This is a genomic window from Bacillus sp. 05T22 (assembly GCF_056396765.1).
On sequence record NZ_JBFTMC010000010.1, the window covers coordinates 57,672 to 113,316 of the forward strand.

Annotated in this window: 57 protein-coding genes, 3 other RNA genes, 2 pseudogenes and 1 riboswitch (1 of these 63 running past the window's edge); of the genes and pseudogenes, 48 read left to right on the forward strand and 14 right to left on the reverse strand. The window is 34.9% G+C overall.

Features of this window, described 5'->3' with window-relative positions; translation table 11 throughout:
- The 12 genes from AC1DIT_RS05510 to AC1DIT_RS05565 all read left to right on the forward strand — a co-directional run.
- Positions 1 to 270, forward strand: the 3' end of a protein-coding gene (locus AC1DIT_RS05510; RefSeq protein ID WP_016114112.1) for a CCA tRNA nucleotidyltransferase. The gene continues 924 nt to the left of window position 1, outside the view; only the last 270 of its 1,194 coding nucleotides appear in the window; the start codon falls outside the window, past its left edge; it ends in the stop codon at positions 268 to 270.
- Entirely contained in the window at positions 255 to 1,235 is a 981-nt protein-coding gene (locus AC1DIT_RS05515) for a biotin--[acetyl-CoA-carboxylase] ligase (RefSeq protein ID WP_016114113.1), read from the forward strand. Before AC1DIT_RS05510 ends, AC1DIT_RS05515 begins: the two co-directional genes overlap by 16 nt.
- A 378-nt stretch (positions 1,236 to 1,613) precedes the next feature.
- On the forward strand, positions 1,614 to 2,450 hold the full coding sequence (panB, locus tag AC1DIT_RS05520) for a 3-methyl-2-oxobutanoate hydroxymethyltransferase (RefSeq protein ID WP_003196375.1): 837 nt from the start codon (positions 1,614 to 1,616) through the stop codon (positions 2,448 to 2,450).
- Positions 2,450 to 3,298, forward strand: coding sequence for a pantoate--beta-alanine ligase (gene panC / locus AC1DIT_RS05525; protein ID WP_016114114.1), 849 nt, complete (start codon positions 2,450 to 2,452; stop codon positions 3,296 to 3,298). The genes panB and panC overlap by 1 nt, the downstream gene beginning before the upstream one ends.
- A gap of 13 nt (positions 3,299 to 3,311) precedes the next feature.
- On the forward strand, positions 3,312 to 3,695 hold the full coding sequence (gene panD, locus AC1DIT_RS05530) for an aspartate 1-decarboxylase (RefSeq protein WP_006094314.1): 384 nt from the start codon (positions 3,312 to 3,314) through the stop codon (positions 3,693 to 3,695).
- A 370-nt stretch (positions 3,696 to 4,065) separates the two neighbouring features.
- Positions 4,066 to 6,858: an ATP-dependent DNA helicase DinG gene (gene dinG, locus AC1DIT_RS05535; protein WP_016114115.1), complete on the forward strand. Its 2,793-nt coding sequence runs from the start codon at positions 4,066 to 4,068 to the stop codon at positions 6,856 to 6,858.
- A 413-nt stretch (positions 6,859 to 7,271) separates the two neighbouring features.
- On the forward strand, positions 7,272 to 7,442 hold the full coding sequence (locus tag AC1DIT_RS05540) for a YpmA family protein (RefSeq protein ID WP_000412180.1): 171 nt from the start codon (positions 7,272 to 7,274) through the stop codon (positions 7,440 to 7,442).
- A 7-nt stretch (positions 7,443 to 7,449) separates the two neighbouring features.
- The gene (locus AC1DIT_RS05545) at positions 7,450 to 7,926 is read left to right on the forward strand and encodes a cell wall elongation regulator TseB-like domain-containing protein (RefSeq protein WP_003206481.1); all 477 of its coding nucleotides are present in this window, start codon (positions 7,450 to 7,452) and stop codon (positions 7,924 to 7,926) included.
- A 19-nt stretch (positions 7,927 to 7,945) separates the two neighbouring features.
- On the forward strand, positions 7,946 to 9,133 hold the full coding sequence (aspB, locus tag AC1DIT_RS05550) for an aspartate transaminase AspB (protein ID WP_476998093.1): 1,188 nt from the start codon (positions 7,946 to 7,948) through the stop codon (positions 9,131 to 9,133).
- Positions 9,134 to 9,277: 144 nt separating this feature from the next.
- On the forward strand, positions 9,278 to 9,985 hold the full coding sequence (gene dnaD, locus AC1DIT_RS05555) for a DNA replication protein DnaD (RefSeq protein WP_016132663.1): 708 nt from the start codon (positions 9,278 to 9,280) through the stop codon (positions 9,983 to 9,985).
- A gap of 15 nt (positions 9,986 to 10,000) precedes the next feature.
- Positions 10,001 to 10,648 carry an endonuclease III gene (nth, locus tag AC1DIT_RS05560; protein WP_476998094.1) on the forward strand — a complete coding sequence of 216 codons (648 nt, stop codon included), beginning with the start codon at positions 10,001 to 10,003 and terminating at the stop codon, positions 10,646 to 10,648.
- 4 nt (positions 10,649 to 10,652) lie between these two features.
- A complete protein-coding gene (locus tag AC1DIT_RS05565; RefSeq protein ID WP_006094318.1) occupies positions 10,653 to 11,171 on the forward strand; it encodes a YpoC family protein in 519 nt (172 codons plus the stop codon).
- 23 nt (positions 11,172 to 11,194) lie between these two features.
- Here AC1DIT_RS05565 and AC1DIT_RS05570 read toward each other — a convergent pair whose 3' ends face one another.
- On the reverse strand, positions 11,195 to 13,870 hold the full coding sequence (locus AC1DIT_RS05570; protein ID WP_476998095.1) for a PBP1A family penicillin-binding protein: 2,676 nt from the start codon (positions 13,868 to 13,870) through the stop codon (positions 11,195 to 11,197).
- Between the two features lie 65 nt (positions 13,871 to 13,935).
- Entirely contained in the window at positions 13,936 to 14,538 is a 603-nt protein-coding gene (gene recU, locus AC1DIT_RS05575; RefSeq protein ID WP_016114118.1) for a Holliday junction resolvase RecU, read from the reverse strand.
- Between the two features lie 103 nt (positions 14,539 to 14,641).
- On the opposite strand from recU, the gene AC1DIT_RS05580 reads away from it, so the two are divergent.
- The 3 genes from AC1DIT_RS05580 to AC1DIT_RS05590 all read left to right on the forward strand — a co-directional run bounded on the left by AC1DIT_RS05580 (position 14,642) and on the right by AC1DIT_RS05590 (position 16,697).
- Positions 14,642 to 15,667 carry a DUF2515 domain-containing protein gene (locus AC1DIT_RS05580; RefSeq protein WP_016114119.1) on the forward strand — a complete coding sequence of 342 codons (1,026 nt, stop codon included), beginning with the start codon at positions 14,642 to 14,644 and terminating at the stop codon, positions 15,665 to 15,667.
- A gap of 427 nt (positions 15,668 to 16,094) precedes the next feature.
- Positions 16,095 to 16,337 (forward strand): hypothetical protein, encoded by a 243-nt coding sequence (locus AC1DIT_RS05585; RefSeq protein ID WP_003206610.1) that lies wholly within the window; start codon positions 16,095 to 16,097, stop codon positions 16,335 to 16,337.
- Between the two features lie 33 nt (positions 16,338 to 16,370).
- The gene (locus AC1DIT_RS05590; RefSeq protein ID WP_375337749.1) at positions 16,371 to 16,697 is read left to right on the forward strand and encodes a YppE family protein; all 327 of its coding nucleotides are present in this window, start codon (positions 16,371 to 16,373) and stop codon (positions 16,695 to 16,697) included.
- A gap of 23 nt (positions 16,698 to 16,720) precedes the next feature.
- Here the strand turns inward: AC1DIT_RS05590 and AC1DIT_RS05595 are convergent, their stop codons facing one another.
- The gene (locus AC1DIT_RS05595; protein WP_006094322.1) at positions 16,721 to 16,912 is read right to left on the reverse strand and encodes a YppF family protein; all 192 of its coding nucleotides are present in this window, start codon (positions 16,910 to 16,912) and stop codon (positions 16,721 to 16,723) included.
- A 175-nt stretch (positions 16,913 to 17,087) separates the two neighbouring features.
- On the opposite strand from AC1DIT_RS05595, the gene AC1DIT_RS05600 reads away from it, so the two are divergent.
- From AC1DIT_RS05600 to AC1DIT_RS05690, 19 genes and pseudogenes are all read left to right on the forward strand, one after another.
- Positions 17,088 to 17,612, forward strand: a complete 525-nt coding sequence (locus tag AC1DIT_RS05600) for a YppG family protein (RefSeq protein ID WP_016114122.1) — start codon at positions 17,088 to 17,090, stop codon at positions 17,610 to 17,612.
- Positions 17,613 to 17,761: 149 nt separating this feature from the next.
- Entirely contained in the window at positions 17,762 to 18,304 is a 543-nt protein-coding gene (locus AC1DIT_RS05605) for a CotD family spore coat protein (protein ID WP_426980612.1), read from the forward strand.
- Between the two features lie 61 nt (positions 18,305 to 18,365).
- Positions 18,366 to 18,920: an SLOG family protein gene (locus AC1DIT_RS05610; RefSeq protein WP_016114125.1), complete on the forward strand. Its 555-nt coding sequence runs from the start codon at positions 18,366 to 18,368 to the stop codon at positions 18,918 to 18,920.
- 97 nt (positions 18,921 to 19,017) lie between these two features.
- Positions 19,018 to 19,353, forward strand: coding sequence for a cell division regulator GpsB (gene gpsB / locus AC1DIT_RS05615; RefSeq protein WP_016114126.1), 336 nt, complete (start codon positions 19,018 to 19,020; stop codon positions 19,351 to 19,353).
- A gap of 87 nt (positions 19,354 to 19,440) precedes the next feature.
- An RNA gene (rnpB, locus tag AC1DIT_RS05620) (RNase P RNA component class B) lies at positions 19,441 to 19,832 on the forward strand.
- A 180-nt stretch (positions 19,833 to 20,012) separates the two neighbouring features.
- Entirely contained in the window at positions 20,013 to 21,152 is a 1,140-nt protein-coding gene (locus tag AC1DIT_RS05625) for a THUMP domain-containing class I SAM-dependent RNA methyltransferase (protein ID WP_016114127.1), read from the forward strand.
- A 62-nt stretch (positions 21,153 to 21,214) separates the two neighbouring features.
- Entirely contained in the window at positions 21,215 to 21,400 is a 186-nt protein-coding gene (locus tag AC1DIT_RS05630) for a DUF3921 domain-containing protein (protein ID WP_003196411.1), read from the forward strand.
- 133 nt (positions 21,401 to 21,533) lie between these two features.
- Complete coding sequence (locus AC1DIT_RS05635; protein ID WP_016114128.1) at positions 21,534 to 23,471, forward strand: ATP-dependent DNA helicase; 1,938 nt, start codon at positions 21,534 to 21,536, stop codon at positions 23,469 to 23,471.
- A gap of 97 nt (positions 23,472 to 23,568) precedes the next feature.
- Positions 23,569 to 25,086: a carboxypeptidase M32 gene (locus tag AC1DIT_RS05640; protein WP_016114129.1), complete on the forward strand. Its 1,518-nt coding sequence runs from the start codon at positions 23,569 to 23,571 to the stop codon at positions 25,084 to 25,086.
- 79 nt (positions 25,087 to 25,165) lie between these two features.
- Positions 25,166 to 25,644: pseudogene (locus AC1DIT_RS05645) on the forward strand (GNAT family N-acetyltransferase).
- A 101-nt stretch (positions 25,645 to 25,745) separates the two neighbouring features.
- Positions 25,746 to 26,096: an SMI1/KNR4 family protein gene (locus tag AC1DIT_RS05650; RefSeq protein WP_016114131.1), complete on the forward strand. Its 351-nt coding sequence runs from the start codon at positions 25,746 to 25,748 to the stop codon at positions 26,094 to 26,096.
- Positions 26,097 to 26,385: 289 nt separating this feature from the next.
- The gene (locus tag AC1DIT_RS05655; RefSeq protein ID WP_016114132.1) at positions 26,386 to 26,856 is read left to right on the forward strand and encodes a DinB family protein; all 471 of its coding nucleotides are present in this window, start codon (positions 26,386 to 26,388) and stop codon (positions 26,854 to 26,856) included.
- A 226-nt stretch (positions 26,857 to 27,082) separates the two neighbouring features.
- Positions 27,083 to 27,238 carry a hypothetical protein gene (locus tag AC1DIT_RS05660; RefSeq protein ID WP_016114133.1) on the forward strand — a complete coding sequence of 52 codons (156 nt, stop codon included), beginning with the start codon at positions 27,083 to 27,085 and terminating at the stop codon, positions 27,236 to 27,238.
- Positions 27,239 to 27,518: 280 nt separating this feature from the next.
- Positions 27,519 to 27,710: a hypothetical protein gene (locus AC1DIT_RS05665; RefSeq protein ID WP_016114134.1), complete on the forward strand. Its 192-nt coding sequence runs from the start codon at positions 27,519 to 27,521 to the stop codon at positions 27,708 to 27,710.
- Between the two features lie 298 nt (positions 27,711 to 28,008).
- Positions 28,009 to 28,689 carry a helix-turn-helix transcriptional regulator gene (locus tag AC1DIT_RS05670; RefSeq protein ID WP_016114135.1) on the forward strand — a complete coding sequence of 227 codons (681 nt, stop codon included), beginning with the start codon at positions 28,009 to 28,011 and terminating at the stop codon, positions 28,687 to 28,689.
- Positions 28,690 to 28,750: 61 nt separating this feature from the next.
- Positions 28,751 to 30,031, forward strand: a complete 1,281-nt coding sequence (locus tag AC1DIT_RS05675; protein ID WP_016114136.1) for an L-cysteine desulfidase family protein — start codon at positions 28,751 to 28,753, stop codon at positions 30,029 to 30,031.
- A 2-nt stretch (positions 30,032 to 30,033) separates the two neighbouring features.
- Positions 30,034 to 30,249 (forward strand): annotated as a pseudogene (locus tag AC1DIT_RS05680) (DDE-type integrase/transposase/recombinase); the annotation flags it as partial.
- Between the two features lie 300 nt (positions 30,250 to 30,549).
- Positions 30,550 to 31,194 (forward strand): hypothetical protein, encoded by a 645-nt coding sequence (locus AC1DIT_RS05685; protein WP_016114138.1) that lies wholly within the window; start codon positions 30,550 to 30,552, stop codon positions 31,192 to 31,194.
- 417 nt (positions 31,195 to 31,611) lie between these two features.
- Positions 31,612 to 31,791, forward strand: a complete 180-nt coding sequence (locus AC1DIT_RS05690; protein ID WP_229161506.1) for a hypothetical protein — start codon at positions 31,612 to 31,614, stop codon at positions 31,789 to 31,791.
- A 112-nt stretch (positions 31,792 to 31,903) separates the two neighbouring features.
- Here AC1DIT_RS05690 and AC1DIT_RS05695 read toward each other — a convergent pair whose 3' ends face one another.
- Both AC1DIT_RS05695 and AC1DIT_RS05700 read right to left on the reverse strand, forming a co-directional pair.
- Positions 31,904 to 33,553: a b(o/a)3-type cytochrome-c oxidase subunit 1 gene (locus tag AC1DIT_RS05695; RefSeq protein ID WP_016114140.1), complete on the reverse strand. Its 1,650-nt coding sequence runs from the start codon at positions 33,551 to 33,553 to the stop codon at positions 31,904 to 31,906.
- A complete protein-coding gene (locus AC1DIT_RS05700; RefSeq protein WP_016114141.1) occupies positions 33,550 to 34,023 on the reverse strand; it encodes a cytochrome c oxidase subunit II in 474 nt (157 codons plus the stop codon). Before AC1DIT_RS05700 ends, AC1DIT_RS05695 begins: the two co-directional genes overlap by 4 nt.
- A 439-nt stretch (positions 34,024 to 34,462) precedes the next feature.
- Between AC1DIT_RS05700 and AC1DIT_RS05705 the strand changes: the two genes are divergently transcribed.
- From AC1DIT_RS05705 to pbuX, 3 genes are all read left to right on the forward strand, one after another.
- Positions 34,463 to 35,209, forward strand: a complete 747-nt coding sequence (locus AC1DIT_RS05705) for a type I methionyl aminopeptidase (protein ID WP_033671064.1) — start codon at positions 34,463 to 34,465, stop codon at positions 35,207 to 35,209.
- A 126-nt stretch (positions 35,210 to 35,335) separates the two neighbouring features.
- A riboswitch (purine riboswitch) is annotated at positions 35,336 to 35,437 on the forward strand.
- A gap of 106 nt (positions 35,438 to 35,543) precedes the next feature.
- Complete coding sequence (locus AC1DIT_RS05710) at positions 35,544 to 36,137, forward strand: xanthine phosphoribosyltransferase (RefSeq protein WP_016114144.1); 594 nt, start codon at positions 35,544 to 35,546, stop codon at positions 36,135 to 36,137.
- A 2-nt stretch (positions 36,138 to 36,139) separates the two neighbouring features.
- A complete protein-coding gene (gene pbuX, locus AC1DIT_RS05715) occupies positions 36,140 to 37,462 on the forward strand; it encodes a xanthine permease PbuX (protein ID WP_016114145.1) in 1,323 nt (440 codons plus the stop codon).
- Positions 37,463 to 37,478: 16 nt separating this feature from the next.
- Here the strand turns inward: pbuX and AC1DIT_RS05720 are convergent, their stop codons facing one another.
- The gene (locus AC1DIT_RS05720) at positions 37,479 to 38,642 is read right to left on the reverse strand and encodes a DUF418 domain-containing protein (RefSeq protein WP_476998096.1); all 1,164 of its coding nucleotides are present in this window, start codon (positions 38,640 to 38,642) and stop codon (positions 37,479 to 37,481) included.
- 491 nt (positions 38,643 to 39,133) lie between these two features.
- Here AC1DIT_RS05720 and AC1DIT_RS05725 point away from each other — a divergent pair, with 491 nt between their 5' ends.
- A complete protein-coding gene (locus AC1DIT_RS05725) occupies positions 39,134 to 42,793 on the forward strand; it encodes a dynamin family protein (protein WP_476998097.1) in 3,660 nt (1,219 codons plus the stop codon).
- Between the two features lie 3 nt (positions 42,794 to 42,796).
- On the opposite strand, the gene AC1DIT_RS05730 is transcribed toward AC1DIT_RS05725, so the two are convergent.
- Complete coding sequence (locus AC1DIT_RS05730; protein WP_000369734.1) at positions 42,797 to 43,051, reverse strand: DUF3931 domain-containing protein; 255 nt, start codon at positions 43,049 to 43,051, stop codon at positions 42,797 to 42,799.
- A gap of 71 nt (positions 43,052 to 43,122) precedes the next feature.
- Here AC1DIT_RS05730 and AC1DIT_RS05735 point away from each other — a divergent pair, with 71 nt between their 5' ends.
- The 5 genes from AC1DIT_RS05735 to ssrS (AC1DIT_RS05755) all read left to right on the forward strand — a co-directional run bounded on the left by AC1DIT_RS05735 (position 43,123) and on the right by ssrS (AC1DIT_RS05755) (position 45,247).
- Complete coding sequence (locus tag AC1DIT_RS05735; protein ID WP_016114148.1) at positions 43,123 to 43,578, forward strand: GNAT family N-acetyltransferase; 456 nt, start codon at positions 43,123 to 43,125, stop codon at positions 43,576 to 43,578.
- Positions 43,579 to 43,634: 56 nt separating this feature from the next.
- The gene (locus AC1DIT_RS05740) at positions 43,635 to 43,907 is read left to right on the forward strand and encodes a DUF2533 family protein (RefSeq protein WP_003196439.1); all 273 of its coding nucleotides are present in this window, start codon (positions 43,635 to 43,637) and stop codon (positions 43,905 to 43,907) included.
- Positions 43,908 to 43,909: 2 nt separating this feature from the next.
- Positions 43,910 to 44,743 (forward strand): sulfurtransferase, encoded by an 834-nt coding sequence (locus AC1DIT_RS05745; protein ID WP_016114149.1) that lies wholly within the window; start codon positions 43,910 to 43,912, stop codon positions 44,741 to 44,743.
- Positions 44,744 to 44,858: 115 nt separating this feature from the next.
- Positions 44,859 to 45,042: non-coding RNA, 6S RNA (ssrS, locus tag AC1DIT_RS05750), on the forward strand.
- Positions 45,043 to 45,063: 21 nt separating this feature from the next.
- Positions 45,064 to 45,247, forward strand: a non-coding RNA gene (gene ssrS, locus AC1DIT_RS05755) — 6S RNA.
- Positions 45,248 to 45,394: 147 nt separating this feature from the next.
- Here the strand turns inward: ssrS (AC1DIT_RS05755) and AC1DIT_RS05760 are convergent.
- On the reverse strand, positions 45,395 to 45,844 hold the full coding sequence (locus tag AC1DIT_RS05760) for a hypothetical protein (protein WP_016114150.1): 450 nt from the start codon (positions 45,842 to 45,844) through the stop codon (positions 45,395 to 45,397).
- 82 nt (positions 45,845 to 45,926) lie between these two features.
- Between AC1DIT_RS05760 and AC1DIT_RS05765 the strand changes: the two genes are divergently transcribed.
- From AC1DIT_RS05765 to AC1DIT_RS05780, 4 genes are all read left to right on the forward strand, one after another.
- A complete protein-coding gene (locus AC1DIT_RS05765; protein WP_016114151.1) occupies positions 45,927 to 46,238 on the forward strand; it encodes a hypothetical protein in 312 nt (103 codons plus the stop codon).
- A gap of 3 nt (positions 46,239 to 46,241) precedes the next feature.
- On the forward strand, positions 46,242 to 47,468 hold the full coding sequence (locus AC1DIT_RS05770) for a glutathionylspermidine synthase family protein (RefSeq protein ID WP_476998098.1): 1,227 nt from the start codon (positions 46,242 to 46,244) through the stop codon (positions 47,466 to 47,468).
- Positions 47,469 to 47,470: 2 nt separating this feature from the next.
- Positions 47,471 to 47,857 carry a DUF350 domain-containing protein gene (locus AC1DIT_RS05775; protein ID WP_016114153.1) on the forward strand — a complete coding sequence of 129 codons (387 nt, stop codon included), beginning with the start codon at positions 47,471 to 47,473 and terminating at the stop codon, positions 47,855 to 47,857.
- A 699-nt stretch (positions 47,858 to 48,556) separates the two neighbouring features.
- On the forward strand, positions 48,557 to 49,255 hold the full coding sequence (locus AC1DIT_RS05780) for a 4'-phosphopantetheinyl transferase family protein (protein WP_016132668.1): 699 nt from the start codon (positions 48,557 to 48,559) through the stop codon (positions 49,253 to 49,255).
- Between the two features lie 183 nt (positions 49,256 to 49,438).
- Here the strand turns inward: AC1DIT_RS05780 and AC1DIT_RS05785 are convergent, their stop codons facing one another.
- The 6 genes from AC1DIT_RS05785 to AC1DIT_RS05810 form a co-directional block, all read right to left on the reverse strand.
- Positions 49,439 to 50,164: a thioesterase II family protein gene (locus tag AC1DIT_RS05785; RefSeq protein ID WP_016114155.1), complete on the reverse strand. Its 726-nt coding sequence runs from the start codon at positions 50,162 to 50,164 to the stop codon at positions 49,439 to 49,441.
- Positions 50,165 to 50,213: 49 nt separating this feature from the next.
- On the reverse strand, positions 50,214 to 51,938 hold the full coding sequence (locus tag AC1DIT_RS05790) for an ABC transporter ATP-binding protein (RefSeq protein ID WP_016132669.1): 1,725 nt from the start codon (positions 51,936 to 51,938) through the stop codon (positions 50,214 to 50,216).
- Between the two features lie 27 nt (positions 51,939 to 51,965).
- Complete coding sequence (locus tag AC1DIT_RS05795; protein ID WP_016114157.1) at positions 51,966 to 52,208, reverse strand: hypothetical protein; 243 nt, start codon at positions 52,206 to 52,208, stop codon at positions 51,966 to 51,968.
- Positions 52,209 to 52,211: 3 nt separating this feature from the next.
- Complete coding sequence (locus tag AC1DIT_RS05800) at positions 52,212 to 52,916, reverse strand: ABC transporter permease (protein WP_016132670.1); 705 nt, start codon at positions 52,914 to 52,916, stop codon at positions 52,212 to 52,214.
- The gene (locus tag AC1DIT_RS05805) at positions 52,913 to 53,650 is read right to left on the reverse strand and encodes an ABC transporter ATP-binding protein (protein ID WP_016114159.1); all 738 of its coding nucleotides are present in this window, start codon (positions 53,648 to 53,650) and stop codon (positions 52,913 to 52,915) included. The genes AC1DIT_RS05800 and AC1DIT_RS05805 overlap by 4 nt, the downstream gene beginning before the upstream one ends.
- Positions 53,651 to 53,856: 206 nt before the next feature.
- Positions 53,857 to 54,222 carry a TetR/AcrR family transcriptional regulator gene (locus AC1DIT_RS05810; RefSeq protein ID WP_016114160.1) on the reverse strand — a complete coding sequence of 122 codons (366 nt, stop codon included), beginning with the start codon at positions 54,220 to 54,222 and terminating at the stop codon, positions 53,857 to 53,859.
- 770 nt (positions 54,223 to 54,992) lie between these two features.
- Here AC1DIT_RS05810 and AC1DIT_RS05815 point away from each other — a divergent pair.
- Positions 54,993 to 55,645: condensation domain-containing protein (locus AC1DIT_RS05815; protein ID WP_476998099.1), on the forward strand; the 653-nt coding region annotated here is incomplete at its 3' end.

The following is a 55,645-nucleotide window of genomic DNA, read 5'->3' on the forward strand; positions in this document are numbered from 1 at the left end:
TTAATGGCGGAAAGAGTATATCAAGCTATTATAAAAAAATATGATATATCTTCTGTAAATCAGGTACAGTCATTATTTGGTTCATTATCCATTCATAATCGTCAGGAAATGAAAGTAAGCGGCAATGATTTGTTAGGTTGGACAGAAAAAGCGCCAGGACCATGGGTGGCAGAAGTGTTGCAAAGAATCGAAGAAGAAATTTTACAAGAACGATTAGAAAATGAGAAAGAGAAAATAAGGGAGTGGCTACAAGGATGCAATCTACTATAAGAAAACAATTGCTGCAGATTTTTTCTGCAGCAGATGGCGAGTTTGTATCTGGTCAAACAATTAGTGACAAGCTTGGCTGCTCAAGAACCGCTGTTTGGAAACATATGGAGGATCTTCGGAGCGAAGGATATGAACTAGAAGCTGTGCGTCGTCTAGGATATCGGATTGCTAGTAAGCCAGATAAAGTAACAGCGAATGAAATTCAATTAGGCTTACAGACAGAATTTATAGGGAGAACTGTTTATTTTGAAGAATCTGTAGAGTCTACGCAGCATATTGCAGCAAAACTTGCTTATGAAGGGGCAGCGGAGGGAACAATTGTCGTTGCGGAAGAGCAAACAGCAGGACGCGGCCGTTTGAGTAGAAAATGGCACTCACCAAAAGGGACAGGGATTTGGATGAGTATTATTTTACGTCCAGCTATTCCCGTTCATCATGCCCCTCAGCTTACTTTATTAGCAGCTGTTAGTGTAGCGCAAGCAATTGAGAAATGTACAGGTGTGAATGTGGGGATTAAATGGCCCAATGATATTTTAATTGAAGGAAAAAAAGCTGTCGGTATTTTAACAGAGATGCAGGCTGACCCAGATAAGATTAATGCTGTTATTATGGGAATTGGAATTAATGCAAACCAAGGGCAAGAACATTTTGCAGATGAGATTAAAGAAATTGCAACATCTTTAGCAATTGAATCAAAAAAACCAATTGTGCGAGCAGAGCTTATGCAACAGATCTTTTTACAAATGGAAAAGTTATATCAAGAATATGTAAAGAATGGTTTTTCGGTTATTAAACTTCTTTGGGAAAGTTATGCAATAAGTATTGGAAAAGAAATTACGGCCCGAACGATGAAAGATACGATTACAGGTGTAGCAAAAGGAATTACAGCGGATGGTGTACTTATGTTAGAAGATGATAAAGGTCAACTTCATCATATTCATTCTGCTGATATAGAAATTAAGTAAAGAGAAGTTCCTGCTTGGGAGCTTCTTTTTATTTGTATATTGGATGACAGTAAGAATTGTTTACTGTTATATTCGTTGTTATTCTTGAAATTTCACATACCGTAATAGGAATAGAAAATTATTTTTTCAAAAAAATGTAGCAATTTTATTTCTTAGTTTGCTATAATTAGTTCGAATATGGGCAGTATCTGAGTGAACTGCACCATTATTTCAAGCAATGAAGAAAAATAATTTGGATTCTGCCTTGATCCAACAACGGACTGGGACAGAGGGATGAATTTTGCCGACTAACACAACCCATCTGCCCTTTTTTGGTCAGATGGTTTTTTTATATGATTTCGGCCATCTCCTCTCTCCTGAATAAAGGAGGAGTAGTTTTTGAAAACGACAACAGATTTTTTAAAAATGAAAGAGAAAGGTGAGCCGATTACGATGCTTACTGCGTATGATTATCCATCTGCAAAGCTCTCAGAAGAAGCTGAAGTCGATATGATTTTAGTAGGGGATTCCCTTGGAATGGTTGTACTTGGATACGATTCAACCATTCCAGTAACGGTAGATGATATGATTCATCATACGAAAGCAGTGCGCCGCGGAGCAAAGGAAACTTTTATTGTAACGGATATGCCGTTTATGTCTTACCATGTATCTTTGCAAGAAACGATGCATAATGCGCGCCGCATCGTGCAAGAGAGCGGAGCACATGCAGTGAAAGTAGAAGGAGCGGATGAGGTAGTATCAATCATTCGCTTCTTAACGAATGCAGGAATTCCTGTTGTATCCCATCTTGGTTTAACACCTCAATCTGTAGGTGTATTAGGTGGCTATAAAGTGCAAGGGAAAGATGCTGAAAGTGCAAAGAAATTGTTAGAAGATGCTAAGAAATGTGAAGAGGCTGGTGCAATGGCAATCGTTTTAGAATGCGTACCAATGCAATTAGCAGAGCTTGTATCACAGCAGCTGACGATTCCTACAATAGGTATTGGTGCAGGTAGTAAAGTAGATGGTCAAGTACTTGTTTATCATGATCTCATTTCGTATGGAGTGGAACGTGTTCCAAAATTTGTGAAACAATATACATCAGTTCAAGAAGAAATTGTACGCGGAATCGCGCAATATGTTGCTGAAGTAAAAGCAGGACAATTTCCGGAAGAACAACATTCATTCACAATGAAAGAGGAAGAATGTGTAGCATTATACGGAGGGAAACAGTGATGAAAATTGTAACAACAGTGCAAGAGATGCAGCAAATTGCTAGTGAAATTCGTGCAAGTGGTAAAGATAGCGGTTTTGTTCCAACGATGGGATATTTACACGAAGGGCATGCAACTTTATTACGTCAAGCAAGGGAAGAAAATGAAGTTGTTATTTTAAGCGTATTTGTAAACCCATTACAATTTGGACCAAATGAAGATTTAGATCGCTATCCTCGGGATATCGAGAGAGATGAGAAAGTAGCAAAAGAAGCCGGGGTGGATTATTTATTTTATCCGAGCGTAGGAGAAATGTATCCTGCAGAACAGACAACAAAGGTTGAAGTTATAAAGCGTACAGACGTATTATGTGGTAAGCAAAGACCGATTCATTTTGCAGGTGTTGCGACTGTATTGATGAAACTATTTAATATTACAATGCCAAAGCGTGCCTACTTCGGTATGAAAGATGCACAGCAAGTCGCTGTTATCCAAGGATTTGTACGTGATTTCAATATTCCAATCACAATTGTACCTGTTGATATCGTTAGGGAAGAAGACGGATTAGCAAGAAGTTCTCGTAATGTATATTTATTAGAAAAAGAACGTGAGGAAGCACCACATTTATATCAAAGCTTATGTATAGCGAAAAAACGAATTGAAGCTGGAGAGCGTAATCCGCAAATCATTACACGTCTTGTGAAAGAATATATTGAGGAAAATACACAAGGTATCGTCGATTATGCAGATCTATATGCGTACCCAACTTTGACGGAAGTTGAAACAATTGGTGGGCGTATTATTCTTGCAATTGCAGTGAAGTTTGATAATGCACGTTTAATTGACAATATTACATTAACGGTTGAATAAGGGGGAGTCATCTATGTTTCGCACAATGATGAGAGCAAAGTTACATCGCGCGACTGTAACAGAAGCCAATTTAAATTATGTAGGTAGTATTACAATTGATGAAGATTTAATGGACGCAGTGGAGATTGTAGAAAATGAAAAAGTACAAATTGTAAATAATAACAATGGAGCTCGCTTAGAGACGTATGTAATTAAAGGGGAACGTGGCAGCGGTGTTGTTTGTTTAAATGGTGCAGCTGCAAGACTTGTACAACCTGAAGATAAAGTTATTATTATTTGTTACGGTCTCGTAGCGACAGAAGATGTAGATAAACAAGTACCAAAAATTGCGGTGTTAGATGATAACAATCAAATTGTTGAAATGTTAGGTGCTGAAAAAGCAGGTACGATTTTATAAAATGAAAAGCTATCTCATATGGGATAGCTTTTCATTTTATCTTGCTATCACGGCAGTAAGAGATCTACCTCAAGATTCAGAGAGGCGCGGCAAATAGGTGAGTGGGGATAATAGCATGTAAAATCCCGCAGATGGAAGCTTACTTTATGTAAATACACGTAAAAAAACGGTTCGGAAAAATTATTCATTAATAAAGAAGATTAAAGATTTTTTTGAAACTATATACTTGAATGAATAGAAAGAGTCCTTTTTTCAACACCAGGCTCTTCTATTTTTTGTCCATCTTTTCATTAAGATGATATAAAACGTGGTATAGTAACAATATATGAATTTTTGTTGTTTGAAAGGGTAAGAAATTGAGGTGTTACATATGAGTAAGCGTTATGTCGTTGTCGATTTAGAGACGACAGGGAACTCCTGGAAAGATGGGAAGGACAGAATTACACAAATTGCAGCTGTTGTAGTAGAAGATGGAGAGATATTGGAAATCTTTTCGTCTTTTGTTAACCCGAAGAGAGAGATTCCTCCATTTATTACAGAATTAACAGGGATTGATGAAAATCTCGTGAAACAAGCCCCGCTATTTTGCGATGTAGCGCCGATGGTAGCCGAACTATTACATGGTGCTTATTTTGTTGCACATAACGTTCACTTTGATTGGAATTTTTTGAAGGAAGAATTAAAACAAGCTGGATATGGAGAAGTAAACTGTCTAAAAATTGATACGGTTGAATTGGCACAAATTTTATTGCCGACAGCTGATAGCTATAAATTGCGTGATTTAGCAAAAAAACATGAATTGGAACATGATCAACCGCATCGTGCAGATAGCGATGCTCTCGTGACAGCAGAATTATTTTTACAATTTCTAAATCAATTAGAAAAACTACCGCTTGTCACATTACAATCTTTATATGAGCTAAGCGATGTATTCCAAAGTGATATAGCGAATATCATTTCAGAAAATATTTTAAATAAAGTGATGCTTGGTACAGAAGATGCAAAGGAATATGAAGTATATCGAAATATTGCGCTTCGAAAACGAAATTATTCATTAGAAATCGGTGATGATTGTTTATCTAAATTTGATGCTTTTTTACATAAGTCAATGGAACAACTTGGGCTAAAGATGCCAAATTTTGAACAAAGAGAAAGTCAGCAGCGAATGATGAAGGAAATATATACAGCATTAAGAGATTCTCGCTTTTCATTAATCGAAGCAGGAACAGGTACAGGGAAGACACTTGCTTATTTACTTCCAAGTATTTATTTTGCAAAGAGAAGAGAAGAGCCAGTTGTTATTAGTACGCAAACGGTACAACTGCAACAACAAATGATTGAAAATGAAATTCCTTTATTGCAAAGTATATTACCATTTCCATTCGAAGTGGCTCTTTTAAAAGGAAGAAAACATTATCTTTGCTTACATAAATTTGAATATGCATTGCAAGAAGAAGAGAAGAACTATGATGCTGCGCTTACGAAAGCAAAAGTATTAGTATGGTTATTGCAAACGGAGACTGGTGATCGTGACGAGCTTAATATTCCAGAAGGCGGGAAGTTACTGTGGGATCGCATTTGTAGTGATACGTACAGTCCGGGCGGCATGCAAAGCAACTGGTTTAGTCGCTGCTTTTATCAACGAGCAAAAAATAAAGCGTTATTTGCAGATATTGTTATTACAAATCACGCTTTACTATTTCAAGATTTTGTTAGTGAAGATCCACTTTTGGCATCTTGTGAACATATTATTTTTGATGAAGCTCATCACATCGAAGAAACAGCGACTAGGACACTTGGAGAGCAGTTTTCATGCATGTACTTTCAATTAATCTTATCACGCTTTGGTACGTTAGAAACGGACGATGTGCTATCAAAGGTATATGAATTGATGAAAAAATCTCATCATTCGTCACGCTCAGCTTTTCGAATGGTGAGTCATAGGTTGAAGGAAATTAAATTCGATGCTGATGAATTATTTCAAATGTTACGTACATTTATATTTCAGCAAACAAAGCAAGAACAAGGGGCAAATAATATGCCGCTTATTTATCGATATAACGCGGACCAAGAGGATGGAAAGCTATGGAGAAGTATAGCTGAGTTAACAAATCGCTTCGTATACGAATTGAGAAAAATACTTACTGCGCTAGAGCAACAAGCGGACTTATTACAAAGTAAAATCGAATGGGAGATGCATGTTGTTACAGGCGAGTTTATGCATTTAATTGAATTATTGCGTAAAATGGTCGACTCATTGCAGCTGCTTATATTAGAAAAAACAGAGTATGTGACATGGATGGAAACGGAAACGAAAGGTACAATTCATTCCACTGTGTTATATGCACAACCTGTCCATATAGGAGAGAGGTTTGCGGATGAGTTCTTAACAAAAAAGCGAAGCGTTATTTTTACTTCTGCGACTTTAACTGTTAATAATACATTCGATTATATACAGGAACAACTTGGATTATATGACTTTGCACCAGACACATTAACAGTTCCATCGCCGTTTCATTATGAGGAACAAGTAAAGCTAATGGTTTCTACTGATGTTCCTCTTATTAAGCAAGTAAGCGAGGATGTGTATATAAGAGAAGTATCACATCATATTATGAAGATTGCTAAAGCGACAAATGGGAGAATGCTCGTTTTGTTTACATCCTATGAAATGCTAAAGGAAACATATACAAATTTAAAACAAGCGGATGAATTAGAAGGCTTTGTATTACTAACACAAAGTGTTCATAATCGTAGCCGAAGTCGTTTAGTTCGGAAATTTCAAGAGTTCGACAAAGCAATTTTGTTAGGAACAAGTAGTTTTTGGGAAGGGATTGATATTCCTGGAGATGCATTAAGCTATCTTGTTATTGTTCGGTTACCATTTACACCGCCTCATCAGCCAATGATGGAAGCCAAAAGTGAATGGTTGAAAAATAAAGGAGACGACGTATTTACGAAACTGGCACTTCCGCAAGCAATTCTTCGTTTTAAGCAAGGGTTTGGACGATTAATCCGTACAATGACGGATGCTGGAACGGTGTTTGTTTTAGATCGTCGTTTAACCAACTCTTTCTACGGAAAAAGATTTATGCAATCTATTCCAAATGTTCCTCTTTATGAAGGGTCGTTAGAAGAACTGTTAGATCACTTAGAAGAATAAAGCGGATAAAGTGAAACTGTAATCACTGAGGGTTCCTTCATTTCTCACTGATTCTTCGTCTTCGCCAATCGTTTTTTGACGGGTAGTATATCCTACCTCACTTTTGTTATTTTTTAGATAACTTTGAGGTAGGTGGAATTACTATCGGTAAATAGCTAAAGGAATAACAGTAAGTGAAAAAATATGCCTGAAGTACGACGTACTTCAGGCATGAAATGTGGGTAGGAGGAAATTTATTTTTTCTTACTTCTTGTATACAAATGTTTCGGTTTTCAATTTGAAACCTTTTTTTGCTGAACATGTCCTGCTATAATAGATGGGTGATGAAGCAGGGGTTGTAAAGAATGTACTCTTATTGTAACCGTATTGCGTTCTTCTATAATTAGAAATTTTTGTGTAACGGAGGAGTTTTCATGGAGAAGAAAATCGAAGTGCTATCAACGACGCGTATTAAATATTCGTCTGACTTATATAAAATTGTTGATAGTTTGAATCGCACTTTAAAAGAGCAGGACCTCATGTTCGGATTGGCATTAGACGAAAACGAAAAAGAAACAGCAGTATTTACGATATACAGAACGTAGTGATGCAATGAAGAAGTGGATCTTTGCCATCATTATCGTTATCGTTGCCATTGGATTATATGGGGTGCATGTTTATAATGCGACAATGGAAAAGAAAATTCCGAAAGAGTCAAAAGTTGTAGAAATTGCAAAAGAAAAAGCAAAGCTTACGAAAGTAAAAACGGTTGATTATTATAACGGAAAATCTTCATATGCAGTCGTACAAGGTGTAGATGAAAAAGGAGAACAAATCATTGTTTGGGTACCTGAGAAAAAAGGGAATGTTCTAGTACGTAAAAAGAACGAGGGCATTTCTGAAAAGAAAGCTTTACAAATTGTGGCTGGGGAACGCAAGCCCAAAGAATTGGTAAAGGCAAAATTAGGTGCTGAAAACGATGTTCCGTTGTGGGAAATTACATATATTGATCAAGAAGGTCGTTATACGTATTATTATCTAGAATTTCAAGATGGGAAATATGCTGGATATTACAGCATTGAAAAATAGATGCAGGGGGAAACCACAAATGAAATTAGCAAAGCGAGTAGCTGCTTTAACACCGTCTTCAACTTTAGAAATTACAGCAAAGGCACAAGCATTGAAAGCTGAAGGCCATGATGTAATTGGATTAGGAGCAGGAGAACCTGATTTTAATACGCCAGAGCATATTATGGATGCTGCACATAAAGCAATGTTAGAAGGACATACGAAATATACACCAACTGGTGGATTAGCAACATTAAAACAAGAAATTGCGAAGAAATTTACTCGTGATCAAGGATTAGCGTATGATCCAACTGAGATTATCGTATGTAATGGAGCAAAACATGCACTTTATACACTATTTCAAGTGCTACTTGACGAAGGGGACGAAGTTATCATTCCGACTCCTTATTGGGTAAGTTATCCAGAACAAGTAAAGCTTGCTGGTGGTAAGCCAGTTTATGTAGAAGGACTAGAAGACAATCAGTACAAAATTAAGCCAGAGCAGCTACGTGAGKCAATTACAGAGAAGACGAAAGCTGTTATTATAAATTCACCGAGCAATCCGACAGGGATGATTTACAGCAAAGAAGAATTACAGCAGCTTGGAGAAGTATGTTTAGAGCACGACATTTTAATTGTTTCTGATGAGATTTATGAGAAATTGGTTTATGGCGGCGTGGAATATACTTCAATTGCCCAGCTTTCTAATGCATTAAAAGAACAAACACTTATTATTAATGGTGTATCTAAATCGCATTCCATGACAGGATGGCGTATTGGCTATGCAGCAGGAAATAAGCAGCTTATTAAAGCGATGACGAACTTAGCAAGTCATAGTACGTCAAACCCTACTTCAATCGCTCAATACGGCGCAATTGCTGCGTATGCTGGGTCGCAAGAGCCTGTGGAAATGATGCGTCAAGCATTCGAAGAACGATTAAACATTATTTATGATAAATTAATTCAAATTCCTGGTTTCACTTGTATTAAACCACAAGGTGCATTTTATTTATTCCCGAACGTAAAAGAGGCTGTAGCGTTAGCTGGATATGAAACCGTTGATGAGTGGGCAAAAGCATTGTTAGAAGAAGAAAAAGTAGCTCTTGTTCCAGGAACAGGGTTCGGTGCACCAAACAATGTTCGTTTATCCTATGCGACATCTCTTGAACAATTAGAGAAAGCGTTAGAGCGAATTAATACGTTTATGAGAAGTAAAGTACAGGCTTAAAAGGCTAATTACTTTCATTTTTACCACATAAGTTACTTTGAACAAATGAAGATGACCTCCCTATCTATAGGGAGGTTTTTTGACGAATTGTGGTAAAAGAAAATTATAACAGGTGTGTTATACTAGAAAGCGAGGTGTATGGTCATGAAGAAAAAAATGATGTTACAATGGTTTGAACAAGGCAGCGTCGCAATTCCAAAATTGCTTATGATGCATTATAAAAAATTAGGCTTAAATGAGATGGAATTTATGGTTGTACTCCATGTGCATACTTTTCTAGAATCGGGTAATTCTTTTCCAACTCCTTCAGAGATTGCAGAACGAATGACAATAACAGAAATGAAATGTATGGAAATCATTCAAGCGTTAATTCAAAAAGGCTTTTTAGCATTAGAAGGTAGTCAAAAATCTCAAGCTATGATGTGCGAAAGTTATTCGTTGCAACCACTTTGGGAAAAAATCTTACATTTTTTAATGAATGAAACAATAGAAGAAGAAAAAGAAGAACAAAAGAAACTTCAAGTGAATTTATATACAATTTTTGAACGGGAATTTGGGAGACCATTATCGCCTTTTGAATGTGAAACATTAGCGATGTGGCAAGATCAGGATCAACATCATCCGAATTTAATTCAAGCAGCTCTTCGAGAATCTGTAATGAGTGGGAAACTTAATTTTCGATATATTGACCGTATTCTCTTTGAGTGGAAAAAGAATGGAATTAAGACAGTTGATCAAGCGCAAGATCAAGGGCGGAAATTTAGAGCGAATCAACAACGCTCGCAGCAAGTAACGAAACAAGAGACCAAATATACGGGGAAAGTGCCTTTTTATAATTGGTTGGAGCAGTGATATAGGAGGAAAGGTATGTTAAACAAGACACAAATTCGTTATTGTTTAGATACAATGGCAGAAATGTATCCAGAAGCACATTGTGAATTAAATCATGATAATCCATTTGAACTTGTAATTGCAGTTGCATTATCTGCACAATGTACAGATGTCCTTGTAAATAAAGTAACGAAAAGTTTATTTCAAAAGTATAAGACACCTGAAGATTATTTAAATGTGTCCTTAGAAGAGTTGCAACAAGATATTCGTTCAATTGGATTGTACCGGAACAAAGCGAAAAATATTCAAAAGTTATGCCGAATGTTGCTTGAAGACTATAATGGAGAGGTACCACAGGATCGGGATGAACTAACAAAACTACCAGGGGTTGGTAGAAAAACTGCAAATGTAGTTGTTTCTGTAGCATTTGGTATCCCAGCTATTGCTGTTGATACACATGTGGAACGTGTAAGTAAACGCTTGGCTATTTGCCGTTGGAAAGATTCCGTTCTAGAGGTAGAGAAAACATTAATGAAGAAAGTGCCAATGGAAGAGTGGGGAGTTACGCATCACCGAATGATTTTCTTTGGACGTTATCATTGCAAAGCACAGYGGCCGCAATGTGAAGAATGCCGGCTACTAGAAGTGTGTCGTGAAGGTAAGAAGCGAATGAAGGGGAAATAAAAAGATGGAACAAGTTGTACAAGTACCGGATGAGTTTCAATGTAATCCTTTTTTTGAAGGGGAGATAGATAAGATTATATATCATACAGATGAATCGTTTGTGCAATTGCTAGAAAGCCATTATTTCTTATTTGATATAGGAAAACAATATGAGCCATGGAATGAAATAGAAATGGGAATYCCAGCTGTATTAGATATATGGAAAGACAAAAAAGAGGATATATCGATATTTTTTCAGGATCGAAAGCGAAATGAAGCAAAAAGGCCAATGATTCACTTTGCAGCTCATTTATTATCGAGTTTATATTGGTTAAACGGAAAACCAGTGTCAGGGTTAAAGGATATTAAAAACAAGATTGATGAGCTACAAATAAAACCGATTAACTTTATGGAACGTTATTCATTTATTACAAAGCAACCAAATCACTATCATTCCTATATTCAATTGGCACAGTTGTATGTAGAAATAGAAAAGCTGTATGCAAAAAAAATAATACAAAAAAAGAAGTCACCATCTCGTTAGAGAAAGGTGACTTCTTCTTTGTATTATTGTGTTGGATTAACCACTTCACCTGTTGGTTTATCAGGTTTTGGTTTATCAGGTTTTGGTTTATCAGGTTTTGGTTCATCAGGTTTTGGTTCATCAGGTTTTGGTTCATCAGGTTTTGGTTCATCAGGTTTTGGGTCATTAGGTTTTGGGTCATTAGGTTTTGGGTCATTAGGTTTTGGTTCATTAGGTTTTGGTTCATCAGGTTTTGGTTCATCAGGTTTTGGTTTTTTAGCTTCGTCTTCAGCTTTTTTCTGTGCATCTTGTTGCTTTTTAGCCTCATCCTCAGCTTTTTTCTGTGCATCTTGTTGTTTTTTAGCCTCGTCTTCGGCCTTTTTCTTAGCCTCGTCTTCAGCCTTTTTCTTAGCTTCTGCGTTCTCGCCAGGGACAGTGAAAGATACGCCAGCTGCATCGCTTGTACCTGTTCCCTTTTTCGCTACTACTGAGAAGCTGTAAGTTACACCTGGTTTCACTCCGCCAAGTGAAGCGCTTGTACCGCTCACGGATAGGCCACCGCTAGAACCGTCGCTTGCTTTATAGCTTGCAGYGTAAGCCTCAGCATCTGAAGGACCAGACCAGCTTAGCGAAATTGTATTAGAAGCTGCATCATAAGATGGCGTTACTCCAGTGGGTGGGTCTACTTTGATTTCCTTGACAGCATCCTTTTTCGCACCTTTTACATAAAGTTCGTCATTTAAACGCTGTACAGAAGCAGGTTGTTCAAAGCGAGATGTATCTGTAGCAAACTTACTCATCATTTCTTTGAATATTTGCTGTGCAATTCGGACTGAAGGTGATTTATCTGCAATATAGTTTTCTTCAGAATCTTTTTCATATCCTGTCCATACTGACATCGTATATTGCGGTGAATAACCTGCAAACCAGCTATCTCTGTTGGCGCTTTCTGGAATGTTATATTTTTTTAATGCATCTGCATCATAGTTCTGTGTTCCTGTTTTACCAGCAACATCAATTCCTGATACATAAGCAGTTGGACCTGTACCACCAGAACCTGGTTTTACAACATCACGAAGAACATCCGTAATCATATATGCTGTGTATTCTTTCATTGCTCGTATTTCTTTTGGTTTCAAGTTTTTTTCTTTTCCATCAGGAAAGACAACTTTTGTTACGAAATGTGGCTTGTTATAATTTCCTTCGTTACCAAAAGCGGCATATGCACCAGCTACTTGTAATGGAGAAGCGCTGTTACTACCAATTGCTGTTGATTCATATACTGGCTTTTGGAAAGTCATTCCAAGCCCTTCGGCAAATGCTTGTGATTTGTCTAACCCAACTGCTTGTGCTGTTTTTAAAGCAGGGATGTTTAATGATTTTTTCAATGCTTCACGTAAAGATACATCACCTTTATAGCTGTTTGTAGCATTTCGGATTTTCTTTCCGTTAGAATACGTATATTCTGAGTCATTTAATTGATGGTATGTAGACCATTGCATATATTCAATAGCAGGACCATAGTCAAAAATTGGTTTCATAGTCGAACCTACTTGGCGCTGCATATCAACGGCCATATTATGTCCTTTAAATGCCGTTTTATTTTCTTTACGGCCCGCACCAATTGCACGAACTTCACCAGACTGTGTATCCATGAATACGAAAGAACCTTGGAAACGATCGTTTGGATAGTTAATAATATCTCCATCTAGTAATTGTTCAGCGTATTCTTGTGCCTTTGTATCAATTGTCGTATAAATCTGTAATCCGTCAGATCCAATATTTACATCGGGCATTTCTTTTTCGATTTCTTTTACGACTGCGTCTAAAAAGGCTTGATAAGGCATTTCGGTTACATCTTTAGATGGAAGAAGTCCTTCTGTTACAGGGATTTTTATCGCTTCATCCATTTCTTGCTTTGAAATAAAGCCATGTCGATTCATTAACGTTAATACAACGTTACGACGTTTTGTTGCTCGATCGATATTTTCTTTCTTTGTTGGATCATAAATGTTTGGACCTTGAGGTAATCCAGCAAGCATCGCTGCTTCGTGTAATTTTAAATCTTTTAAGTCTTTCCCATAATAGTTTTTCGCTGCTGTTGCAACCCCGTAGGAGCGATTACCAAGGTTGATTTTGTTTAAGTACATTTCTAAAATTTCATGTTTGGAATATTGTTGCTCCAATTTATAAGCTAAATACCATTCCTGTACTTTACGTTTTGATGTTTTTTCCATCGTTAGAAAATAGTTTTTAATTACCTGTTGGGTAATTGTACTACCACCTTGAGAACCAAAACCGCCTGTGACATTTTCAAGGATTGCCTTTCCAGTACGCTTAACGTCGATTCCGTTATGTTGATAGAAGCGAGCATCTTCTGTCGCTAGGAATGCGCTTTCTACTACTTTCGGAACTTGATCGTAAGTAATATTCGTTCGCTTTTCGGCACCATATTCATAAAAGAAATTCTTGTCTTTATCATAAAATTTAGTTGATAGCGGATTGACAAGTTTTGCTTTATTTAGCTTTGGAGCATCTTGTACCATTACAAAAAAGGCGGAAACTCCAGCTATAAGACCAACAAYGCCAAGAAGTAGGCAACCAATTAAAAATTTCTTGAAAAAGGAACCTTTTTTCTTTGGTTTCTCCGGTTTGTTTGTTTCTTGTTTTTGATGTTGTGCATGTTTTCGTTCTGTACGAGAACGATAATTTTCTGACATTATACTTTCTCCTACCTTTCATTTTCTCCCCAAAAGTCGAAAAAAGAGCCTTATTGTTGACTCTATCACGAAAAATAAGCCATGTCTAGTACACGAATATAATCAATTCGAGGATGATAACCGCATGATAACAAGTATCCGTGCTCTTCGATTTCCTGTTTCGTAATCGATTTGCGTCCACCAGCATCTTGGCGATTCCAAAATGAAACGACATGTTTTGCATCAAGTAAATAAAACTCGTCATAAAGTGTAAATTTAATAATAACAAATGCAATTCCGTTATGAGCTATTACTTGTTCCATATGCTTAATTTGATGAAGATGGAAATTTTGCAGCGGAAAACTTGTTTTATTTTTTGTTTCTTTCGCTTCGAAGTCAATGTATTTCCCCTTGTATACACCGTTGTAGTCTGTTGTAGAAGGCTGTTTAAAATAAGCTTCTTTCACAACCGCAGCACTTCGAGCGGGGTAATCCACTTTTACAATTTGAAGAGGAGTGGGTTTTTTATGTACGCATGCAATATTATGGGTTAAATAATATTGATTTGTTTCATTTAGTTCCTCTTCCAGAGACATACCTCTATTGCTATAAGTATGTTTTTTAGATTGTGTTTTTTGGGGTTGTAACGCTTGATTATACCTTTTTCCGTTTGGATAACGAATGGTCATAGTTTGTCCACTCCAACTTACCTAGAATTACTTACAAAGGTGATTATATCAAAAAAAACAAAAAAGATGCGATTTTTTTCAAGAGAGATGTGGTGATTCCTGTATGCATATGCAGAATGAGTATGAGAAAATAAATAGAGAGCGCAGTGGACTTTCTTGTACAATAGAAGAGAAGCAATTAATAGCGTATATGAAACAACAGACGGCTCTAGCAAATATAGATAATATTTCACGCACACAGGCTTATCAAGAATATTACTTGAGAAATAAAGAAATCCGGTGGTCATTTTTGGCGAGTATGGTTTCGAGAAATTCTGGGTGGAATATGACAGATTTAGCAGGGGAATATTATCCGAATATTTTATCTGAAAGAATGAGGAAGCAACTGTTCCTTACTTATGAAAGTGCAAATTGGCTTATTTTTTCAGATGCATACCCACAATTGTTGTTATACGAGTACAGTAAGAAAATGAATAAACCAATTTTTCACTTATTACAGTTTTTTAACGTATCTATTTTTATGGAGAAGGAATGGAATGATTTTTGGAATAAAAGAGACCTCACGCGTCTTATTACAGCACTTATTATTAATGAACAAAATAGGATTCAAAAACCGATTATTGAACACCCATATTTTCAAAAGCACGTATTCCAAACTTTACTGTTTAAATTTCAAGAGCTCTTTCATTTTAGTGCTGTAATTTTTCCGACTACAAAAGGGCAACTATATGGTTTTTCGGTTTATCAATTTGAAACAGTACAAAAACGCATAGAACTCGGAAAGAAATTAGCTTGGTTATTATTTCATCCTAAATATGAAACGTTATTTTACGATTTTTCCTTGCGAACGTTTCCTACAGGATCAAGAATGGATTACGAGCGGTACTTTATAATTCCAAAAGAAAAAGATACACCGCAGTTAAGAGATGCTTTCTCAATTGTTTTACATCACCATAACGTAACGAAAGATTGGTTCCATAAAAAAATGGATATTGAGGCATTGTTTTTCTTTCAGGAACTGAAAGAAGAAGTTAATATTACAGAATGGTTTTTACAAAAACAACAACAAATACATCTTTTTTCTTCATTGAATAGCTTTTTTAAAAGGAACAATGACTTCATGATATAATAAGAAAAGTCCCGCTCTCTGACAGGGAGTCGGGACGAATGGATTACATAAATCGATTCAAGTTTTTATACAGTTTCAATAGGGCATTATAATTCCAATTGAAATGTAGGGAAAATTGAGGAAGCTAGGTAAGAGAAATAGACCCGCCGATTAAAGTTTTACTTTATGTAGCAGGAAAGTTCGGACCATCTAGCTTCGGATTTCCAGTTTCAGGTTTATTTTGCTGTGTGTTTTGTTTTTTCTTCTTCTCATTTTTATTTTTAGCCATGGTAAACACCTCCCTTTTGTATTGTTACCACTTCTATAAAACTCATACAAACCGATTTCTTTGCCGAATATCAACTAGTTTTGTCAGTCGTGCAGGAGTGGTAAGTGAACCGTCGAAATAACATGACAAAGGAAAAGCAAAGAAGGAGGCGTTTTATAAATGGCGATGGTTCAGAAGGAAAATGTAATGAAAAAAATGGATCAAATGTTAAGTGCTCTTGATTTGCTGGAAATGAATGTTTCACTTAGAGTTAATCATTCTTTAAAAGATAAGCGTGAAGATATATGTAATCGAGGAGAAATAACAGAAATGCACATTCAACATATGGAGGATAAATTATTACATCACGAAGAAAAAGGAAGTTGGCTTCAAACGTTTCAAAACGTCATAGTAAGTGCATAAGAGGGTGGAAATAAATTGGATTATGGAAAATTAATGCAGTCTTCAATAAAATTAATACAGTACAATGATGAAACGATTATAAAAAAAAGAGAAGAGAAAGAGTTTGATTTTTATCAAGATATGAAGCCTTTTGTGGATATGGTTGATCAGGAGTTAGAAGTGTGGAAAGAATTAGCTTATCAATGGATAAAACATGAAAAGCCTAAGTATATACATGTGCAACAAATTGACCAAGTGTATGAGAATTTACAAAATAATGCACTGCAATGTTTTGTAAATAAGGGAAAAGGTAAGCGGTTTTATGAAACACATCAGGCGATTTTATATACGTTGCAGAATATAGTAGAACAATATAAGTGACAAGAGGGGAAACCCTCTTGTTTTTATGATTCTACAGTTGTATGTGTGGGTTTCGCCCCATTTATTTCTAATTCACGTATTAATACTCGGTATTCTGAGATGCAGATTTTTCCTTCTAAATAGTGATGTCTAGCAAAATCAAGTAACTCATTCATATCCTCTGTAGAGTACCCCTTTTTTTGAGCGAAAGCTTGTTTTAAATCCCCTAATATCATGTTGATTCCTCCCCAATGAGAATCTTCTTCTTCATTATCATAACATGAAAAGGCTTACTTTCTTATTTTTTTAAAAATTTAAACTTCCGACAAAAACAGACATTTATAAGGTTACACATTTTATTTTATAGGTACATATTCTATATGTAGAAACTTAGTTAGAGGGGGGAAATACATGTTTCAACAGCAGAATGCCTATTCGCAGCCAAATGCATATACACAGCCAAATGCATATATACAACCTAATGCTTATCAATATAATGAGGATACATATTTACGTTATAATATGTATCCATTCGCTCCTTATTACGGAAATCAAATGGATTATTATCAGCCATTTGAGGTATCTTTTATGAATCAGCAACCACAGGCTCATATGAATCAACAACCTTATGTACCGCAGCAACCACAGGCTCATATGAATCAACAATCCTATGTACCGCAGCAACCACAATCCTTTATGAATCAGCCATCAATGTTTTACCCACCGAAACAGCCTTTTCAACCATATCCAACGATGAATAAACAAAAGCAACAACAGCAGCCAAGTCAATTTTCTAGTTTCGTATCTCAATTTAAGACGTCAGATGGTAACTATGATGTGAATAAAATGATGAATACAGCAGGCCAAATGATGAATGCGATGAATCAAGTCACTGGGATTGTAAAACAAGTTGGAGGCTTTTTTGCTAAAGGATGATAGTTGTGTGTCCAAGTCATGGTATGTAAACAGCTGTCATATAGACAAATTTCCATTAAACAAATGGGTATATATAACAAGCGGCTTTTACTCCTTTCTCATATTGTAAAGTGTAGTCAGATTTTTTATGAGAGAGGAGAGAAAAAACTATGTATCATTGTCATCCTTGTTTTGGAGGGCATAAACCTGTAGGACCTATTTGCACAACACCTCCTGTCGTTCATCCAACAAAACAATGTGTAACGAACACTTTTTCCACAACGGTGGTCCCACATATTCACCCAACTCATACAACACATGTTCATCATCAGCAAGTTAAAAGTCAACATTTCTTCCCGCAAACAGTTTCAAATGTGAATGTTGTAGAACCTGTTGCTCCAGGATTCGGCGGACCTGGAGTTGGCGGATTCGGCGGACCTGGAGTTGGCGGATTCGGCGGACCTGGAGTTGGCGGATTCGGCGGACCTGGAGTTGGCGGATTCGGCGGACCTGGAGTTGGCGGATTCGGCGGGCCTGGAGTTGGCGGATTCGGCGGGCCTGGAGTTGGCGGATTCGGCGGGCCTGGAGTTGGCGGATTCGGTGGACCTGGAGTTGGCGGATTCGGCGGAGCTTGTGGCCATGGCCCGCAAGTATCTCCATTCGGACCAGGACCAAATGTAGGACCAAACGTCGGTGGAATGTTTAAAAAGTAAATGTTATGTTAGAACTAGCAAATTGCTAGTTCTTTTCTTTTGAAAAAAATGGAGTGTTGATATGAAAGTTGTAGCTGTAACAGGATATAAACCATTTGAACTTGGGATTTTTAAAAATGATCATCCGGGTGTTTCTTGTATAAAAAAAGCAGTACGTCGTAAATTACTTGCTTTTGTAGAGGAGGGGTTAGAGTGGGTCATTATAAGTGGACAATTAGGTGTAGAACTATGGGCTGCTGAAGTGGTTTTTGAAATGCAGTTAGAATATCCTGATTTAAAACTTGCCGTGTTTACCCCTTTTTTAGAACAAGAAGAAAGTTGGAAGGAAGGGAATCGAGAATATTATGAATCTATTCTCGCACAAGCAGACCATGTTGATAGTATTACGAAAAGAAAATATGAAAGTCCTGAGCAATTTCGGTTGAAAAATCAATTTTTCATTGAAAAAAGTGAAGCTTTGTTGGCTGTATACGATGAAGAGAAGCCGGGAAGCCCCAAATATATTGTGGAAGCAGCAAAGAAAAAAGGTGAAATAGAAAATTATCACAGTTATTTCATTCTTTTTTCTGATTTACAAGATATAATAGAAGAGGAACAGTGGAATAATGCAGAGTAATATGTAATATAGCTCATGTATATAGGATTGACAAAAGACATTGTTTCTGAAAAAATTTAGTTAATGAAAGTTTTGGTAAAAATTTGAGGTGAAGAAAATGATTTCGGATAAAATTAAATTAACAGCGAAAGATATTTTGGAAAAAGAATTTAAAACAGGTATGAGAGGTTACCAACAAGAAGAAGTAGATAAGTTTCTTGATATGATTATTAAGGATTATGAGGCATTTCATAAGGAACTTGAGCAATTACAGCAACAAAATGTTCGTTTGAAACGTGAATTAGAAGAGCAAAAAGTAGCGGCAGTGCAAGTACCGCAACAACCAGCTCCAACACCGGTTGCACAACCTGTATACAACAATACGAACACGGATATTTTAAAGCGTTTATCTAATCTGGAAAAAGCTGTATTTGGAAGTAAGTTATACGAGTAATCTAGGGATAGAAAAAGATTAAAGCATTTTACATATAAAAAAGCATTGCAAAATCTTTTTGTTTCCACTATACTAATGTTTGTCATAACGTTTGGGTAATCGCTGCAACGCCAACGTTGTAGAGGAAAGTCCATGCTCGCACGACCTGAGATGGTTGTAGTGTTCGTGCCTAGCCAATTCATAAGCTAGGGTATTCTGGCCGAGAGGCTGGTTTAACGGCAGGGAAAAAACCTAAGTCCTTTTGGATATGGTTTGACTACCTTTAAAGTGCCACAGTGACGAAGTCCTTGAAGAAATGATAGGAGTGGAACGAGGTAAACCCCACGAGCGAGAAACCCAAATAATGGTAGGGGAATCTTTTCCAAGGAAATGAACGATGGAAAAGGACAGGTTCGAGTAACCTGTAGATAGATGATTACCACCGGAGTACGAGGCGTGGGCCGTTTGCAGTACAAAGGAACAGAACATGGCTTACAGAACGTTATGAACCAATTATGGAATGACTCAGCTCTCCTTTGTAAGAGGAGGGCTTTTTATTTGTATGAAGTTATAACTTGTGAGTTAAAATGGTAAATAAGAAAATACTTCGTAATATTTAATAATTAATAGAAGGAAAAGCTATTAATTATTGTTTGATTATACATAAGAGGTGAATGCAAATGGGAAAAGTTACTTTAATTGCAACAGCAGCAATGGGAATTGAAGCTTTAGTTGCAAGAGAAGTTCGCGATCTTGGTTATGAATGCCAAGTAGAAAACGGAAAAGTAACGTTTGAAGCGGATGCAAAAGCGATTTGTCGCACTAATTTATGGTTACGCACTGCAGATCGTGTAAAAATTAAAGTTGGTGAATTTAAAGCAACAACATTCGATGAATTGTTTGAAAAAACAAAAGCATTGAACTGGGGAGATTACATTCCAGAAAATGGAGAGTTCCCTGTAATTGGGAAGTCTCTAAAATCAACATTATTTAGTGTTTCAGATTGTCAACGTATTGTGAAAAAGGCTGTTGTTGAGAAATTAAAGACAACATATAGACGTACAACTTGGTTTGAAGAAGATGGTCCTTTATTCCGTATCGAGATTGCGATGCTAAAAGATATTGCAACATTGACAATTGACGCGAGTGGCGTTGGTCTTCATAAACGTGGATACCGCGTTGACCAGGGGGAAGCGCCTTTGAAAGAAACATTAGCGGCATCTCTAATTAAACTTACAAATTGGAAGCCAGATCGTCCGTTTGTTGATCCGTTTTGTGGATCTGGAACAATTCCGATTGAGGCAGCTTTAATTGGTCAAAATATTGCTCCTGGTTTTAACCGTGGGTTTGCATCAGATGCATGGGGTTGGATTGGGAAAGAAAATTGGCGTGAGGCTCGTCAAGAAGTAGAAGATTTAGCGAATTATGATCAACCATTGCAAATTATTGGATCAGATATCGACCACCGTATGATAAGAGTTGCACAGGAGAATGCCGATGAAGTTGGACTGGGTGACTTAATTTCATTTAAACAAATGCAAGTAAAAGATTTTACAACAAAAGAGGAATATGGCTATGTTGTAACGAATCCTCCATACGGAGAACGTTTAAGTGAAAAAGCGCTTGTTGAAAAATTATATAAAGAAATGGGAGAAGTATTCCGCCCATTAGATACGTGGTCACTGTATTTATTAACGAGCTATGAAGCGTTTGAAAAATGTTATGGAAAAGATGCATCGAAAAAGCGTAAACTATTTAACGGTTTTATTCGTACAGACTATTACCAGTACTTTGGTAAACGCCCACCTCGTAATTCATAGTATAAAACCTCTTTGACGCGCATATACTGGCTATTATGTAATGTGCAAAAGGAGGAATAAATATGGATGGTTTCCAATTGTCAATGATTCAAAAGGCCATTCATCGTACGTATGATGAGCTTGGAAAAGAAATTAATCTTCAGGGTGTAGTTGCAGATGAAATACAGAAAGCACAGGAAGAATATTTATCTGCATTATCATACGAGACATTGATTGATAAGCGTTACTTAAAGTCATTAATAGAGTGAAAAATTTTCCTTTATATAAAGGGAAATTTTTTTCGCTCATTTCTATGTATTGCAACAGGGGAAAGCAACTRCTATTTAGATATAGCAGTTGCTATATCTTTTTATAGAAAAACTTTTTGGTTGGAGGCTAAGGATGTTTACTGAGAAGAGATTACCATTTGAAGTAGGGAAACAAGATAATTTTTATGATAAGTTGAATGAGTGGATTGGAGATGTGTTTTACGATATCCTCCCAGAAAAAGGTTTTGAAGAACGCGATGAACAAATTTTTATGGCATTCCAATTAGAACGAGCGTTTCAAGAGAAGAAAGTTATGTTCGCAGAGGCGGGTGTAGGAACGGGAAAAACGATTGTGTATCTTTTATATGCAATTTGTTATGCGCGTTATACAGGAAAGCCAGCTATTATTGCTTGTGCAGACGAAACGCTAATCGAGCAGCTTGTGAAAGAAGAAGGGGACATTGCGAAATTATCAGAAGCATTAGGGTTATCTGTTGATGTACGTCTAGCGAAATCAATGGATAATTATTTATGTTTACGTAAACTTGAAGATGTAATGAGTGGACGAGCTCCAGAAGTAATTGAAGATCTATATTATGAATTACCTCAGTTTGTGTTTGATCATGGAACAATGCAAAACTTTACGCATTACGGTGATCGAAAAGAGTTTCCATTATTAAATGACGAAGAATGGTCAAAGGTATCTTGGGATTATTTCCAAGACTGCTTCACATGTGATTCTCGTCACCGTTGTGGTCAAACGCTCTCTCGTGAACATTACCGTAAAGCAGCAGATTTAATTATTTGCTCTCAAGATTTCTATATGGATCATATTTGGACATATGATGCTCGTAAACGCGAAGGGCAAATGCCGCTTTTACCAGAAAGCAGTTGCGTTGTTTTTGATGAAGGACACCTTGTGGAATACGCAGCGCAAAAAGCACTGACGTATCGATTAAAGCAAACGATGATGGAGCAACTCTTAACAAGATTATTACAAAATGATATTCGAGAAGAGTTTGCTCATTTAGTAGAAGAGACAATTTGGCAAACAGAGCGTTTCTTTGATGTATTAAGAGAAAGTAAAAAAGAAATTGCTGGATCAGATCGTTTAAAAATTACAGTAACAGAAAAAGTGATTACAGAAGCGAAACGACTTTATGCAAAAATTGCTGAAGTTGGTGATGCTCTTGTATTTGAAAGTGAAATGCATACAGTAAACACTTATGATTTAAATATCGTTGATGAGCATTTAGATGTACTGGAACATTCACTTCGTCTCTTTATGCATGAGAAAAATGTAATTACATGGGGAGAAGAAGGTGATGGTGCCTTTACGTTAGTTATTATGCCACGTGCGGTAGAAGAAGTACTACAGGAGAAAGTATTCTCGAAAAAGATTCCGTATATCTTCTCTTCTGCTACATTATCTGAAAATGATTCATTCGCATTTACAGCAAATAGTTTAGGGGTAAAAGATTATTTATCATTCTCAGTAGCTTCTCCATTTGATTATGAAGAGCAAATGAAAGTATACTTACCATCGTATAACCAGGAAAATGAATGGGAACGAAAATGTCAGTATACGCTTGAGAACATTCAAAAAACAAATGGGCGTACGCTTGTATTATTCCGCACAACACAAGAACTTGCGGCGTTCAAAGAATATGTGAATAAAGAACAAATGTCTGTTCCGTTCTTATATGAAGGAGATCAAGAGATTAGTCAGCTTGTTTCCCGCTTCCAAAATGAACAAGAGACTGTGCTTTGCGCTGTCCATTTATGGGAAGGTTTAGATATTCCGGGTTCTTCACTATCACATGTCATTATTTGGTCGCTACCATTCCCTCCAAACGATCCTGTGTTTGAAGCGAAACGTAAGCATGTTAATGATCCGTTTTGGGATGTAGATGTACCATATATGATTTTACGTCTTCGTCAAGGAATTGGACGTTTAATTCGTACGAGCGAAGATAAAGGTGCTATTTCGTTATTCTTATCAGAGAATGAAAATGAAAAGGTTATTGAGGCTGTAAAGAAAGTACTTCCAGTAGAAGGTAAGGTGTTGTAAAAGCTTAGCGTTTGCTAAGCTTTTTCTTTCTATATGGAAAGGACTTTATATCTTTATGTCGAAATATAGGTGAGGTAGAAAAAGGAGGCAATAAAATATGACAATCGCTACATATGAAGTAGAAAAAGAGTTTTTAGCACACGTGAAAAAGATAAATAATTATGGGGAAGCATTAAGCCTAATATTTTGGGATTTACGTACAGGAGCACCGAAACAAGGTGTGGATCAACGCTCTGAGGTAATAGGAATGCTTTCATCAGAGGTATTTTCATTATCAACTTCTGATGAGATGGAAAGATATTTAAAAGAATTAGAACAGCTAATAGTAGATAATAAAATTTCCGAAACAACAAAGAAAATTGTAGAAGAGTGCCGCAAAGCGTATGATCGAAATAAAAAAATTCCACAGGCCGAGTATGAAGAGTTTGTTAAATTGCAAGCAAAATCAGAAAGTGTTTGGGGAGAAGCACGTGAAAAATCTGATTTTGAAATGTTCCGACCATACTTAGAAAAAATTGTTGAATATAAGAAAAAATTTATTACATATTGGGGTTATGAAACTTATAAGTATAATACGCTTTTAGATATGTATGAGCCAGGTATGACAGTAGAAGTGTTAGATCATGTATTTGGACAACTACGTGAGCGTATTGTTCCACTTGTAAAAGATATTGGTGAATCAAATAAAGAATTAAAAACAAATGTCTTATTTGAACATTTTTCAAAAGAACAACAAAAGAATTTTACTTTAGAGTTACTAAAGCAATTAAATTATAATTTCGAGGCTGGCCGTCTTGATGAAACGATACATCCTTTTGAAATTACATTAAATAGAGGGGATGTTCGCATTACAACTCGTTATGATGAGAATGACTTCCGCATGGCAGTTTTCGGAACAATTCATGAATGTGGACATGCTGTATATGAGCAAAATATTTCAGAAGAATTAGAAGGAACACCGCTGTGCAGTGGTACATCGATGGGAATTCATGAATCGCAATCGCTATTCTTTGAAAACTTTATTGGACGTAATAAATCGTTCTGGAAGAAAAATTATGATACATTGAAACAATTTAGTGATGGGCAATTTGAAAACGTATCTGTAAATGAATTCTATGATGCGATTAATGAATCAAAGCCTTCCTTTATACGTATTGAGGCAGATGAACTTACATATCCGCTTCACGTTATGGTTCGTTATGAACTGGAGAAAGAATTATTTGATGGAACATTAGAAGTAAAAGACTTGCCGGCAGCATGGAATGACAAGATGGAGAGTTATTTAGGTATCCGTCCAGAAACGGATGCACAGGGTGTGCTACAAGATGTACATTGGTCAGATGGATCTTTTGGATATTTTCCATCTTATGCACTTGGTTATATGTATGCAGCGCAATTTAAACATAAGATGTTAGAGGAAATTCCAAACTTCGATGCATTGCTAGAAGAAGGAAATGTGACACCAATTCGTGAATGGTTAACAAGAAATATTCACCAATATGGTAAAACGAAAAAACCATTACAAATATTAGAGGATGTAACAGGTGAAGGGTTAAATGCAAATTATTTAGCGGATTATTTAGAAGCGAAATATAAAGAGATTTATGAGTTATAAAAAGGAGTTGCTTTAATGCAGCTCCTTTTTATAAATTAACATTTTACTGTATATGTGCGTTGCTTAAGGAGGAAGAGAAGTGAATTATACTTTTGAAGTGATGACACAAGAGCAAGCAGAAGAAATTGCGTTTAAATGGCACTATGAGGATAAGTATTCTTTTTATGATATGGAAGCCGATCAAGAAGATTTAGTGGAGTTTTTAGATCCTAAAATACGCGGAGAAATGACTTTTGCTGTTAGTGAGAATAATAGGCTTGTTGGATTTTTTAGTTTTAACAAAGTAGATATACATACAGTGGATATTGGACTTGGAATGAAACCAAACCTGACTGGAAATGGATTAGGTTTGGTATTTATAAAGGCAAGTCTGGTTTTTTGTGAAAAAAAAGATCAACCTAAGTATATAACGTTATCAGTGCAACATTTAATCAAAGAGCAATTAATGTTTATAAGAAAGCAGATTTTGAAGCAGTTGGAACTTTTATTCAAGAGACAAATGGAAGTCGCTTTGAATTTTTAAAAATGATGTATGTGACTTTATGTCCATCAAGATAAAATAGTTTTGAAACGATTTGCTTAGTAGTGATTTATATTTTTTATGGATTCTATCGTATATAAAAGTACATTTTTTTTGGAATTTAGGGAGGGATATGGAAGTGGTTTGTTTTGATAATTTTGATTTTAATAACTTTTGGGATGACAGCGAATATGCAAGAGATGAATATATTTCTGAATATCCTACAGATGAAATGATTTCTAAACTAGAAAATGAATTAGGGTATAAGCTACCTGAATCTTATATTTGGTTAATGAAGAAGCATAATGGGGGAATTCCAATAAACGATTGTTTTCCTACAGATATTCCTACAAGTTGGGCAGAGGATCATGTTGCTATAACTGGTATTTATGGTATTGGATATAAAAAAAGTTCTTCATTAGGTGGAGAATTTGGTAGTGAATTTTGGATTGAAGAATGGGGATATCCTGAAATAGAACTCGTCTGTTAGCTGTCGTTCGCTTATAACATTCAAGAGTCGCCAAAAGAAAAAACATCAAAATTATGGCATGAAAACCAAGTGTCAAACTGAAAAAAAGACTGAAAGACCATACGAATTTCATATCAACCGTAGGGACTACGGGGGTAGCCTTCTAAATAACTAGCGGTTACGCTGGTGTTCGTAGGAATCCCACACTTCAAGCGTAGCTAAGTGGGGGTAGTTCAATTCATGTTACTTCTAATTTATCCAGATTTTTAATACGCTAATGTATGAGAGGGATTTGAAAGGGGCGTAAAGTATGAATAAACTAATATTTAAACAATTTGCGATGACAAGAAGTTATTTTATTAAAAACGTAGAATCATTTTCGAAGGAAATAACAAATGTACAGCCAGACGGTTTTAACAATACGATCCAATGGCATATTGGCCATGTATTAACGGTTACTGAACAGTTTATGCTCGGCTTTCCACATAAAACGACGCATCTTTCTACAAATTATATCGAATTATTTGGAAACGGTACAAAGCCGGCTGATTGGAAGGGAGATGTACCCACTGTAGATAAACTCATTATAGAGTTGAAAGATCAATTAGTTCGTCTTCAACAAATTCCTGCTGAACAGTTAAATGAAACGCTGGAAAAACCATTTATGGGTTTTGAAACTTTTGGAGAATTAGCCGGCCTTACATTAATGCATGAAGCAAATCATTTGGGGCAAATTCAAGCGATGAAGCGCATTATTGAACACGCGGGAATAAAGAACTAACAAAATCCCAAAAAATAATTTGATGACTTTCAAAAGGAGTTATTCTCAGATGAGATAGCTCCTTTTGATTTTGCAAAAACACTTATATGATTCTTTTTGTATGAATTTTAGGTATAAATTCATCTTAGATTGATAGTAAGGTTCTGGTGCAAATATATGAAGAAGAACATGGATATTAGAAAGTTTTACAGACGACAAAAGAAACTATTAATAGGAGTATAAACCTATGAAGATATTCATGATATGTTTAGGGTTGATAGGTGCGTGTTGTTTAGGGGTAGTAAAACACCGTAGGTCAGGTACTACAGATGATATACCACTCTTAGTAATCGGTATGATACTTATGATGGTATTCTTAGTTTATGTAGGAATGACAGATTAGAAGTAGGAAACTACTGTAGCTTTTAAATAAAGTTGTACYGTTTTAAAKAAAGTWATACCGTTTRCAAAAAAGTTRCATYGTTTTATTCCTTTTCGATTAAAGAATTCTAARTGAGTKTTAATCAAACTTTTTTATAAAAATTGTATAATGCTTCACAAAGTAGTAATCCGTTTTGATCAATCTTTTTTCAAAATGGATTACTTTTGTCTCTTATCAAATAAGGATTTATAAAACATTTCTGATTAAACTTTATTCCAAACCAATAATAGGAGGCGTGTCTATGAAAAATCATATAAAAGTGAATGGACAGATTCGTCAAACAAATAAAAAATGGTCACATCTTAGACAACAACAAAAAGAACGCATTTCTAATTGGCTTCGTAGGGAGTATACAAAATTTGTACAGGTAAATCATAGAAGACCTAAAAAATATGAGCATGATGTGATTCTTGGGGAAGAATGTGTTTCTTAACTTGATAGCGATGTGGCGAGCCCCCTTTATAAATAAAATTTGGATATAAACGTTGAATTTTAAAATTAACCCCTTTGTTTTATATTTATTTTCCAGAATGCCCCTCATTCCTTGAATCGTTTCCGTACCCCTTAAAGGCTTGCTTGCAATGCGAATATCTAGGGATAGAAAAAAATGTTAAAAGGGTTCAGATTTTTTGTTACCGCTTACATATTGTGATACTATTAAATTGTAATAATAAATTATCATGATAATTTATTATTACAATTTAGTACAGGAAGTATAGGAGTAATGAAGGATGAAGAACGAAACATTATTACAGCAATACTATCCGTTCGTTACATTTCTTTCGAAGGTAATGGGAAGAAATTGTGAAGTCGTATTGCACGATTTATCAAGGCCGGAAAGTTCTGTCATTGCTATTGAGAACGGGCATATAACTGGTCGTAAGATCGGGGACGCACCTACAAACTTAATGTTAAAGGTACTTCAAGAAAAAACATATTTAACGCGTGATTTTATCGCTAATTACAAAGCAGTAAATAAGGATGGAAAGGTCTTTCGCTCCTCTAGCTTTTTCATTAAGAATGATAAGAAAGAGTTAGTGGGGATTCTATGTGTAAATGCTGATGTGGCACATTATGCAAAGATAAAAGAGATGATGGATCAGTTTTTATCATTTTCTGATGAGATGGTTAATCTTGAAGCTAAACAAGCGGAAGAAGAGACACTTGCATTTGAGCAATTGCATGGAAAAGTGGAAGATGTTCTATCTACAATTATTATTCAAACGATGGAAACATTTGACGTGCCTCCGGAGAGGCTGTCAGCGAAAGAAAAGATGAATGTTGTACGTGATTTACATGACCAAGGAACATTTCTATTAAAAGGTGGAGTATGTGAGGTGGCGAAAATTTTAAAAACATCTGAGCCAACTATATACCGTTATTTACAGAAGATTAAAGATGAAAACAATTAATTTTTGCGAAAACTTATTCATCATTTCACATGATGGGTAGTTGAAAGATAGGGGGAAATTTGTGAACAAGAATAGTATATTACGTGTGTTAGAGAAAGAATTAGTCGTTGCTTTAGGGTGTACAGAGCCAGTGTCGATTGCGTTAGCCGCAGCTACTGCAAGAGATTATATGAAGGGCGACGTACAGTCAATTGAAGTACTTGCAAGTATAAATGTCATTAAAAATGCAATGGCGGTTGGTATACCAGGAATGAAGGCTACTGGAATTGACTTTGTTGCTGCTTTAGGGGTGTTAGCAGGAGATAGCAAAAAAGATTTAGAAGTGTTAGCTGGAATCTCAGAGGAAGATGAAGAACAAGCAATCTCTTTAGTAGAAGCGGGGAAAGTGTCTGTAGAATTAGCAGATACGTCTAAAAAGCTATACATTGAAGTGAAGTTTACGACAGACGAGGGATATGCAAGGGCTATTATTCAGGATAATCACACATTTATCGCATTAGTAGAAGCGAATGGGAAGCTTGTTTATAAGAATGGATGTGGAAATACACACTTTGCCACTTCTGAAGAAGAACGTGATGAACTAACAATTCCAGAAATATATGAATTTGTTACGACTGTAGATGTAAAGGAATTGGTACTTGTAAAAAAGAGTATTGAACTGAATCGTAATGTGGCATTAGATGGTTTGTCGAATGAATATGGCTTACAAGTTGGAAAAACATTAAAGGAAAATGTATTGAAAGGAATTTTATCAGATGATTTAACAACTCATGCGATGGCATTAGCAGCTGCTGGTTCAGATGCACGTATGGCCGGTTCGACAATGCCAGTAATGGCTAACTCAGGAAGTGGTAATCAAGGGATTGCCGTAACGATGCCTGTAGTAGCCGCAGGTGAGAAATTAAATGCTTCGGAAGAAGATCTAATTCGTGCTGTTACGTTAAGTCATTTATTAGCGATTTACATTAAAAATCAGTTTGGACGTTTGTCTGCACTTTGTGGTGTAACAGTTGCTGGTGCAAGTGCATCGGCTGCTATTACGTATTTATTAGGTGGAGATATTGAAAAGATAAAGTATGCAATCCAAAATACACTTGGAAATGTGACAGGGATGATTTGTGACGGAGCAAAAGCAGGATGTGCGATGAAGGTAGCAACTTGTTCAAGTGCAGCTGTACAATCTGCACTGTTAGCCTCACAAGGAATGTGTATCTCTGCTACAGATGGATTTATCGAAGCAGATGTTGATAAAACAATTGAGAACTTTTGCCGATTAGGAAATGAAGGTTCATCGAATATGGATAAGATCATGCTAGAGATGATGATTAATAAAAGAAAATAGTAGTGATGTATCTCAATAATATAGTAGAACAAGATCACCGGTTTATTAAAAGGAGAGTTCGCTCTATGTTAGGATTCAAGTCATTTAAAACAGCAATTTCTATATTGAGTGGTGTTGAAGCTAGGCATATGATGAAAAAAGGACAACTTGTTTTACTGGACAAGTCTGTCCAAAATCAAAAACAATTTATTCATAAATTGTTTAGTTTAGCTTCATAAGCTAAAAATGTAGAGGAAATTGCTACTCTATGTTTCTAACTAACATTTTTGCACCAGAACCAATAAATCTTATTCAGCTAAAGGATGCTTTACTTGAGAAAGTCACTAGAAGAGTTGAATGATAACTAAGGGAATTGACTATTTTAAACTGAAATTAGTTCAACCTTGAAGAATAGTAGTGTGAATATTCATTCTGTATAAGGTGAGGGCAGAATTCTTTTCATATTTATGATGAAATAAAAGTGAAATTATAAATTCTGAATGGGTAATAATATTATAAAAGTTTCGGAGGGGAAAACGGTGAAAGGGAATAAAAAGGAGATACACATAAACGACAAAGTGATTCGTTATACACATATAGAGAAAGGTTCCAAAACGATTTGCTTTATGTTTTCAGGTTCAGGCTACAATTATGATAAACCTTTGTTTTATTATTCGACGATGGTAATGCTCCAAAACAAAATCGATGTTGTACATATCCATTACTCCTATGATGAACAAATAATGAAAAATAATATAGAAGAAATAACTAAAATAATGATGGATGATATTAATCCTGTAATTTTTGAAGTGTTAAAAAATGGGCAATACAACAATTCGATGTTTTTAGGAAAATCACTCGGAACAATCCCAATTGCGAATGACTTAATGAAGAGAGAGGAATACTTACAGTCAAAAATGATATTACTTACCCCTCTAATGACGTTTGATGCGATTTTAGACTCAATCTTGAATAGTCATCAGGAAGGGTTTTTAGTTATAGGGGACAAAGATCACCAATACAATTCAAATCAAATTGACCAATTAAGTAAAATGAATTTAAAGATTGATGTTGTCAAAAATGCAAACCATTCTTTAAATGTTGGGGAATTTGAAACAGCAAATTCTATTTTAGCTTTATCAAGGGTAATGGAAAAACTCCAAGAAACCGTTAGGACAAATTAGTGATAAACTGATATTATCAAAAGCTCACCAATTTGGGTGCTAATTTAATTGCTAAAATAAATACAAAATAGGTGTTAATTGCACCTATTTTTAAATGGTTATATTGTAAATAATTATATAGCAAAGCAAGAACATAAAAGAGTCGATTCCTTAGCGTATAGGTAATCGGTTTTTTGTTAATCGTGAGGTAGATATTTTTAGCTAAAAAACTAATAATGGAAATATAATACAGCTTATGACTCGTTTTTTCACGTATCTTGGCTGAACCCCATGCCCATCAAGCTAAAAAAGAAAAACACCCCATTGCTATCAAGCTAAGAAAGACAAATACTCCAAAATGAGAGAATTGACATCTCTAGGTAAAAATGTACAATTTTTTTTGTTTTGGGGATAATTTAAAACTTTAGATTGATGGGCATGGGGCAATACCCTAGTAGTGAAATATATTGGTTTGGGAAGTTTCCAGAAGGGTACGAATTAAATGGCCTTACACCAAAACAATATTCACTAGAACTTTTATTAGATGAATTTAAACAAGAGCCAGATGAAGTTTATTTAGTTCAAGTAGAACCAAATGGTTATTATGCTTGTAGCTGAGAAGAATACATTTTTAAAACAGATAAAGGAATATACTTATTAAGCCTGCAGGTGCAGGATTAAATAGCTATTCTCGAAATAAAGCAGAGGGGATATCCCCTCTGCTTTTCACTTACCATAATTTAAACCCTTTTGAACCGGGCGGAGCATTTTGAATCATATCGATAAACGGAATAGTATAAGCAAATAGAATGAGTAGAGCTGTAATACCAATCCAAAGCTTCCAATTATCAAAAATCATCGGTGTACGTTCAGATGCATCGGCTACTTCACCGATTGGAAACTCTGTTTGTCCTTTTGGGGCAAAGAAGACAAGATCTAAGTAAATAATGATAGCAATTACAATTCCTACAAATAAAATGGCTCCTCCGACTGCTTGAGCAATTTGATATGGAATCCATTCAAGTGCTTGCTGTGAATTTCCATATGTAGAAAAAGCAGAACGCCGAGGTGCTCCGAGTAACCCGGCAAAGTGCATACCAGCAGACATAAAGAACATACCGATAGCCCACACGCAAGTTTGAATCATGGCAAGCCGGTTCATTTCCTTTGTCATGACGCGTCCTGTTAGATGTGGAATTAACCAATAGGCGATTCCGAAAAATGTTAATACAACAGATGTTGCTAATGTTAAGTGGAAATGCCCAGTTATCCATACAGTATTATGAACGACCTGGTTTAGTTGGTTACTTGCATTGACAAGTCCACCAGCACCAGCTGGAATAAACATTAACATACCGACGAATGGAGCGAAAAATCTAGCATCTCCCCATGGGAGCATTCGAAGCCATCCGAATAGTCCAGTAGCTCCTTTTGAACGCCCGAACTGTTCAAAGGTTGCAAATAAAGAGAAGGCGGTCATTAAAGATGGAATGACAACCATAAATGTTAAGACAACTTGTAAGTATTTCCACCCAGGGTCAATACCTGGTTCTGTTAATTGGTGGTGGAATCCTACAGGCATAGAAAATAGTAAAAATAAGATGAATGACAAACGAGCTAGCGAGTCACTGAAAATTTTACCGCCAATAATTTTCGGTATAATGACATACCAAGCCATATAGGCAGGAAGAAGCCAAAAATAAACGAGCGGATGACCGAAGTACCAAAATAGTGTTCGGCTGACCAGGACGTCAATTTTATCAATAAAGCCTAGGCTCCATGGAATAAATTGAATAAGTGCTGCTGCCGCTACACCAAGTGTTGCAACAAGCCATAGTGCCATTGTCACAACAGCCATAAAGCTTAACAGAGGACCTATTTTTCCTTTGTTATGTTTTTTCCATGTACGATACTGAGCAAACATTGCAAATCCGCTGAACCAACTTCCAACAATAACAAGGGTAAGGCCAATGTAAAATCCAGGATGTGCTTTTAATGGAGCATAGAACGTATAGAGTACAGTAGCTTTATTGAGTAGGATAAAAATTGCAGTAATTGTTGTTCCAATTGTCATAAACCAAAAACCAATCCAGCCTGTTTGTCGGGCACCTTTTGAGAGGACACCAGTTGTTTTACTCATACAAGCAAATAAGAAACCGATAATAAAGAACGTTGTTAAGACGAGCCCGAGTAAAACACCGTGTGTTGTTAACACTTGATAATAACCAATACCAGCAGGTAAATTGAATTTTCCTGAACGGACAAGAACTTGTAGTAATCCGCATAACCCACCTAAAAACAGGGCGATAAATGCGATGTGAATATGAGCCATTGCTAATTTTGCATCTCGTTTGCTTATTTTATCCTGCAGTGCAATCATTTGTCGGTCACCTCTACTTTCGCGCTCATCATATGATGGCCAGTACCACAATATTCATTACAGACAATTAAATATTCTCCAGATTTTTGGAAAACTTGTGAAGCGGTACTTACATATCCAGGTTCAATCATCATGTTGACATTTGTCCCTGCGATTTCAAAACCATGTACAACATCTTTTGTCGCAGCGACAAAATCTACTTTTGCCCCTTTTGGTACTTTAATTGTATTTGGTGTGAAAGAAAAAGCTTGTGAGACAATCGTCACTTGATAATGATTTTTTCCAACTTGTTTAACGCCGGGTTGATCAAATGGTGCGGTTGCTTGAACCTTTTCTGGGTCAATTGTTGTTAAACAACTCGGTGGTTTGTTACCCATATAAAAAGCACTAATCCCTAAAACAGCCAAAAATACGAACAATGAGCCGACGCCGAAAATGAGCCAAATTTTTTCGTATTTATGTAAGTGCATATCTCCATCTCCCTTTTCAAAACTATATATTAGAGCCGGTTAACAAAAATTTGATAGACGCTAAACCACGTGAAAATAATGAAAAAACCAATAAAAAAAACAGAGATTAAAGTTCCTTTTAACGAACTTTTTTGAGTGTTTTCAGTTTCTGTCTGATGTAAATTATGTTCCCCCATGATACCCCTCCTTGGATAAATGAAATCTTACATTTTTATAATACAAAAAATTTAGATAATTTTATCGCGTCCGAATGTGCTTTCAAAAAGTGTTCATTGATACAATAAAAACTATGTTAATGATGAGAACTTATAAAGTCGCGGATTCTTACAAGTTTTGGAATGTTAATTTGTGAAAAAAATGTGAAATGAATGCTCTTTTGAAATTGTTGAGGAGGATGTGTATGATTGAATTTGGAAAGCTTTTATCGAGGGGAGATTTCATGAGTACAATAAAAACGAAAAAAGAAATAAATTTGATGCGCGAATCGGGAAATTTACTAGCTTCGTGTCATCAAGAAATTGCGAAAATAATAAAACCAGGTATCACGACATTGGAAATTAATACATTTGTTGAAACGTATTTAGAAAAGAATGGTGCGACACCTGAACAAAAAGGATATAACGATTATCCATATGCAATATGTGCATCTGTGAATGATGAAATGTGTCATGGTTTTCCGACTACTGACCCATTAAAGGAAGGTGATATTGTTACGATTGACATGGTAGTGAACTTAAATGGTGCTCTTGCTGATTCTGCATGGACTCATAAAATAGGGGATATTTCTAATGAAGCAGAAAAGTTATTACTAGTAACGGAAAATGCTTTATATAAAGGAATTGAGCAAGCGATAATCGGAAATCATGTAGGTGATATTGGATATGCGATTGAAAGTTATGTAGCTTCGGAAGGGTTTTCTGTCGCAAGGGATTTTACAGGGCATGGAATTGGTAAAGAAATCCATGAAGAACCAGCAATTTTTCATTTTGGAAAGCCAGGTCAAGGATCAGAACTACAAGAAGGAATGGTAATAACGATTGAACCGATTGTAAATGTAGGTATGCGATATTCAAAAGTAGATTTAAATGGATGGACTGCACGGACGATGGATGGAAAATTGGCAGCGCAATACGAGCACACGATAGCAATTACAAAGGATGGACCAGTTATTTTAACGAGCCTCTAGTAGAAGAATACAAAATGTAAGAGGTTTCAAAACTCGAACGAAAAAGATGTTTTTGAAAAATTTGTACGTGTTTTTTTCTAGGAACGCTTTTCAAAGTAAAAAAAGTGCGTTATAATCCTTCTATAAAATAAATAGGTTAGCTACACTCATATAATCGCGGGGATATGGCCTGCAAGTTTCTACCGAAGTACCGTAAATACTTTGACTATGAGTGAGGACGAACATATTGCTGGTTTAGCATTCTTTTTTGCGAAACTCCAAAAGCACGTCTCTCACTTGTAACGAGTGGTGGCTGCTTTTGGAGTTTTTTATTTGCATAAGAGGGGGAAGAAACATGAAAGTATTACAAGAAAAGATTTTAAACGAAGGAAAGGTTTTATCTGGTGATGTGTTAAAGGTAGATGCCTTTTTAAATCATCAAATTGATCCAGTACTTATGCAAAAAATAGGAAAAGAGTTTGCACAGCGTTTTAAGGAAGATAATATTACAAAAATCGTGACGATTGAGTCTTCGGGTATTGCACCAGCGGTTATGGCAGGTTTAGAGCTTGGAGTAAAAGTGGTTTTTGCAAGAAAGCGGAAATCGTTAACGTTACAAGATAATATGTATGTTGCAAAAGTATACTCATTTACAAAACAAGAAACGAATGAGATTTCATTATCTAGAAATCATATCCATGAAAATGATCGTGTATTAATCATTGATGACTTTTTAGCAAACGGTCAGGCTGCTTTAGGCTTAATGAGTTTAGTAGAGCAAGCCGGTGCAAGTATTGCTGGGATTGGAATTGTTATTGAAAAAGCATTTCAAGACGGAGGAAAGAAACTACGTGAGAACGGTGTTCGTGTAGAATCACTTGCAGAAATTGCATCACTTGATAACGGTACTGTTACATTTGTTCAGCATGAGACTGCGGAGGTGAAATAGTCATGAAGCAACACCCATTTAAAATCGCATCCCTTGGCGTGCAACATATGCTTGCGATGTATGCAGGAGCAATAATTGTTCCACTTATTGTTGGCGGAGGACTTGGCTTAAATCAACGAGAATTAACATACTTAGTATCCATCGATTTATTAATGTGTGGTGTCGCAACAATTTTACAAGCTTTATCGAACCGATTTTTTGGAATTGGCCTTCCTGTTGTACTTGGTTGTACGTTTACAGCAGTTGGACCGATGATCGCCATCGGTAAACAGTACGGTGTTTCTTCGATATATGGAGCAATTATTGCAGCAGGATTGTTCGTTGTTATTTTTGCAAAATTATTTGGAAAGCTTGTGAAACTGTTCCCGCCTGTAGTAACGGGTTCTGTTGTTACAGTTATTGGAGTTACATTAGTTCCAGCGGCTATTAATGACATGGCTGGAGGAGTTGGAAGTAAGGATTTTGGAAGTCTAGAAAACTTAGCGTTAGCATTTGGTGTTTTACTATTTATTATAATTATGTACCGCTTCTTTGATGGTTTTATCCGTTCTATTTCTATATTACTTGGTCTTTTATTTGGTACGATTATTGCAGCATTTATGGGAAAGGTGAGCTTACAGGCTGTTGGAGAAGCAGAGTGGTTTCACGGTATTCAACCGTTTTACTTTGGCACACCAACATTTGAGTTAACGCCGGTTATTACGATGATTCTCGTTGCTTGTGTTGGGATTGTGGAAGCAACTGGTGTGTATTTCGCTTTATCCGATATATGTAACAAAAAGATTGGTGAAAAAGAGCTAACAAAGGGTTACCGTGCCGAAGGATTAGCGATGATCTTAGGCGGTATTTTTAATGCATTTCCATATACGACTTATTCGCAAAACGTAGGTCTTGTTCAATTAACAGGTGTACGAAATCGCGTCATTATTTATACGTGCGGTGGTATGTTAATCGTTCTTGGTTTTATTCCAAAAATTGCAGCTATCACAACGATTATTCCAAAGCCAGTACTTGGTGGTGCCATGCTAGCGATGTTTGGGATGGTTATGGCATACGGTATTAAAATGTTAAGTAGTGTAGACTTTGCAAAACAAGAAAATTTATTAATCGTAGCATGTTCTGTTGGAATTGGCCTTGGCGTAACAGTCGTTCCAACGTTATTCTCTCAGCTTCCAGAAAGTATTCGTATTTTAACAGATAACGGAATTGTACTTGGAAGTGCGTCAGCTGTACTTTTAAATATTGTATTTAATATGGCTCCGCAGCGCAAAGCGAGATCAAAAGAAGAGCAAGTTCCAATGCAAAGTGCTGTAAGGGAAGCATAAAAAAGCAAGGTTCTCATTATGAGACCTTGCTTTTCTTTTTGAGGGGCATCAACTTTCCGTATGTACCAAGACGCCAAATATATTCGAGCGGACCATATAGATAATGAGAAAGCCACCAGCGGCTAATTAAGATTTGGAGTGTATAAATACCGATACAAAAAATTGTCCCTATCCATAATGGTACCGGTAAAGAACTTCTAAAGAATAGACCGAATACGACTAGTGTAATAATCGTTTGTGAAATATAGTTTGTCAGTGCCATACGTCCTACAAATTGAAACGGACGTAATATTTTTTGCCATCTTTCTTTCTGTAATAAACGCATAAGTGTGAAAATGTAAAAGATAAATAAAGTTTTACCACTAAACATTGTAAAACCACTCATGTAGATTGGCTCATAAGGTTGTTTTGTTACAAAGTAACGAATCATAAAGAACCACATAGGTAATGTTAAAATAAACATAATAATTTGCCATTTTTTTAGTTTTGGATCTAATTCTTTTGTTCGACGAAAAATATCTTTTTTACCAGCGTATAGGCCAAGTAAGAATAACCCAATTGTTTCGGGAAGGAATGAAATGTTTAATGCAACTGCTTCAGAATAAAAAGCAGTAAAGCGCTCTTGTACTTGAAAACTCCAATTCTCTAAAGGAATAATAGGTAGAGAAGTTCTTAATTCTCCGATTGGTAAAAAAGCAATCGCTATACTAGTTAACAACATCATGAATTGAAATATACCTAGTAAAATAAAAGCCCATATAAGGATAGTCTTAGGCTCTCTTTTGTAAAATAGCAATAAGAAAAATCCTGCGATTGCATAGCTATGTAAAATATCTCCATCCCATAAAAGGACGTAATGTATAAATCCGAATAATAATAAAATGAGGAGACGACGAATAAATAATGTTTTGGGATGAGTTGTTTTTTTCTCAGCACGCTGCATAAAAATGTAAAAACCTAATCCGAATAAAAATGAGAAAATAGTATAAAATTTTGTTTGAATAAACATGTCATAAAACAGACGAATGTAACGATCTATTCCTTCATAACTTCCTGTAATATCACTAGAGTCGACACCAGCAATAACAGGCCAGTTAACAAGAAAAATACCAARTACAGCWATTCCCCTAATAATATCRATRGAATGWATCCTCTCGCYTTGTGAAATRTTTTGTGTCATTRWTTTCCTCCTTTAAGTAAATTTCTTTTATTATACAGTAATGTAAAGAAAAGGAGGTGGTGGGATTTCCAATTTTTGAAACTGTTAAGATGTTTGTTATGAGATATAATAAGGATGCACAGCAAGTTTTTCACTCCTTTAAGACAGGCAGTAAAGAAGCTCCTTATTTTTAAGGAGCTTCTTTTTTAGAAATTAATATTGATAATGATTCTCTTTAATGATAAAATATACTCAAAAGTGATAATCATTATCAAAAAAAGGTTGGTGTGCTAAATATGGTATATGCATTAGTTGCAGGAACGGTGGCTGTGTATGCTGTCGTTACAAAATATGTGTTAAATGGAGTCGGAGCAACAAAATGAACAAACTTACATAAAATCCCTTTCATCTGTCAAAAGAATGAAAGGGATTTTTTATTTTTAATGAGAATATCCTGAAAATTTAGTATGATAGTAGGGTATATACATCTTGGAATAAAGGGGAACAAGGGGATGACAAACATAGTACAGACAAACAGTATGAAAAAGCTTGTTTGTTTTTATGAAGAATGGCAGAAGCATGGTGATACGGAAAATAGTTTGAAGTTGTTTGAAGTGATTCAAAAATATAAGCAAGAACAGCTTATGATTGCTTTTTGCGGTCACTTTTCTGCTGGAAAATCGACAATGATGAATCACTTATATAAAGCACAGTTATTACCAACAAGTCCGATTCCGACAAGCGCGAACGTTGTTAAAATTGAAAAGGGACAGGACCGTGTTGTTGTGACAGTGAAATCTGGAGAGCATTATGAATATGATGGTGCATACTCGGCGGAAGAATTGAAACAGCTTTGTAAAAATGGTGATGAAATAATTGGCGTTCATATTTATCGAAATGATGCGCCAATTCCTGATGGCGTTATGCTCGTTGATACACCTGGAATTGATTCAACAGATGATGCGCATCAATTAGCAACAGAATCAACACTCCATCTTGCGGATGTTATTTTTTACATGATGGATTATAACCATGTTCAGTCAGAAGTGAATTTGCAGTTTGTGAAAGAATTAAAGCAGCGTAATAAAACAGTTTATCTTGTTATCAATCAAATCGATAAGCATAAAGAAAATGAGCTATCATTTGAAGATTATAGGCAAAGTGTGAGTCAATCGTTTTCTAACTGGGATATTGAAGTAGATGGTATTTTTTATACTTCTTTACGAATGATGAACCATCCGTATAATGAAATACAAAGATTAGAGAAATTGCTTTCTTCGATTATGAAAGAGCGTGAGCAGTATGTGAGCAATGGTATGGAAAGAGAAACGGCATATTTATTACAAGAACATTTTTCATTTATTCTTTCAGAAAATGAAAAACAATTAATGCCCTACCAAAAAGAATTAGCATCACCTCTATCGCTTACAGGCGTAATGGAAAAGAAAGAAGAGCTTATTGAAAATAAACGACGTGTGGCTAGTAAAGAATCGGACGTGAAAAATGAATTTATAAAAGGATTGCAAGCAATATTAGACAATGCTTACTTAATGCCATTTGAAATGAGAGAGCTAGCAAATCAATATTTAGAAACGAAGCTAACGAAGTTTAAAGTTGGTTTGCTATTTGCAAAAGGAAAAACAGAGCAAGAAAAACAGCGGCGTTTAGATGCATTTTATTCAGCACTAGGGAAGACCGTTGAAACACAGATTGATTTTCATGTGAAAGAGTTTATTGTGGCTTTCTTAAAAGATGAAGGGATGTTTACAGAAGAAGTCGGAAAAGACATATACGCACTGCGAATTTCTTTTGGCCCAGAATTATTAGCAGAAACCATTAAACAAGGTGCAGGATTTACAGGAGATTACTTGCTTCTTTATACAGCGGATGTTGCGAATGAGCTGAAGAAACGCTACTTTATGAAAGCACAGCAAATTTTTGAGCAAAGCACGGGCGTTTTACGGAAAAAGACGGAGAAAGAGATTGCTCATATTGAACAAGAAATTGAGCAATATACTATGTTACAGACAGCAAAAGAAACAAAATTACAATATATTGAGGCGTATGATAAATACGAGAATTACTTACAAGGTATTTGGAGCGATCATGTACCGGTGCCAAATGAATTGCAAGTAGAAAAAGTATTACAAGGGAAGAAACAGGTTGTAAACGAGAAGTTTACATTACAAGAACAAGAGGTACAAAGTGATAGTATTTCGTATAAGGAAGAAAATATAAAAACAACAGCAACATTAAATATTCATCGTATATTAGAACAAGTAAAAGGTGCGGAAATGATATTAGAATTTCTTCCTACACTTAAACATTTGCATCAAGAAGTTGTTGGGAAAAGAAAACGTGTTGAAACAAAGCAATTTACAGTAGCGTTATTTGGAGCTTTTAGTGCAGGGAAATCATCATTTGCAAATGCATTACTTGGTGCGAATGTACTCCCGGTATCACCAAATCCAACAACGGCGACGATTAATCAGATTTTACCGATTACAGAAGACAAACCTCACGGCACAGTAATTGTTCAGTTTAAATCGAAGCAGGCGCTATTAGAAGATATGAAAGCAGTTTATAAATTGTTTCATTATGAAATAAAGACATTTGAAGAAGCGTTATTACAAATAGATACAATCCTACAATACCCGTCACCAAGTGGAAAGCAGAAAACAACATTTAGTTTTTTACGTGCAGTGCAGAGGGGATATCAAGCAGTTTCTAATCATTTGGGAGAACAAGTGCAAGTTACGTTAGAAGAATTCTCCGATTATGTAGCGAATGAAGAGAAATCATGTTTTGTTGAATATATGGAATTATACTATGATTGTGCTTTAACGAGACAAGGCGTTGCACTTGTTGATACACCAGGAGCAGATTCTATTAATGCTCGACATACAGACGTTGCATTCCAATATATTAAAAACGCTGATGCGATTTTATTTGTAACATACTACAATCATGTCTTTTCAAGGGCGGATCGTGAATTTTTAATTCAACTTGKCCGTGTCAAAGATACATTTGCGCTTGATAAAATGTTCTTTTTAATTAATGCAGCGGATTTAGCTCAGTCTGAGGATGAGCTTGAAATGGTAAAAGGCTATATAGCAGACCAGCTCCTGCAATACGGTATCCGAAATCCACGTCTATTTGCAATTTCGAGCTTATGTGCACTTGAGGAGAAACAAGGAAAGAGTATTGCAAAAGAAAAGTATGGTATCTTGAAAAATTCGGGGATTACAAAGTTTGAAGAATCATTTACATCCTTTATGATGCGTGATTTAATGCTCGTATCTGTCCATTCTTTATATAGCGCATTGCAAAGTGCTGAGCAGCTTCTTGTAAATATGATACAAGGAGCAAAGCAAGGGAACGATGAGAAAGAAAAACAAATAAAAAAATATGAAGCAGAACGTGAGCAGCTACTTCATATTATTTCATCGTATAGTGTACTTGCAGAAGAGCAAGCGATGCAAAATGAAGTGAAAGAACTGTTATATTATGTGCAGCAACGTCTATTTTTACGTTATAACGATGTGTTTACTGAATTTATTAACCCAGCATCCCTTCGAACAGATGGAAATGTGAAAATTAAGTTGCRAGAATGTCTCATGGAACTTGTAGCCTTTATCCAACATGATTTATTACAGGAAATGCGAGCAACGTCACTACGTCTTGAAAAATGGATGGATGAAGCGATGCGACGTGCAAAGGATGAAATTGCAGTGAAATGTAAGTTGGAAAATGAATCTATTTCTATGAATGGGACAGCAGATTATGAATACCAAGTTATTACGCATAAAGAGCCGTTTCCTTCTATAGAAATAAAGCATTTTAAAAAGGCATTATCTCATTTCAAAAATGAGAAAAGTTTCTTTGAAAAAAATGATAAAGCAACAATGCAGGAAGATACGAAGGAATCACTTGAGCCTGTCGTATCCCGATATGTAGCTGATGAAGAAGAGATATTTATCCAGCATTATAAACAAGAATGGGAATTGAAATGGGACTTATTCAAAAAAGTGATGCAGGAAGATGTTAAGCAATATTATGCAAGTGTATTATTCGCTTTAGCAGAGACAATTGATGTGTCGCTATATGAACAAAGTAAGGAACAATTACAGAAACAGTTAGCAGCAATCGAAAAAGAAATTCATATTTTATAAGCTCTATGAAAAAAAGATTCGTTCAATTTTCTTTTGCAATACAGCATCCAGTGATTTTACGAATCCTGCAAATTCATCTGTAGAAATCATATGAGTCAGAACTAACCGTCTGCCATCTGGTGTTTCACCGCATAAGACGAATGAAGAAAACTCATATGTTTTTCCATCTACAACTAATTTTGGGTGGGAATATGTTCCGTTTTTCTTTTTCTTTCCATCAATCGAGATGACGTTGCATTTTTTCTCATTGTTGTCCATGGTGAATCCCTCCTTTGTATTACTTATGGTAGACAAGGAGGGTTTAGAACAAGAGAGAAAGGGGAAATTTCATGAAAATTGTCATGGAATGTATTTCGCAAGATAAGGCGCCGATGTCATTATTGTTGCTTGCTGATCCCAGTGAGAGGCAAATTAATTCATATTTGAAGAGAGGTCTTTTATATATTGCCAAATGTGAAGAAAATGTTATAGGCGTATATGTATTACTTGAAACAAGACCGCAAACAATGGAAATTATGAATATCGCTGTTTCAGAAGAACTACAAGGGCAAGGACTTGGAAAACAATTATTACAGCACGCAATTGCAACTGCCAAAGAAAAACACATGCATAACCTTGAGGTAGGGACAGGGAATTCTAGTATTTCACAGCTTGCTTTCTATCAAAAATGTGGTTTTCGTATTTTTTCTATTGATTTTGATTACTTTTCGAAGCATTATGAAGAAGAGATTATCGAAAATGGGATTGTATGCCGAGATATGATTCGGCTTACAATGGAACTCTAGTCATTTTCTTATGAAGAATTGGCGAGAAAGTATAAATTATTTAGGGGGAAGAGAAGATGGAAGTACATAAAGCAATTACAGCACATTCTCGTAAACAAAATGAAATTGTGACAACATTTTTACAGTTAGAAGCACAGCGTGAAGCGGCAATTGAAGCAGCAGTAGCACTTGCGTCAAATGGAAAACATTTCTCAGTAGATGCAATTAATATGGTAACGAAGCAAATCAATGCTCTTGCCAAACGAGGGGTTGCACCGCAACGTAAAATTGTAACAGAAGATATGGTTATGGAGTATGTAGGTCGTCTGCAAGAGAAAGAAGGTCGTTAAGCATGATTGTTACAGTCGAATGGTTACGTGATCACATAGAAGATGAGCATGTCCGTGTAGTCGATTGTCGTTTTGACTTAGCTAATCCAAATTGGGGACGAAAGCAGTATGAAAAAGAACATATTCCTCATGCGCTATATTTTGACTTGAATCTTGATTTATCGAGTTCTATTACGGAGCATGGTGGCCGTCATCCACTTCCAAACCTTGAGGATTTTGCCGAAAAGCTTTCTCAAGCTGGTATTGATGAAAATACGACAGTGGTTGCATATGACAGTCAAGCTGGTGCAATGGCTTCGCGTCTATGGTGGCTATTAACATATGTAGGACATCAAAAAGCATATGTGTTAAATGGTGGGTTTCCTGCTTGGAAAGACCAAAATTCATCTATAACAGCTGAAGTTCCAACCATTGAACGGAAAAAATTCATACCGAATGTGCAAAACAACATGCTTGTAACGATGAAAGATGTGAAAGAAAAAATTCGTACAAATGCAGATGTTACGTTAATTGATTCGAGAGAGCCAAAACGTTATGCTGGCGCTGAAGAATCTGTTGATCCTAAAGCTGGTCACATTCCAACAGCAGAAAATTATTTTTGGAAAGATGGAATCACAGCGGAAGGTCAGTTCAAAGATAAAGAGGAACAAGAAGATCGTTTCCACTATCTTAGTAAAGAGAAGGAAACAATCGTCTATTGCGGATCTGGTGTAACAGCATGCCCGAATGTATTAGCGTTACAAACAGCTGGTTTTCGTAACGTGAAGTTATATGCTGGAAGCTGGAGTGATTGGATTTCTTATCCAGAAAACCAAATTGTAAAAGAAGGACAGTAACCTCTTGCATGCAAAAATATTTTGTATTAAAATAAGGTCACAAGCAAGAATTTGCTTCAAAATATTACATTTTACACATTGCATACAATGTGATAAGATAACGACAAGTAAATAAAACATCCTGCGGTGTACGTAACTTATTTATGTCTAAAACCGATGTTAGTTATACGGAAGCTCAACATTTAGCGACCATCATCAAGCCTTCCATGTGGAGGAAGATGTACGGTAGCTGTGAGGGCATCCACCTGCGAGTAGCGGGTTTTTGGACATTTACGAGGGACGGCACGTGCGGGGGGTCTTATTTCAACTAACATTATATAAAATTCCTACGGTGTACGTAGCTTATGTATGTCTTAAACCAATAAGTATAATACGGAAGTTCAATATCTAAATGTAAACAGCATGCCATCTTTTTAAGAAGGAAGCTGAAAGCATTTATGAGAACATCCACCTGTGAGAGCAGGTTTATGGACATCTAGAGAGAACGGCATGTGTGGGGCTATATAAAAAACCTTACGTTTTATACGTAAGGTTTTTTTGTTGTAGGAACCTTTTTTCGGTACGTTAGAAGTGATTGGAATTTCATTGTGTGGAAAGCATAAAAATAGTAGAAATCAAATGAACTCCAAATGGCGGGGGTTCACTTGATTGTTATCTGTGTTCACCTGTAAAATTTCCATAATAAACATAGCACTTTCGATCTTCATCAATCTCTCTTGAATCTAAGGTGAATTCCATAAATAGTCCGTTCTTTTTAATGTATAAAATATCGGAATGGAGATAAGTTAAGATCTCGTCATGGTTCCATACATTTTTACTTTCTATCAAAATTGAATTTGTTCCTTCTAGCTCTCTAATCTCAAAACCTATATGAGAATATATAGGTTCTGAAGGGTCGTTGAAGAACGTTTCTTTTTGGACGTATAATACTGCTGTTCCATCGGGATCCATTGCGGTCGATGTTACGACATATGTATCCCCTTCTTTAATAAAGTACTCACAAGTCATCCTTGCGACCGCTTCAGACACAGAAATATCCGCATAGTTCCATAGGGCAGGATATTGTTTCGTCTCATCATTAAGTCGATATTCTAACCGCAATTGTAATCCCTCTTTCTTTTTCTTCTACTTTATCATTAATTCTTTTATAATAAAAATATAATATATAAAGGAGCGTTGGAAAGTGACAAAAACCAAATGGTTAGTAACAGGTGTTCTTACATCTTTAGTGGCCGGTACATTATCTGGCTGTACAGAAGATCTCCCTCCAAAACCAAAAGATAAGAGTTGTGCAGATTGGGATTGGGATGATGAACTTGGCGTGTGGCGATGCGATGACAGCCGTTCAAGTTATCATGGGAGTTATTATTACGGTGGTAGATACTATCAAAATAAATCAACTTTCAAAAATTCTTCTGAATTTAAGTCCTATCAAGCTTCGTCCAATTTTAAAGGGGGAATTGGAAGCGGTTCAAAGGGCGGATTCGGAGGTTAAATTATGTCGCTTTACATAAAGAAACGAAGTAAATTTTATTCAAGATTCTCTCGCTTTTGGTCCGACTTATACGGGAGTGAGTATAGCCTTTTTCATATTTTTGAAATAACAGAACAAACAATCCAAGATTTGCAATTAGCAACKGAACGAATGGGAAAARTATTTTTTAAGACTGCTAGRCTTCTTCGGACCTTGTCTGACGCTCAGCTTCTTGAACTTGGTTTTCCTTCTTCAAGTCTGCCTTTTATTAGAATGAAATCTCTATTTCCTGAATCTGTTATTTCACGGTTTGATTTTGCAATGACAGATACTGGTATCAAAATGCTTGAGTTTAATAGTGATACTCCGACTTTTATCATGGAATGCTTTCAAATGAATGGGGAGGTCTGCAAAGAATTAGATTATCATGACCCAAACAACAATCAGGAACGTCTTCTCTCTTCTGGCATCACAAAAGCTGTGATGGAAGCAGCTAAAGGGATAGAAAGGCCAAACGTTGTCTTTACAGCCCATCATGAACATATAGAAGATTGGAATACGACTCGGTATTTGAGTCAGCTATGTCAGGTTAGCAACAAAGTGGTGTCAATGTCAGAACTCAGAATTACTGAAGATGCTTTACTGGACGGAGATGGTGTACCAATTGATGTTTTGTATCGCCAGACATATCCTATTGAACACTTAGTTGAGGACCGGGACCCTAACACTGGAGATCTTGTAGGGATCGAATTACTACAACTTGTAAAGGAAGGAAAGCTTTTTATTATAAATCCGATTTCATCTTTTCTACTGCAGCCGAAATCGGTTCAATGTATCATATGGGGATTAGCGGAGGCAGGTGCTTTTTATACAAATGAGGAACAACAATGGATTAAAGAGTACATGCTTCCTACTTACTTAGAAGCAGATCTGTTTTTAGGGGAAAATTCTTTTGTTCAAAAACCTTCGTTCGGTAGAGAAGGCGACACGGTTATAATTCGCGATAAAGACACCAATATTGTTAATCAAAATTCATATCAAACGTATAAAAAAGAGCTTCCTGTATTTCAAAAATATATAAAGCTTCCAGTTGTTTCTCTTGAGACTGAAAAGGGGAACGAGGAGCTGTCATATGTGTTTGGATCATTTTTAATTGCTGGGAAGCCAAGTAGTATTGGTATACGTGCTGGTGAAAAAATTACGGGGAATGAATCATATTATTTACCTGTAGGAATTAAAAAGGAGGATTAGAAATGATAAATTTCTTACTTTATTTAGCAATCTCAATCGGTCTTTTATGTATTGGTCTTTTTCTTATGGAAGTGACAACAAAAGTGAAGGAATTTTCATTAATGGCTAAAGGGAATAAAGCAGCAAGCTATGCACTTGGAGGAAGACTTCTTGGCCTTGCCATTGTTTTGTATTCTACGGCTGCTCATTCTGTTTCATTAATGGATATGGTTTTATGGGGAGCGATTGGAATTTTAGCACAGATTATTGTGTTTTATTTAGCTGAATGGCTCACACCGCGCTTTAATATCAATCAAAGCATCGAAGAAGATAATCGGGCCGTCGGACTTTTCCTTATGTTTTTATCAATTTCCATCGGAATCGTGATTGCTGGGTGTTTAACATATTGAAAAACCTTACGTTTTATACGTAAGGTTTTTATTTTTCATTCGTTAACCCTTTTGAGATATAATCAATGAGTTTGTTCATTACTTTAGGAAATAGCCCATTTCGTCTTTATGTAATTGTAGCAGCATTAGAGCTTGTATTATCCTTATAAGTACAATAACATCGATGCTTGTTTTTGCTAAACCGTATTGAATAAATACTAAAAAATAAAGACTACATATCTCGCACTAGGGGAGGTATGTGGTCTTTATTTTTTATATGAAGCAACTTCACCTAATCTGCTAGAATAATATCTATAAAATAAGAATATATTTATAATTTTAAGTGATGGAGTTAGTATAGTTATATAGACACAACTAAGTTAAGTCAGTAAAATATGCATACAGAGAAGTGTCCGTAATGAAACAAAATATTAATAAGGAATTTAAAAATAATGGTAGTCGAGTTGTATTGTTCTGGAAGACCAGTAAAAGATTTAAATAGTGAATATGATGCACCTAAAATACACCTTAAGCAATCGAAGAGGTAGCACGTAAGAATGTTTAAAAACTTAACTTTTTAGTGGATATACTAAAAAAGATCCATATTTTGAAAAATATTTATTTAGGGGAAATTAAAGCGAACTTTGATATAAGAATCTATATGTTTTAAGGGAATTTCAAGTTAATGTAATATTGTTCATGTAAAGGGGAGTCCAAATTATGTTGATAATAAATTACGTAAAAATTAATGAGAATGTAACGATTAATAAGCTATTAGATTTGACACAATTTATTTCATCTGAAAGAGTTAATAACATAAAAAGATTTAGATTTGAGGAAGATAAAATACGCTCAATTCTAGGGGAGTTACTTGTTAGATATACAATTTGCAAGAATTCTAGTATTAAAAATTCTGATATTGTATTTAAAAAAAATGAATTTGGAAAACCATATATTGATTGCAATTACGGCATACAGTTTAATTTGTCTCACTCTGGTTCTTATCTTATATGTGCTATTAGTGATCAAAAGATTGGAATAGATATAGAGAAAATTCAAGATATAGATATAGATATAGATATAGCCAGCAATTTTTTTTGTAAGAGTGAATATGATGAAATTTCTTCCGTGCCTAATTTGAAAAAGTATGAATATTTTTATTCATATTGGTGTTTGAAAGAAAGTTATATAAAATATATTGGAGAAGGATTAACAATACCTCTTAATTCATTTTGCTTTGAAATAGTAGATGAAAATATAAAAGTGATAAAATCAAATGAAGAAAAAAAGGAAAAATTCACATTACTTCCTATCAGCAATAATTATAAAGCTGCGGTATGTTATTTAGCAGCTGAAATAGAAACCATAAGTGAAGTAGCTGTAGATGATATTATTACTTATTTTATTAGTGAAATATAAAGTTATGATTTTTTGACCTTATATAATTCGAGAAGTAGCTTTTTATTCTTTCTATATATAATGTAGAAAGTAAAAAGTATATGAAAAGAGGCGTAATTCTAAAAATGTGGATTTTGTCAACTTGAATACTTTATATGAGAAATAAGCTTCTGTTGTGCAAAATATATCAAAAAACATCATATTTTAATATGATGTTTTTTGAAGAGTTTGAATTTGGTTATTCATTATAAGGTTACATATCAATGTAGGGTAGTCATTAATAAAAAAATGTCCTCCTTCTAGATGTTTTATATTCTCAATATTTTGTAAATAATGCCCCCATTTTTTTTCATGAAATATAACAGAGCTGTCAGTAATTCCATTTATCAAAGTAGTAGGGCACTTCACTTTGTAGTCATTATTAACATCATTAAAAGTTTCTAAAACAAGAAAATCAGCTCTAATTGAAGGTAATAAGTAGTCCATTAATTCTTGGCAATTAAGGATTTCTTCATCCATCCCACCCAATTCAGTAAGTTTAGAAATGAATTCCTTATTTGGAAGTGAAGAAATAGGATAGGAATCCTTCAAAAGAACGTTTGGCGGTCTAGCACCTGACAAGTATAGATGATTAATTGTGTATTTAGAAAACTGTTTTTTTTCAACGTATTTTGCTATTGAATAAGCTAATAGTCCGCCCATACTATGTCCGAATAATTGAAATTCTTCGCCATATCTAGTATTCTTATCAATAAAATCCAATAGATCATTAATAAGTAAATTGTAATCTTCAATTAATGGTTCAGTACTTCTTTTTCCTCTACCAGGAAGTTCAATAGGGATGGGTTCAATTTCAGGTGATAAAATTTTTTTCCAAGAATAAAAAATAGATGAACTTCCTCCTGCATAAGGTAAGCAAAATAACTTCATAGTATATCCTTTCTATATATTAATTTTTATTATTTCATTTTCCAATTGATTAATTTGCTAAAACTTTGTCAGGAATAGCATCAGTATCTAATTGGTTAGTGTAAAAGTTGTAGAACGAACCTTGTTTAATTTGTAAATCATTAAATGAACCATGTTCAATGATGGAACCTTTTTCAATATAAATAATTTCATCATATTGATTTAGGATACCCTCATCAATTTTGTGTGTGATTGAAATTACAGTTGTATCCTCAAGTGCTAAGAGTCTTGTTTCTAAATCTCTAGATGTCTTAATATCTAATGAAGATGTACCTTCATCTAAGATTAATAGTTGAGGATTTTTTATAATGGACCTTGCAAATGCAGTACGTTGCTTTTGACCGCCTGATAAATTAGCGCCATTTTCTCCAACCAAAAAGTTAAAATCTGTATTTTTTTCTTCGACAAGCTTATCTAAACCGCTAAACAGAACAGCTTTTCTAAATTCATCCATAGTGTATTCGTTATGAAGACAAATATTAAAATAAAAAGAAGAATCAAAAAGATACACGTTTTGATGTAAAACTGATAATAGATCATTTAAACTTTTTTTGTTTAGATCATTTAAACTAGTTTTATCATAAAGAATGTCCCCAGTATAATTTTGATAATTTCCTGTTAAGAGCTTGATTAAAGTAGTTTTTCCACATCCACTTGGACCAACAATTGCATATTTTTTTCCCTTTTTAAAACGTAACGATATATTGTTCAAAACCTTTTGTTCGCTATTAATATCGTATGAAAAAGATACGTTATTAAAAAGTATTTCATTTTCATATTTTACAGGAACTCCTGAAATATTTTCATTTTGAATACAAGCATTGTTTTCAATTCTCTCTAAAATAGGTTTAGTGCTTTTTATTTTAGGTAAACTTTGCATAATAATCATAATTGGATTTACAAAAAAGCTACTTAATTGAATCAGCGCGACTAATGTACCTACAGTAATATTATCGATTAATACTAAATAAGCACCAATGAATATTACTGATAGCATAGAGACAGTTGCAAGAACGTCTGATACAGTTTCATTTAATGATAAAAGTTTATCAGCATTATATTTTACTTGAGCTAATTCTTTATTTTCATTCAAAAACTTCTTTTCAACGAAATTTTTCATATTATAGGATTTAATTACCTCAAATCCTGAAAAATAATCTTTTATTGATTTTGTGAATAAAGCGTATTGTGCAGCTAATTCATTTTGTCTTGATTGCATATTTTTTCCAATTAAACTTGGGACTATAAACATAATAAACATAGCAACAAATAAATAAATAGCTACAAGAGGACTGTATTTTAAGATGAGCACTAAAGTACCTACAAAGACAGCTATATTAGATAAAATTTGTAGCATAGGAAGCAGGTAATTTTCTTCAATTATTTTAATATCATTACTTAATAAAGAGATATAATCGGCAGAATTGACTTTAGCAAACTCACTTGTGTTTTTATTCATAATACCTAAAAAAATATCTGTTCTCATAGATCGTGTAATAATCTTAATCATTTTCTTTCCAAATAATGTACTGAGATATTTCAATACTCCAAGCAAAACGAAATACAGTAGCGCGATAATTATTGTTTTTCCGAATTGATTGAAATCTTTTTTGGTAGCTAAATCAATAACCTCTTGTAAGAGCAAAGCGACATATACAGTAGCTAAAGAACTAATGATAGTTAACAGAATAGTGAAGAGCGAGATAATGGGTTTCTTTAAAATATATTTTTTCATTTTTTCACCTTTCGAAAGATAGTACTTTTAAAGTACTATCCTTATTAGATTAAATACGACCATGACAAGTCCGAAGACAAGAAGCATAGAACCAATTGAACTCTTTTTGTTACTGTTCTTACGGTTTTTAATTAATACTGTACCAATAAGGATTAAAATAATACTAAAAACAATATTTGCACCCAATATTGTAGAGCTATTTCCTCCAAAAAGCGAATACCCAGTTCCATCAAAGAGGTCATCTAATTTTTGATCAATAAAGTTTTCCATATATTATACCTCCATTTTTTTTACATTATTAGCTAAGAAGAGAGTTGATATTGTAGCGCCAATTAATATTAGAACTAAAAAGATATTAAATAAATTCGATACATTCGCACTATCGGATAGATTAAATACAATATTGCAAAATATTGAACCTAAAATTACCGAAGAAAGAATTGTTGTTGGCACACTTTTTTTAATAAAACCAATACCTACTGAAATGACACCGATACTACTTGCTAATAATGAAAATTGAATTAAATTATTTAAAAGGTAGGACAAGGCGAATGAATCCGACATGAAATGAAGTGCCGAATTTATAAGGACAAGACAAGTAAAGATAAATAATGAACTTAATAGGTAAGTGAAAAATATAAAAATATAAACACTTACTATTTTAGCAATTATCATTTTTTTTCTACTTACTGGATACATAAAGAGTAGTGTAGCTTGTTTTTCTTTATAAGCTTCAACAATTATTTTGGAATACATAACTGAACTTAGTACACCAAAAGCAACTAGAATCATAGATTCACCAAGTGGAATTAAAGATTTGTAAAAGGTGAAATTTTGCATTTCAACATCACCTTCATTATGAGAAACATAACCGAATAGGGCAATTAAACCGAGTAAAATAGCAGCTATAGCAAGAGTAGCAATTACATATGTTCGTAAGTCCACCTTTTTCAGTTCAAGTTTAATGAGTTCGTTCATTTTAATGTCCCTCCCGTTACGATATTTAAGAAAAGTTCCTCTAGACCTTCAGGGTGCTCATCTCTTACATCCTTCATAGTTACTTCTGTTTTTAATTCGCCTTTTACAATAATTCCTATTTTGTCAGCGATATGCTCAATCTCACTTAAAATATGACTTGAAATAATGATAGTCATATTTTTATTTTGAACTAGGTTCAAGAAAAGTTGCCTCATTTCTCGAATCCCCATTGGATCAAGTCCATTAATAGGTTCATCCAAAATGAGTAGTTTTGGATTATGGACAATCGCCCTAGCAATTGCTAATCTTTGTCGCATCCCAAGGGAAAAATTAGAGACTGGTTGATTATTTGTAGGTTCGAGACCCACATCTTCAAGTACTTTAACAATATCTCCGTCAGAACAATTCATATATTTAAGATGAATTGAAAGATTTTCAGTAGCCGAAAGATGCTCGATAAAAATAGGAACTTCTATAATAATGCCAATATTTCGAAGTATTTCTTTTTTTTGTGTTGCGATATTTCTATTAAATACTTCAATTTTTCCGTTAGTTAATTGTTGCAGACCTGTAATGAGTTTAAATAAAGTGGTTTTTCCAGCACCGTTAGGCCCCAACAAACCATATATACTGCCTTCTTCAATAGTTAAATTAAATTTTTTAATCACATCATGACCATCAAATGTTTTAATAACATTCGATATTTTAAGTGGGACACTATTTTGGTTTTCCATTTTAATCTCCTTTAATTAATATAATTTGTAATGATGAGCAAGCAACAATATTTCTTCATCAATAACATGAAATCTAAGAGTGTTTGATAGTTTCTTTAAAAAAGTAAATCTATTATAAAATTTAGTTTGATTCATTTTATAAATTGATGGGTTACAGCAAAAATTTATTAGTAAAGCAAATGTTTGTGAGAATTCATCAATATATTTCATTTGTTCGTCAGAGCCATTGGATTCTTCTGTAAATCATTGGTTGCTAAATAAAGTTCTAGATTCTCATTTATTATCAATGAGTGTTTTAACATTTGTTTTACTTTTTCAACTCCAGATAAATCGCTTTGACTGTCGAGAGTATCAAAAATAGAAATACGGTCATTAGTCATTTTATTGAGAATACTATTTGAAATTTCTTCTTTATTATTAAAATGGTGATAAACTACACCTCTGGTCAGTCCTTCTAAATTATCTGCAATTTCTGTAATAGTAATATTTTCAAATCTTTTTTCTAAAAAAAGATTTGATGCAACTTCAAGAGTTGAATTGTAAGTATTTTGAGAATTTTTATTATGTGCCATTTATTCACCTCCTTAGCTTACTAAAAGTTAGTATAATCATATGAACACAACTAAGTTAAGTCAGTAAAATATGCTTACAGAGCAATGTCTGTAATGAAACAGGATATTAATGAAAAATAGGTGGCTAATATTACGTATATTTATGTTTCATGTGGAGGTTTGTGTTATTTGGCTTCCGTTTTAGAGTTGCATTCTAACAAATTAATTGGCTATTCATTTCATGAAAAATGTGTAATAGAGACGTTAGAAAACGCTTGTGACATGTGCAGATCATCAGATGAATTTATTTTTACACATAGACTTGGGAATACAATTACAAGTCAAGAATTTCAAACTTTACTCGCAACACACAGTATGAAGCCATCTTTTAGTCGAAAAGGCTGCCTGCACGTCTCATGAAAGAAAGAGGAGGTGTACCAAACAAGGTATGTGCCATTTGATGAGGCGAAACTAACACTCTTTCAATATATTGAAGGGTGAAACGACAGAAGACGAATTCACAATGACATGGGCTATAAAATACATCTTAAGCAATGGAAGAGACAGCACGTAAGATTGCTTAAAAACTTAACTTTTTAGTGTCCAAAATATTGTCGTAGATCCAAAGATACATGTTGTATGTATTTATACCATGCGGTTAAAATCTCCGTCAATGACATTAGTATATACAAATTTAAAAAGGTCAAAAGCATACATTTAAGGGACAAAATGATTGAAAACACCCAAAAAATATATACTCAGAATTATATACTCAGAATAGGGAATGTATTATGCAAAAATCATTATTTAGGTTTGAATCTAATTATTTGGAAGAGGAGAAAAGAATGAAAAGTTTAATGTCAGAAGTACAAAAAAGATTATTTATTATTGATCAGTCACAAAATGAAAATATTACTTACAATGTGCCAATGGTTTTAAAATCCGATGGGAAAATAGATATCATTAAATTGAAAAGGGCATTAAATGCTCTAATTCAAAAACACGAAATTTTGAGAACGTCATTTAAATTTGAAAATGGTCAGTATTATCAAGTTATTGATAATCCGTATGAAATTTCTATTGAGGAAAGTTCTATTTATTCCAAATTAGATTTTGAAATTGAATCATTTATTAGACCTTTTAATTTATCAAGTAGTAAATTGTTTAGAGTTAAGGTGCTTCATATGAACGAATCTGACTTCTTACTGTTGGATTTTCATCATATTATTTTTGATGGTGGGTCTATGAGACCTTTCTTTAATGAGTTATCACAACTATACAAAGATGAAATATTGAAAAAACAAACAATACAGTACCGAAATTATACGATGTGGAAAAACAGTCAAAATGAATTAAGACATGAAAAGTTTTGGACCGATAAATTTTCAGATGGAGCACCAGTATTAAATTTATATACAGATTATACTAGAGGGCAATATAAATC

Bases quoted from the DNA above. Each gene is read 5' to 3' on its own strand.
- AC1DIT_RS05515 (WP_016114113.1), top strand. From the start codon at position 255: ATGCAATCTACTATAAGAAAACAATTGCTGCAGATTTTTTCTGCAGCA.
- panC (WP_016114114.1), top strand. From the start codon at position 2,450: ATGAAAATTGTAACAACAGTGCAAGAGATGCAGCAAATTGCTAGTGAA.
- panD (WP_006094314.1), top strand. From the start codon at position 3,312: ATGTTTCGCACAATGATGAGAGCAAAGTTACATCGCGCGACTGTAACA.
- dinG (WP_016114115.1), top strand. From the start codon at position 4,066: ATGAGTAAGCGTTATGTCGTTGTCGATTTAGAGACGACAGGGAACTCC.
- AC1DIT_RS05540 (WP_000412180.1), top strand. From the start codon at position 7,272: ATGGAGAAGAAAATCGAAGTGCTATCAACGACGCGTATTAAATATTCG.
- AC1DIT_RS05545 (WP_003206481.1), top strand. From the start codon at position 7,450: ATGAAGAAGTGGATCTTTGCCATCATTATCGTTATCGTTGCCATTGGA.
- dnaD (WP_016132663.1), top strand. From the start codon at position 9,278: ATGAAGAAAAAAATGATGTTACAATGGTTTGAACAAGGCAGCGTCGCA.
- recU (WP_016114118.1), bottom strand. From the start codon at position 14,538: ATGACCATTCGTTATCCAAACGGAAAAAGGTATAATCAAGCGTTACAA.
- AC1DIT_RS05580 (WP_016114119.1), top strand. From the start codon at position 14,642: ATGCATATGCAGAATGAGTATGAGAAAATAAATAGAGAGCGCAGTGGA.
- AC1DIT_RS05585 (WP_003206610.1), top strand. From the start codon at position 16,095: ATGGCGATGGTTCAGAAGGAAAATGTAATGAAAAAAATGGATCAAATG.
- AC1DIT_RS05590 (WP_375337749.1), top strand. From the start codon at position 16,371: ATGCAGTCTTCAATAAAATTAATACAGTACAATGATGAAACGATTATA.
- AC1DIT_RS05595 (WP_006094322.1), bottom strand. From the start codon at position 16,912: ATGATATTAGGGGATTTAAAACAAGCTTTCGCTCAAAAAAAGGGGTAC.
- AC1DIT_RS05600 (WP_016114122.1), top strand. From the start codon at position 17,088: ATGTTTCAACAGCAGAATGCCTATTCGCAGCCAAATGCATATACACAG.
- AC1DIT_RS05605 (WP_426980612.1), top strand. From the start codon at position 17,762: ATGTATCATTGTCATCCTTGTTTTGGAGGGCATAAACCTGTAGGACCT.
- AC1DIT_RS05610 (WP_016114125.1), top strand. From the start codon at position 18,366: ATGAAAGTTGTAGCTGTAACAGGATATAAACCATTTGAACTTGGGATT.
- gpsB (WP_016114126.1), top strand. From the start codon at position 19,018: ATGATTTCGGATAAAATTAAATTAACAGCGAAAGATATTTTGGAAAAA.
- AC1DIT_RS05625 (WP_016114127.1), top strand. From the start codon at position 20,013: ATGGGAAAAGTTACTTTAATTGCAACAGCAGCAATGGGAATTGAAGCT.
- AC1DIT_RS05630 (WP_003196411.1), top strand. From the start codon at position 21,215: ATGGATGGTTTCCAATTGTCAATGATTCAAAAGGCCATTCATCGTACG.
- AC1DIT_RS05635 (WP_016114128.1), top strand. From the start codon at position 21,534: ATGTTTACTGAGAAGAGATTACCATTTGAAGTAGGGAAACAAGATAAT.
- AC1DIT_RS05640 (WP_016114129.1), top strand. From the start codon at position 23,569: ATGACAATCGCTACATATGAAGTAGAAAAAGAGTTTTTAGCACACGTG.
- AC1DIT_RS05655 (WP_016114132.1), top strand. From the start codon at position 26,386: ATGAATAAACTAATATTTAAACAATTTGCGATGACAAGAAGTTATTTT.
- AC1DIT_RS05660 (WP_016114133.1), top strand. From the start codon at position 27,083: ATGAAGATATTCATGATATGTTTAGGGTTGATAGGTGCGTGTTGTTTA.
- AC1DIT_RS05665 (WP_016114134.1), top strand. From the start codon at position 27,519: ATGAAAAATCATATAAAAGTGAATGGACAGATTCGTCAAACAAATAAA.
- AC1DIT_RS05670 (WP_016114135.1), top strand. From the start codon at position 28,009: ATGAAGAACGAAACATTATTACAGCAATACTATCCGTTCGTTACATTT.
- AC1DIT_RS05690 (WP_229161506.1), top strand. From the start codon at position 31,612: ATGGGGCAATACCCTAGTAGTGAAATATATTGGTTTGGGAAGTTTCCA.
- AC1DIT_RS05695 (WP_016114140.1), bottom strand. From the start codon at position 33,553: ATGATTGCACTGCAGGATAAAATAAGCAAACGAGATGCAAAATTAGCA.
- AC1DIT_RS05700 (WP_016114141.1), bottom strand. From the start codon at position 34,023: ATGCACTTACATAAATACGAAAAAATTTGGCTCATTTTCGGCGTCGGC.
- AC1DIT_RS05705 (WP_033671064.1), top strand. From the start codon at position 34,463: ATGAGTACAATAAAAACGAAAAAAGAAATAAATTTGATGCGCGAATCG.
- AC1DIT_RS05710 (WP_016114144.1), top strand. From the start codon at position 35,544: ATGAAAGTATTACAAGAAAAGATTTTAAACGAAGGAAAGGTTTTATCT.
- pbuX (WP_016114145.1), top strand. From the start codon at position 36,140: ATGAAGCAACACCCATTTAAAATCGCATCCCTTGGCGTGCAACATATG.
- AC1DIT_RS05730 (WP_000369734.1), bottom strand. From the start codon at position 43,051: ATGGACAACAATGAGAAAAAATGCAACGTCATCTCGATTGATGGAAAG.
- AC1DIT_RS05735 (WP_016114148.1), top strand. From the start codon at position 43,123: ATGAAAATTGTCATGGAATGTATTTCGCAAGATAAGGCGCCGATGTCA.
- AC1DIT_RS05740 (WP_003196439.1), top strand. From the start codon at position 43,635: ATGGAAGTACATAAAGCAATTACAGCACATTCTCGTAAACAAAATGAA.
- AC1DIT_RS05745 (WP_016114149.1), top strand. From the start codon at position 43,910: ATGATTGTTACAGTCGAATGGTTACGTGATCACATAGAAGATGAGCAT.
- AC1DIT_RS05775 (WP_016114153.1), top strand. From the start codon at position 47,471: ATGATAAATTTCTTACTTTATTTAGCAATCTCAATCGGTCTTTTATGT.
- AC1DIT_RS05780 (WP_016132668.1), top strand. From the start codon at position 48,557: ATGTTGATAATAAATTACGTAAAAATTAATGAGAATGTAACGATTAAT.
- AC1DIT_RS05785 (WP_016114155.1), bottom strand. From the start codon at position 50,164: ATGAAGTTATTTTGCTTACCTTATGCAGGAGGAAGTTCATCTATTTTT.
- AC1DIT_RS05790 (WP_016132669.1), bottom strand. From the start codon at position 51,938: ATGAAAAAATATATTTTAAAGAAACCCATTATCTCGCTCTTCACTATT.
- AC1DIT_RS05795 (WP_016114157.1), bottom strand. From the start codon at position 52,208: ATGGAAAACTTTATTGATCAAAAATTAGATGACCTCTTTGATGGAACT.
- AC1DIT_RS05800 (WP_016132670.1), bottom strand. From the start codon at position 52,916: ATGAACGAACTCATTAAACTTGAACTGAAAAAGGTGGACTTACGAACA.
- AC1DIT_RS05805 (WP_016114159.1), bottom strand. From the start codon at position 53,650: ATGGAAAACCAAAATAGTGTCCCACTTAAAATATCGAATGTTATTAAA.
- AC1DIT_RS05810 (WP_016114160.1), bottom strand. From the start codon at position 54,222: ATGGCACATAATAAAAATTCTCAAAATACTTACAATTCAACTCTTGAA.